Here is a 57,671-nt window from a genome sequence, read left to right as displayed (position 1 = left end):
TATGGCGCAATTAGCAGGGCTAAATACCCCCCATGAGTTCAAACAGGAAGAAGACCTAGTCATTAATGTCAGCCGTATGCGGTTTGACAGTGACTTAAATATACGCAAAAGACAACGCATACCACCACCAGAACCTCAACAAACTCAAACACAGAGTTCCAGTGCGCCTCAGCAAGAAATGCTCATGAGCGTTCCTGACATTACGCCAACATCAGCACCTCTCAACGTCGATATAAAGCTAGATATCGGCGCAACGCTGGGCACCATTAAAGGGTTAGATATACAAACCGATAGCGGCCTGGCACTCAATTTAACCCAACTTCCTATTACCCGCATAAACCCCATTTACCCCCGAAGAGCGTTGCAGCGAGGTATCGAAGGGGAAGTAACCGCAGAGTTTACTGTTAATCGAGAAGGCCGCGTTTTGCCTGACTCACTCGTTATTATTAAGGCTGACCCACCGGGAGTTTTTGATAAAACCGTTAAACGGGCCATTATGAGGTGGCGGTTTAACCCTTTTGTTAAAAATGATCAGGCGCAGCCCTTTAAAACCCGTCAAAAACTCGTATTTAAGATGTAATTATGACTCATTTTAGTGTTAACACCTGTCGGCTTATCATTATCGTATTAGCCATCGTGCTGCTCAGCACTCACGCCCACGCACGCAGCGCTAATAAACTATCGCCTTATGTACAAAAATTGCTATTGCAAGCACAGCAAGTCATAGCTGCTCCGAATGATAACGACAAACGTACCGTTTCGCTCTCAGCCGAACAGTTAGAAGAGCAGTCTACCGCTGCCATAAAAAAACTAACTAAAATCGAATTAAATGACTATGAAGAAACGCTCTTCCATAAATTACAAGCCAGCATTTATTTGCATAAATCGGACTATGATAGCGCTCTGCCTCATTTCGAAAAAGCTTGGAGCATGAAGGTATTAGAAGAGCCAGAACAGAGACAATTACAGCATATAATAGCTCAATTGGCATTTAGCCAAGAACAATGGAACAAAGCTATTATACAAATGGAAGAGTGGATCAGTTACACCACCACACAAGCCGAGAAACCTAATGCCGTCTCCGTATCAGCAAATGACTACCTTATCCTAGCTCAAAGTCATGCCAAACAAGAGCAGTGGACTGCAGTTATCTCTCCCATCAATATGGCCATCACCCTTAAAAGCCCGGCACCGGAAAGCTGGTATCAGCTGGCGTTGGCAAGTCATCAACAGTTAGGCCAAAACAACGAATCAATATCCGTCTTACAAACGATTCTGGCTATTTACCCCAACATGCGATATTGGGAGCAATTAGCGGCTACCTATCAGAAAACCGAACAATACAACCAAGCACTAACCGCCTTACGGGCAGCCTATATAGGCGGATTCATAAAAAAAGAAAAACACTATATTTGGCTGACTCAATTAGCGATGCAACAAAATGTCCCCTTACGAGGTGCCGAAGTATTAAGCACGGCCATCGAGAGCGGGCAGGTTAAAAATAGTACGGAGAATTTAAAGCTACTTGCCAATGCCTGGTTATTAGCCAAGCACTATAAAGAATCTGCTACAGTCATTGATCAACTGCTAGAGCAAGAGCCGAATAATAAGAAAATGCTGAAGCTAAGATCACAACTAGCTCAGCATATTAATCGTACCTAAACGCCACGAGTAACATACATCGTTATCATTGCAGATTAGATCTGTTCAAACAAAGCTTTAATAGTTCTAAAGTGTTTTCAATGGGGTGATGAGTTACTCGCTCGATAATCCATTCTTAGTAACACCAACGCCGTCCAGTCTTACGGTGCGACACGCGTTTCTTTGTTATTAGGCATTAGCGACCAGGACGATTGATGAAACTGACCGCTCCAATCCTCTATCGTTATCCATAACTCAGCAGAGTCTTTTAGATTTTTCGGGATTTTCAAAATGGCATGCTGCATTCCTAGTGGGCCATGAATAACATCGCCAGGCGCTCGTGTTGTTCTAGGCTTGCCAACCCGCGCATACATAAACTTAATGTTGGATGCATCTCCACCTTCAACAGTCGCATTTAAGGTCGTTCTACGACCCGCACGAATAGGGGGAAGATCTTTCTCGAGCAACCCTGCGACCGCATTAAATGATAGGGTCCAAGGCCCAATTGCCTGCTGCTGGTAGATATAGCCTGAACCTGATGTACCCTGCCCCCCTAAGGTATAAGCAATACCACATCCCGCTAGAATTCCGCCAACAAAAAGCACATTCACATACTTGAAGCCCGACATAGACCCACCCCATGGGCGTAGGATCAGCCAAAGTTTCTTAAATTTTCTGCTGTATTTAGTTTTAGGCAGATTTTTATTGCGCGCTTTAAACGTCCGTTTGTAGTAGATAACCATGCCTGAGACTGACATTCCCGTTAGTGCCAGACCAAATAGAAACCAAATCAATTTAACCAGTAAATCTGACACGCCACTATTCGCCCAACTGCCGTAGTGTAACGGCCGCATAGCAGCATCAAACCGTTGCATAGCATTCCAATCAGAAGCAGGCCTGTTCTCTACAATTTTTCCCGTATAAGGGTTAACATAAATCACGCTATTCGTGCGGCTCACCAGAAAATCACCGTAACTCCCTCTCACTTTATAGAGCAAGCCATTGTGATCTGGAGGCGTCAGCATATGAATTTCAAAGTCAGGGTGTTCTTTTTTTATTACCGTCACAATATTCTCAGCAGAAACACGCGTTGGCGTATTTGGCCCCAATCGACTTAAGTCTTCATGATCCACTACAGGCGCAGTTAGATAAGAGGGTGTTAATTTTGGCGCCCCCGCATACTTTTCAAGAGGGTTCTGATAAAACCACCATGAACCAGACACTCCAATAATAAGCACAAACCATAAACTCCAAAGACCAACCAACTTGTGTAAATCACCCAAATACACCCTAGGCCCTCGTTTCCAGCGAGGTAGTTGAAAGAACCCCCGCCAGAAATACCGATAGCTAATTAACCCTGTTATTAAACTAATAAGACAAAACACACCAAAAGCATTAACCAAGCTTCGCCCTATAACAGGCAAATAAAGTGAAGCATGTAAAAATGAAATAAAATTACCCACACTTAATAATGGTGTATCCCCTTTCACCTCCCCTGTATAAGGGTCAATCCACGCGCTACGAAACCCACCACTCGGCAGCGTCACCATGGCACTAGCGGCAGTATGCGTACGGTCATTAGCTGTATTAAAAGAAGACAAGCCCACATCTGAGTATGCCTCCTTTAGTTTGTCAAACAACAACCCCTCGTTCAGCCTCTCAGCAACGGGCGTTACCCGAATTTCATCATAAATAAGCCAATCGATTTCCTCAGCGATTACGGCGAGCGTTCCTGATAGGAGTACAACCGTTAATAAAAGCGTTAACTTAAGCCCAAAAAAACCATGAATGAGATGAACGATCCGACGAGTATTATACTTTTTTGAGAACATATTGATTTGGGTATCTTGTAAGTAATACGGAAAGGGTTCAATTTATGTGTAGGTGTTCGTATAAACGTAATACGCATTTAGTAGGTTATAACAATCGCTATAACCTACTAAACAACAGACTGCATTAAAGTGATGACATCAATACTCGCTTTAAACAGTCTGAGCTTTGATCAATTATTACAGTTTCCTAAAACTTCATTGCTAAACGCGTCGTAATCGTACGGCGCTGACCATAGAAACAATCCCCACGAGCAAGACACGTTGATACGTACTCTTTATCAGTGAAGTTATTGGCATTCAGGCTCACATCCCAGCGCCCTGTTTCGTATCCTAATAATAAATCACCCACCGTGTTTGAAGGGGTTTTAATCGTATCCATTCCATCCCAACTTTCACCGTTATACCTAACACCTAAGCCCAGTTTTAAGCCTTGCGCAAAATCCAGTGGACGGTAGCTCACCCAAGCTGATGCCTGCACCTCTGGTGTTGCAGCAATTCGATAGCCGTTAGGGTCTTCTGTATCTAGCTTGGTCAAATAGGTCTCTACAGTAAAATCACCCACCGGCACAATTGCTTCAAGCTCTACGCCCGTCACTGACGACTCTCCTTCTTGCTGAGAACCAGCACTCGGTAAGCTATTAGGATTATCAAGATTAGTAATTTCTATATCAAAGTAAGCGAGTGTCACCAAGGCCTGAGTACCTACAGGCTGGTACTTGATACCGACTTCATACTGCTCAGCTTCTCTAGGCTTTAGAGCGTTCCCTGTTATCAGGTCTGTGCCGATGACAGGCTCAAATGATTCTGCATAACTCGCATACGGTGACACACCCGCTTCAAACTGATACATCAAGCCTGCACTTGCACTCACCGCATCATCTTTCTGACTCCCCGTCTTAGTTTCGTCATAACGCACGCCGGCATTAACAATCCATTGGTTTATATCAATCTGATCGCTAATATAAATACCTGTGCTATCTGTTTCAGATTTCTGTGAATAAGCATAAGGCGCCAATTCAGCAGCGCTTGGATAAGCGCCATAAACTGGATCAAAAACATTAATCCAATAGCTTTCATCTGATGCATAGGGGTTTAAAGGGTTAAGGCCTAGTGTTCCAGCGTATGTATTATTACTGCTAGTCTTCACCTTTTGATACTGAGCACCTATCATGAATTTATGACCGACTATCCCGGTTATAAAATCTGCATGAGCACGTACGTCTGCTGCTGATTGCTCTGATTCTGAGTCTGAGGTATAAAATGTTCGGGGCACCGTGCCGTCTTTATACAATGAACCACCTGGCGATAGAATATAACGATTGTCGATCACTCCGGGGACGTCAGGTAAAAAAGAACTCCAAGCTTGTGCATAGTCTGCCTCGCCCTCGGCATACCTTCCTGTGGCCTCAATACTCCAGATGTCATTGAACTGATGATTGGCCAATAATGTAAAAGATGTACTTTCTGTATCATAGTGATTAAAGCCTGGCTCACCAGTGTAAGTTTCGCTCCCTATATCTTTTCCATTTCTTGCCGTATACAACGTCCCTTCAATAGGCAAAAACTGCGCAGCGGTATCTGACTCAGTATGGGTGTGATTCACAAGCGCGGTAATTTCAGTGTCTAAACTAGGACGCCAGCTAATAGAAGGTGCCAACACCAGCGTTTTTTCATCAACATAGTCAACTTGTGTTTCACCATCTTCAGCAACAGCAACAATACGGTACAGCCACTCCCCCTTATCATCCATTGCACCCGTTAAATCTGCTGCAATCTGCTTATGATTAAAACTCCCAGCCTCTACAACCACTTCTCGTTTAGTTTCAGTCTCTGGTCGCTTAGTAACAAGGTTTACCAAACCGCCAGGGGTTCCCTGTCCATACAGGACAGATGCAGGACCTTTTAATACCTCTAATTGTTCTAGCGTATAGATGTGTGGGCGAGCATTATTATAATGCCCAAACAATGACTGCAAACTGTCTTGGTACTGAGTCGCGTCCAACCCCCGAATGGTGTACGAATCAACACGAGTGGCAAAACCATACGTCTGCCCTGTCACACCTGCAGTGTACATAAGGGCATCACTTACACTCATCGCACCCTTATCTTTCATAGCCTGCTCGTCAATGACCGATACAGAGCGTGCAGTTTCCATAATCGGCGTGTCAGTTTTTGTTGCTGAATAATGACCCAACTTCCCAACAACCTCTACATCCTCTAAAGCAGCGGCTTCTGAAACCTCTTCTGCCAATGCTGAATATGGCATATAGGCAGCAATCAATACGCCGCTTGCCACTAGCCCACTACGCTTAAACATCTTATTTTCCCCAAATCATTTGGTACAACTAAAAAAGGGTGATAATACTAATGATAATGATTAGCATTTGCAACAGTGTTAGTATTTGCAATAATGTTAAGACGGAGCGACCAAAAACGACCGCTCACTCCAGTCTAAGCAGGTAGTCAATTTATGATAGAAACAAAACTTAGCGCCCGTATTCTCATCATCGAAGATGACAACACGCTAAACCGGCAGGTGGCAGAGTTGTTAATAGAGAAAGGCCATAGTATTGATCAATGCTATGACGGTAACAATGGTTTAATTGCAGCTGTTAGACAGCCATTTGACTTAATATTGCTAGATGTCTTACTGCCTGGGATAGATGGTTTTACGCTGCTCAATACCTTCAGAAAAACCCACCAAACTCCAGTCATGATGCTAACGGCTTGCGGGGCCGAAGAAGAGCGAATAACGGGTTATAGCAAAGGAGCTGATGATTATTTATCAAAACCATTCAACACGACTGAACTTCTACTGCGTATTGATGCTCTGCTGCGACGAACCCTGAAAAGTAAAGATTCCAGCACAACTCGCTGCGAACTCACAATTGACTCACTACACCTTAACCGCCAGCACCTAAGCGTCAGTGTAAAAGAACACCCCATCACCATGACCCCTATTCAATTTAAGCTATTGTGGATGCTAGCAACCCACCAGAATGAAGTATTAAGCAAACCATACCTCTACCAGCTAGTTCTCGAGCGTGAATTTAGTCCCTATGACCGAAGCCTTGATATGCACCTTAGTCGGGTAAGACGCAAGTTAACCCAAGCCGGTATAGCAGCCGACCGCCTACAAACTGTTCACGGAAAAGGATACAGCTTCGTATGAACAAACGTCTGTTATGGAAGCTTTGTGGCACCATTGCGGTAGGGTCTGTTGCGCTTTTCTGGGCCATCAATGTGCTATCACTACTCACTGAACATGAAATGAGTTTTATCGCGAAAGAACACCAGGAAACACTCATTAGTTACGGAAAACATGCCGAACAACTCTACCTAAGCAATGATATGGACGCCTTAGAGCGCTGGTTAACAACAATACAAGAACAAGAACAGACTTGGGCAGCGGTGGTTAGCTCTCATATTGAACCACTCGCGAATAGCATAATCCCCTCACAATATATAGAAAGGTTCAGCCTTGGACGCTCAGTGGAATGGAAGATACATTTATATTTCAAGGAAAACCCTGTTATGGATATCACCTTCGAAAGCGGCAACACCCACTTCCTTATCAGACTACCACAACGGATGCGCCCCGGTGCTTACTGGAAAGGTGCCGACATTATCCTTCAAGTCGCCCTGCCTCTCGGGCTCCTTATTATTCTAAGTATAATACTTTACCACCATGTCATGTCGCCCCTAAAACAACTAGAACGTGCGACCAGAAAGTTTAGCGAAGGCAACTTTGACGTACGTGTTCGCTCTTGTCTGGGTGCACGAAATGATGAGTTAACCGCCTTGGCAGACACCTTTGACCGTATGGCTGAACGGACCGGCAAACTAATCATTACACAACGCCAATTAATCGCTGACCTTTCACACGAATTGCGAACCCCTCTTGCACGTATAGAGCTCGTCATTGATAGTGCTGAGCGAAAAAACACGGCCAAAGAAGCGATTTCGCGCATACGAAAAGAATCCATAGGTATGCGCAAGTTAGTAGAAGATATGCTGACACTGGCTTGGCTAGAAAACGAAAACCCTCTACTCAACGAAGAAACTCTCGACTTAGTCGACCTGATCGATAGCATCACAGAAGATGCACACTTCGAATTCCCACATCACAATTTAACCTGCCAACTTCCCGAACATGCTGAAATCAGCCAAAGCAACCACCGCTCAATCGGTCAGGCTATTGAGAATATTGTACGAAATGCACTCCGCTTCACCCCCCAGGGCGGCCAAGTAAAAATTAGCCTCGAAGCCAAAGATAAGCACTTTTACCTAACGGTCCAAGATGAAGGGCCAGGGGTGCCCGAACAACACCTTTCTGACATTTTCACCCCCTTTTTCCGTGTTAATAAATCCAGAAACAAGACACCAGAAGGATTTGGCCTGGGGTTAGCACTCACTCTACGTCATATAAAGGCCGTTGGCGGGTCAGTCACAGCCAAAAATCTTGAAGGCAGTGGGTTAGAAATATCAATTCTTATCCCTAGAGGGCAAATGTAACAATTGTAAAAGCTCTGTATTTTACAGGCCAATCAAATGATAATGATTCCCATTAACATCAATTAAGTATCTACAGAGGTAGTAGTAATGCCCCAGTTATCACATTTCACTCATAAACACAGGCTTAGCCTTCTGGCGGTATCAATAGCCGGTGCAATAAGTACACAAGCCATGGCTCAGGAAGCTGATACCACACAAGCCATCGCTCATGAAACGACAGAAGACGTTCGCAACACCGACATGATCGTGATTAAGGGTCAGGCTACAGGCGGTATCGACAACCTGATAACTTCAGAAGACCTTGAAAAAACAACCGCATCTAGCTTAGGCGAAATATTTCAACTAGACCCTCAAGTGAATGCAGGCGGTGCAGTAGGCCTTGGTCAGAAGCTTTATCTTCGTAATATTGGCGAAAATGAATTAAATATCTCCGTTGACGGGGCTGAACAAGCCGGTGCGGCGTTCCACCACGCAGGTCGCATAGCTATAGACCCTGAGCTATTAAAACAAGTTGAAATTGAAGCAGGCGCAGGTAGCGCAGCAGCAGGCTTTGGTGCATTAGGTGGTTCGATTCGTTTTGTCACTAAAGACCCAGGTGACCTACTAAATGCCGGTGAGCAAGCAGGCGGGCTGGTCAAAGGTACTTACTACAGCAACGGTGAAGGCTATAGAGTATCAACAACCGTTTTTGCCCGCGATGAGTCTGATACCGTGAGTGTTTTGGCAAGCGTCATCGGTTCTGACTCAGACTATTTAGAAGATGGTAACGGTGATGACATTCTCGGTACCAATAGCGAAAATCTAAATGGCTATGTAAAACTGGTTGCTAACTTGACCGAAGAACAGAAGCTATCTGTAAGTTATGAAAGGCTTAAGGAAGAAGGCGACTTGCCTTTCCGCCCCGAATGGATCGTCACTCCAGGCACAAGTTATGAGACGCCTACGGAAGTAACCCGAGATACCGCCATTCTTAATTATGAATTTGATTCTGTCAGTAATGATTTTGTTGATGTCATGTTCAATGTTTATAACACGAATAATGAACAGCAACGCACCAGTACGGGTCGATTTTCCAACATAGATGTTGAGACTGTAGAAAGCTATGGTTTGACACTTCAAAATACAAGTTTGGTTGCCAGTCATGAGTTAATTTACGGTATCAACTACCGTGATGATGAAAGTAGTTATGCAGGCTTGCTTGATGGCACCTATAACGGCAAAGAAACCGGTGAAGTCAGAGGTATTTATCTTCAGGATGTTATTACTCTCACAAATGAACTGACGCTTTCAGCAGGTGCTCGTTATGATGAGTATGAAGTCGATGAAGAGGCCGCAGCCAAAAACCTTGAAGATAGCGCGGTAAGCCCGAATATTAGTGCAAACTACGATATCACATCAGACTTCAGTATTAGTGCAGGCTATGCTCAAGCCTTTCGTGGACCTACTGTAAGAGATGGCTCTTTAGTCTACGGAGCAAACGGTAACGTTAGAGACCCGGACTTGAAAGGGGAAACATCTAAAAACTATGAGTTAGGGTTTGATTATGGTTACCAAAACTTTGGCTTATCTGGAGGCGTTTATTCCTTAACCATAGAAGATGCGGTTCTCACCAAAGGCTATACAAATGCTGATGATGATATCGAGACCACGGGTTTCTACATTAAAGCGGACTATGCTTGGAATAACTTAACAGCTGCACTTAGCTTTATAAGCGCAGATACCGAAATTGATAGTCAGGATGCTTTCCGCTACATAACCGGTTCAACCGCTACATCAATGGGTAACAAGGTCGTAACTGATATCTCTTATGATATTAATAATGACTTGCTCGTTGGCTGGGTAGCTGAATTCGTTCAAGGTATTGATATTTCCGTTAATGACGCTTGGAATGACCCAAGCTACCCTATTTCTGACTTTAGTAAGGCAGGGTATGGTGTACATGATATCTATGCACGCTGGCTACCAACGTCAAGTGAAGATATTACATTAACACTCACGGTTAAGAATATCTTTGATAAACAGTATCTTGATCATGCAAGCTCTGAAGACCTTTCAGGGTCACCGGGTTATGAAAGCATTGCAGGTCAGCCCGAACCTGGGCGAGATATTCGTCTAACCGCTGCATGGCGCATTTAACACTTTAGTTTGGAGTTGCTTTTGGAGTGGTGCGTACTTCCTTTCGCTATCATTCCGAAAGCGCTCTTTTATTTATTCTGAAGTCTAATTTAAATAGGGCTGCACTCCGAGAGGAATGCGGCCTTCATAGAGTTGTAAATTAATGTATTCAGTATTTAGGTGCTTAACCAAGTCACTATGGTTAGTTATTACGCTCTCTGTTTTTAGTGGCATTAGTTTAGCAGAGACCTCAGCATCTCGTACCGTAGTCGATTTGGCCGGACGTGAAGTGACTATTCCAGTCAATGCAGAGCGAATTATTATAGGCGAAAGCCGCTACATACCTGCATTAGCTATTGTGGAAGAAGATCCGATTTCAAAAATCGTCGGCATGCTGGCAGACCTTAAATTAACGGCGCCCGGCACTTACCGACAGTTTCAAGATAGGTTTCCTGAAATTGAAAATATTCCCCTGATTGGTCATACCTCTGCAGACTCTTTCAGTGTCGAACAGGTATTAACCCTTAGAGCAGAGGTTGCTATTTTTGGCTTGGAAGGCCATGGACCCACCGCGAGGCATGCACACGTAGTAACACAATTGGAGCAAGCAGGCGTTGCAGTCGTTTTTCTTGATTTCCGCAAAAACCCGTTGGCAAACACCCCAAAAAGTATTGCACTGCTCGGTAAAATTTTTGGACAAGAGCAGCGAGCAGAAGCGTTTAATCAATTCTACCGTGAACAATTACAGCGTGTAACCGATGGCTTAGCGCAACGAAACAGCTCACTAGCACCTCCCAGCGTATTTATTCATAGCCGAGTAGGCATAATGGATATGTGCTGTGAAACAATGGTGCGAGGAATGATGGCGGATTTTTCTGATCACGTGAGCGCTAATAACATTGCTAAACCCATCGTTCCCGGCGCAGCAGGCGTTATGAATCTAGAGTACTTGCTGACATTTCAACCGCAGGTCTATATTGCTACGGCAGTCGGATCAAGTGATACATGGGCCGCAGGCCACACTTCACACGCCGACAATATCCCTCCTTATATTGTATTGGGGTCTGATGTGTCAGAAGACGTGGCAAGGGCATCTTTTAACAATGCGCTGTCGGCGTCCAATACTCGGGGAGTAAAACAATTAGAAGCCGTAAAACAAGGGCAAGCCTATGCCATCTGGCACCATTTTTATAACACGCCTCTCAATGTTGTAGCGGTTCAGGTATTTGCCAAATGGTTGTATCCAGACACGTTTCAGGCGCTGGACCCGAAAGCTACTTTAGATGAACTATACCGACGTTTTCAGCCGTTCCCGGTAAAGGGAACCTACTGGGTGAGTCTAAATAAGCACCCTCCTAAACCTATGGCTCTCGTCACAACTATGCCTGACAACACTGGAAACCAACAATGACCGCCTTGGCCAACCCGACGCCTAATACAAAAAATACACTTTCTGGTCAGTACAATGCGTTTATATGGAAACGAGTATTACTGTTAGGGGTACTCGTAATAGCGTTGGTGCTATCACTGATCACCGATATCGCCACAGGTCCGGCACAACTCGGTATCTTAGACGTGTTATCAGGCTTGGTCTATGGTATTGATAACCCAACCACTGAAGTCATTATCTGGGATGTACGCATGCCCTATGCCTTAATGGCATTGATAGTAGGGGCATGTTTGGGGTTGGCAGGTGCTGAGATGCAGACGGTACTCAATAACCCTCTCGCCAGTCCGTTTACCTTAGGTGTGGGGGCTGCGGCCACCTTGGGGGCATCTTTAGTTATTGTACTAGACCTATCCTGGACAGGGCTTAGCTTCAATGTACTACTACCGGCATCAGCCTTTGTGTTTGCATCAGCGGCGTCTATTCTGATTCTAATTTTATCCCGCACGCTAGGCGCTAGCATCCATACCGTCGTATTGTTTGGTATTGCTCTAATGTTTGGTCTAAACGCCGTAGTAGGGCTACTTCAATTTGTGGCAGATGCCAATTCACTGCAACAAATAGTCTTCTGGACGATGGGCAGCCTGGCACGGGCAAGTATGGATAAAGTGGCCATCGTCACAGTGGTATTTGTTATCTGCCTGATATGGAGTGTCGGCCATGTTTGGTCACTCACTGCATTACGAACAGGTGAAGATCAGGCGCGCAGTATCGGCATCAATGTCGAACGCATCCGCTTACTGGTGCTGCTACGCGTCAGTTTATTAACGGCTATAGCGTTAGCATTTGTAGGCGAAATTGGTTTTATCGGCTTAGTTGGCCCTCACATTGCCCGAATGATGCTAGGTGAAGACCACAGGTTCTTCTTGCCCGGCAGTGCCTTGGCAGGCGCGTTGCTATTGTCTTTATCCTCTATCGCATCGAAAGCATTAATACCCGGTGTTATTTTACCGGTGGGTATTGTGACAGCGCTGGTAGGCATCCCACTGTTCATTTCTTTGATTATGAGTCGTGGTCGAGGCGCAATGGTATGAGTTTTTCAATCTCTGAGTTAAACATTGGCTACGGCTCACGCACCGTTATCGCCGATATCACTATTCCTGAATTACCCAAGGGTGCAGTGGTGGCCGTTGTTGGCCCCAATGCCGTGGGGAAATCCACCTTACTGAAATCGATTGCTGGGCTGGTGAGCTATTCCGGGAGCATTCAATTTAACCAACAAGCATTGTCGTCTATGCCCAGAGCGGAGTTGATTAAAACGTTAGGGTATCTACCACAAGCGCTTCCTCAAGCGATTAGTTTAGTGGCTTATGAGGTCGTGTATAGCGCCTGTCGTGCCGTCAGAACCGACTTGACTGCGGAACAGGTTGAACATGCTATTGAGAACACCTTTGAGCGACTGGGTATTCGTAATCTCGCACTTAAACGGTTAAGTGAAATGTCTGGCGGCCAGCGCCAAATGGTTGGACTGGCACAGGTATTGGTTCGGCAACCCAAACTATTGCTACTTGATGAACCCACCAGTGCGCTAGACCTTCATTGGCAGTTAAATGTGCTAGAAGCCATTCGTAAAGAAACCACTCATGAGAACGCTATTGCGCTGGTAGCCAGTCATGATCTTAATTTGGCATTACGCTTTTGCGACTATGTATTAATTTTAGCGCCCCGTGGCGTATTGGCGCTGGTCACACCAGACCAACTTACGCCTGAACACCTGGCGCAGGCTTATGGCATTGAAGGCCGCGTAGAGGCATGCTCAAAAGGATTCCCCATTGTTTTGGCAGATAAAGCCCTCCCCCGCTAGTCTATTATTGAATTGGAGTTAGTTATGCACGTTTCAGGCACCGTTACGACACCATTAGGCAGCAAGTATATCCATAAACTCTGCAAACATTTCACCCACCGTGTTCCAGCAGAGTGGGATGAATTGACAGGGATAGTACGCTTTGACATGGGCACATGCACCATCACGGCCACCAATGAAACCCTGACCTTTGGTTGCGAAGCTCAAACAGAAGATGATTTGAACGCCATCTTGGAAACCGTAAAAAGCCACTTTGATCGCTTTGCATTAAAAGACCAGTTAGAGCTTAACTGGCAAGACAATAATACTAAATAACCTTTCCTTTCTTCAACCGCCCTCACCCCCTACCCAACAGAGGTTAGCGTTCAACCATTGAGTGATGAGCGCGTCCTTTGATGATGGTGATGCGTACTCAATAGACCTGTTAGGAGAAAGCACACATCACCACCATCGTTTCAGAACAAATCCTTTTGTTCCTACCACTTTGAAGATGACCAGTCCCCAAAGCATTTTGATCGTTTGCCCGATCATTAGCCGGCCGAACGACAAGCTTTGCTGCGAAGACTTGATAAAATAATCCCAGCAACAAATCTTAATGATAATTATTCTCATTTAATTGTCATCTTATGTCAATAGGTTTATTAATTAATACTTTAACTGTACTACTGGCAGTGCCTCCACTGAGCAAAGAAATACTGTACCACTCTCGTTTTGAAATCGATTTTGCCCTAATCTAACAAAATGGCCTGAAATAATAAAAGCGGGGCTGAGCAACCTGGTATCCATAGGCACCGTTTGATGTCCTACTGTCTCTATAGATATACCATTTTTTTGTTTTTCGGTTCAGGAAAGGCTCAATGAAAAAAAATGCTGTAGGAAGAAAGCAATACTCAAAACGCGGGATATCAACCAAACTAATAGAGCCAACAGTTCTCCCTGTCTGTGTACATGCTGGAACCAATATTATTTTTAGCTGCAGACAAAAGCCAGTGAGATCAGCCAGATAATAACAAAGAGCAACTAATCAGATTGTTTTTCAAGTTGTCGGTAATTAATCCCAATGCCTCCACTCACATTAATGTGATGGCAAATGAAATACTCTTGACTAAAATCAATTAAATGCAAACAATAATCATTATCATTTGAGTTGTCACATAATCAACTTATTAGCCGGAACCCAAAATGCATTCACTGAAGGTCACCAAGCAACACACCAGAATAAGCTATATTATGCTTTTCATGCTATCGGCTGGAAATTTATACGCGGCTGAAACAAGCACAGAAGAGCCCGTTAATTTATCTAACCTCATCATCGAAGGCGAAAAAGGGGCTGGGCAGTATGACAAAACATTACTTAACGACCAACTCCTTGATGTCCCTGGCGGCACTAACTTGGTAGATTTAAGTGAGGTTACAACCAGTCAATCGACACTCAGTGATGTTTTGGGTAATGAGCCCGGCATTATTATGCAAGAATTCTTTGGCGGGAACGATCAACCCAGACTTAATATAAGAGGGTCTGGCATACAAGATAACCCGGTAAACCGTGGTGTGCAGCTATTATCAAACGGTTTACCTCTTAACCAAGCCGACGGTTCATTTATTATCGGTCTATTGGCACCGCAACAAATGCGTTATGTTTCTGTATATCGAGGAGCCAATGCACTCCAGTATGGTGGCGCTACTTTAGGCGGGGCCATCAATATGATTCCTAGAACAGGTCTCAACAGCAACAACTTTGTTCAAGCAGAGGGTGGCTCTAACAGCCTTTTAAACGGGAATTTTGGCGTGGGTGGCGCAAATGAGTCATGGGATTATTACATCAGTGGCGGCCAAGCTCAGTCTGATGGTTTTCGTAACCATAGCGAAAGCGAACGCATTGATTTAGCATTTAATGTTGGTTACCAGATTAACGATAATATAGAAAACAGAACATATTTTAACTATACCGATAACTACTTCCAAATCCCATTCGTTGTGCAAAAAGGTATAGCACTTGATCACCCTGAAGCGGTTTTAGGTGACGGTTATGCTTCTGCTTATGCCCCACCCTCTGCCCTGCCAGCTCCGGCTGTTAATCATCCGTCTTTTGGCTGGAATGCACGAGGAGGCTGGGATGGTGTTTTTAATGCTTACAAGCGCAACCCTCGCAGAGAGTCAGAGCAGTTCAGGCTAGCAAACACCACTCGCATGAGTTTTGACCATACAGACCACGAATTGGGTGTTTTTGCAGAAACAGTAGATGACGTGTTTACCGACCCATTATCTCATGCCGTTGTCGAAGCTGATAATTTTGGTATCCAATACGCCTTCAACACAACGGGTGACTTGATTACGTCACAAGACGATCTGCTTATTTCGTTAACCGCCAATCAAGGAAGCATGCCCACCGAATACTGGGTTAACAACCCAGAAGATGGCACGCGTTTATTCCAGTTTGCAGATTTGGATATGGATGCCAACAATGTCGCATTAAATATGCAGTATACCGCCAAGGTTCACCAGCGAGTGCAGTTAGTCACAGGGCTTCAATGGCTGCATTACGAACGAGACATCAAAGGAACCGCCTCTACCCCTCCCTCCCAAGGTTTTGACAAAGTCGTTGCAGATGTTAACCAAGACCTGTCTTTTGATACGTTTAACCCTAAATTGGGTTTGATTTATGAAGCAGATGAATCTGTACGCTTCTTTACTAACCTGAGTCGAAGCATGGAAGCGCCAACATTCAACCATCTGGTTACCCGAACGGTTGGGGCTCTTATTGTGCCTGGTGAAACCAGCCCACCTTCGCCACCATTTACTGATGCCGAAATAGCGTCAGGCGCTGTTTTAAAAGACCTAAAAGCACAAACGGCCTGGACACTTGAGCTAGGTACTCAGGGCGAATGGCAAGACACATCATGGCAAATGACATACTACCACTCAAAAGTAGAAGACGAACTCATCACCTTGGTGACCGGGTTTGCTGTAAACGCAGAAACACTTAACTATACCGATGGCACAACCCATCAGGGGGTCGAGTTAGGTTTCAATACCAATCTGGGAAACAACTTGCTACTGGGCGGAGACAGCTTAAACACTAATATTGTCTACAACTACAGCCATTTTACCTTTGATGGCGGTATTTATAGCGGGAACCAAATAGCCGGTATCCCTGAGCATCTCGGTTATGTCGAATTAGCTTACCAGCCCAATGATAAGATTCTGATCGCGCCAAACATGCGCTGGCAGCCATCGGATACCTATGTCGATCATTCAAATACGCAAGTTCAAGATGCATTTATGCTGTTAGGGATAAAAGCATCTTATAAAGCCACAGATGCATTCCGTTTATACGCCGATTTAGATAATATTAACGATGAGACTTACCAGACATCTTATGTAATTCGTGGCATTTCAGATGTTAACCAGCCGACCTTCCTTCCTGGTCAGGGCTTCAGCTTTTCTGTAGGGGCAACCTATTCATGGTAAACCATCGTTTTATGTGGTTACAGGTCGCATGCATCACATGCCTGCTAGCCATTTTTTCTTCAGCCAATGCTGCAGAAAAGCGACCACAAATAACACTCGCTGGCCCTATGGCCAGCGTTTCCAACCCGCTAATGCGCATGGTGTCTTCAGGGGCACTTGCAGATATTACAGACAACCTCAAATTTGAACTATGGAGAACCCCAGACCAAATGCGTGCTATGTCTATTAACGGTGACGTTGATTTTATAGCAACCCCCACTAACGTGGCGGCTAACCTATACAATCGAGGAGCTGATATTCGTTTGTTAAACGTATCGGTCTGGGGAATACTCTGGATGGTCTCAAGGGATAACACCCTCAAAACCATCGCAGATTTTAAAGGCAAAGAAATTGCCATGCCATTAAGAGGAGATATGCCGGATATTATCTTTTCAACATTGGCTAAATCTTCAGGACTCAACCCCAAAACCGACTTTAATTTACGCTATGTTGCCAACCCACTAGACGCAATGCAGTTGTTAATCATGCGCCGGGTGGATCACGCTTTATTAGCCGAGCCTGCAATATCAATGGCCTTACGCAAAACTCAATCTTTCCCCGTGAGTGTGATTGCACCCGACCTTTACAGAAGTGTAGATTTGCAAGATGAGTGGGGGCGACTTTTAAAGCGGCAACATAGCATCCCACAAGCAGGCATGGCTGTTATCAATAGTTCTCTTTCAAACCATGAGATTAAACGGTTTAAAGACGAATATAAAAAAGCCACGCAATGGTGCATAGACAACCCTGATGAAGCTGGACAGTTAATTGGAAAAACGATCAAAATGCTAACACCAGAAGCTATTTCAGACTCTATTAAAGTCAGCCAAATACGCGTTGTTTCTGCTGCCGAAGCAAAACCAGAATTAGAGCATTTCTTTTCTATATTACATCAGGAAACCCCTGCTCTTATTGGCGGGACGCTACCTGACAACTCGTTTTACTATACAGAATGAACGCCTTCCTTAATATTCTAAAAGACTTCCCACGCTACCTTTGGAGTGGCTGGGGAGCCATTGCCAGTATCTGTTTATTTATTGCGCTTTGGGAATTCGGACACCAGGCCTATGGAAGTCTGGTTCTACCCTCTCCCCAAGTAGCTTTTTCTACGTTATGGCAGTTGTTACAAAATGGTGATTTGCAGGCAGATTTGTTGATCTCTTTAAAAAGAGCCATGTGGGGGTTTCTCATATCGGTTGTATTAGGGACTACATTAGGCTTATTAGCTGGTTTGTTTGTAACGGCATCAATGATGAGTCGACCACTCGTAACCATCTTAATGGGGATGCCACCTATAGCCTGGATTGTATTGGCGATGATGTGGTTCGGCATGAGTGACATGACAGTAGTATTCACCATTGTCATTGCCTCGTTCCCTATGGTTTTTGTAGGGGCTCTTCAAGGTACCAGAACACTTGAAAATGATCTGAACACCATGAGCAATATCTTCAAAGTGCCGCTACGGATGAAAATAGTCGATATTTATTTCCCCCATATTTTTTCCTATGTCTTCCCCGCATGGAGTGTCTCACTAGGCACCTGTTGGAAAGTCGTGGTTATGGCCGAACTGCTCGCCAGTAATAGTGGCATTGGTTCTGCGCTAGCGATCAGTCGCTCACAACTCGATACTGCAACCGCCTTAGCGTTGGTCACGATCATGGTTGCATCGCTGCTACTAATTGAATACCTATTAATGGAACCCATCAAACGGGAGGTTGAACAGTGGCGCAGTTAACCCAAACAAGCAGCTTAGAAGTCAGCCGCCTTAATCACCGGTTTGGTCCTGCTGAGATATTACGCGATATCAATTTTAGTGTACAAAAGGGGCAAGTCGTGTCTATTGTCGGCCCTAGCGGGGGTGGAAAAACAACACTGCTTCACTTATGCGCAGGATTATTAGATGTGTTAGATGGAGACATCAAAAACACGTTTGAAAGCTTCTCTTTTGCCTTTCAGGATGCCCGGCTACTCCCCTGGCAAACCACGCTAGATAACATTGCCTTTGGCCTTAAAGCAAAAGGCGTTAAAAAAGCCCTGCGACATACTCAAGCCAAAGAGATTGCTCTACGCTTTGGTTTAGATGAAGCGGATTTTAATAAATTCCCTAAAGACTTAAGCGGCGGTATGCGCCAAAGAGTTGCTTTTGCCCGCGCCTTAGTCGTTCAACCAGAATTACTCTATCTGGACGAACCATTTTCAGCGCTAGACATCGGCCTTAAACAAGAGCTACAAAGCATTTTAATAGAGCTCGTTAACCTTCAAAGTTTATCAATCCTATTTATTACCCACGACCTTATGGAAGCCGTCAAGTTAAGCCATCAGATTTTACTGCTTGATATTGACCCTGGACGAATTGTAGAACGCTTTACACTCAACAAGCCGCTACCAGAACGAGACGACCAGTTTGTTTATCAGGAAACAGCAAGGCTGCTAGCGCATCCTAAAATAAGGCAAACCTTTGAATTAAACCTGAGGGCTAAATAGTGGTGGCTAACCCAATAACATTAAACTCAAAGAACCCGCCCACGTTGCTCGCTTATGGATTTCGTCCATTTTTTTTATTGCTAACCAGTTACATAATTCTCACTACCCTGCTTTGGGGGATGCATTGGGCAGGTTTTATCTCTCTGATCTTTACCGATAACATCATAGAATGGCATATATACGAGATGCTATTTGGCTTGGCAGCAGCCGGAATTGCAGGGTTTCTACTGACCGCTCTACCAGAGTTTTTTGAACGAGTCACTCCGGTAACGGGCAAGCCCTTACTGTGGGCAATTATTCTGTGGGCTGCGGGACGGCTTAGCTTTTGGATGATCGACCTGCTTGGCCCCATCATCGTCAGCATTGTTAATTTATCTTTTTGGTTATGGTTATTATATCAAGTCATCAAACCGGTGCTTTCAGACCCGCAAAAAAGGCATTCTGCTCTGGCATTTTCAATCATGCTATTAACAACCATTCAGATCATCTTTTTTATATCCAAAATTGATTCATTACGCCTAATGACAGGGATAACAGCTGACTCTATTGCCATTCTTAAAATGGCCGTTGGGGCGTTTATGATACTAATACTCTCGGTCTTACAGCGAGTAAATACAGGCGTGATCAATGGCCAACTGGAGCAACTCGAGATTAATGAGCTATTTATCTCCCGTCCACCCAGATATTACTTAGCGATGTTTACTTTGTTACTCTTTACGATTGTTGAGTTTTTGTTGCCAGGAAACCATATTCTAGCGTGGCTGGCATTTGCTGTGTCGGCTGCGATTCTGAACACCCTCAACGACTTCTTTATCAAAGATGTCCGGTTGTTCACTATTCCACTGGTTTGGCCATTAGCCTCTATTCTTATGCTAATGGCCTTAGGCTATGGTTTTATGGCGGTTGATTATTTAGATGACAGTTTCTACAGCATCAACCATTTCAGGCACATCTTAACCACAGGCGCACTCGGGCTTGCTTATATAATGATAATGTCTATCGTCTCTACGGTGCATACGGGCAGAATATTACAGGCTAACAGGTGGTTGAATGTCACCGTTGCTCTGATCATTATTGCCAGCCTACTTAGAGCCTCTATAGCATTTTTTCCGCAATATGCACCCATGCTATTTTTTAGCTCGTCGCTCATATGGGTCGGCGCGTTTGTTGTTTATCTATTCAGGTTTTCTCTCTTCCTTATAAGCCCCAGAGCCGACGGGTTACCGGGGTAGCTATAGCTGTATTGGACAGACAACAAAAAAAGGGCAATTAAGCCCTTTTTTGTTATTTACCTGCGAACACTGTTAACTTACATCATCGACTGCAAATAATTCTGCAATCCAATCTTATCAATCAGCCCTAACTGTTTTTCAAGCCAGTAGGCGTGATCTTCTTCGGTATCTTCTAGCTGCTTAACCAGCATCGCACGCGTTTCATAATCTTGCTCGGTTTCACAAAGCGCTATTGCTGCTTTCAGGTTTTTTACGACAGAGTATTCTAAATCTAGGTCGCTTTGCAGCATTTCAGGAACGGTCGACCCGATATTTAGCGGCTCACGTTTAGTTAAGTTTGGTTTACCTTCTAAAAACAGGATGCGTTTTATCATCGCATCTGCATGACCCGTTTCATCTTCCATTTCATGGCCGATTCGTTCAAACAGCTTGCTCAAACCCCAGTCATCATACATTCTGGAGTGAACGAAGTACTGATCCATAGCCGTTAGCTCACCGGCCAACAAGTCGTTTAATACGTCGATTACCTTATTACTGCCTTTCATAAAATGCGCTCCTACAAGAATTAATCGCCGATCATGCTTTGTAAATAGTTTTCAATACTGATATTTTCGATTAGCCCAAGCTGAGCTTCAATCCAGTCCAGGTGCTCTTCTTCGGCTTCTAGAATTTCGCCTAACAGGTCTCGGCTTACATAGTCAGAAAGCGTTTCGCAGTGTGCCATTGCTTCTCGTATGTCTTGCAGCGTAACCACCTGAAGCTTTAAATCACACTCCAGTATCTCTTGAGTGTTCTCACCGATCAGCAACTTGCCCAGTTTTTGTAAATTAGGGATACCTTCTAAGAACAAAACACGTTCAATCAGCTTATCTGCTTGCTTCATGTCTTTAATTGATTTTTTGTACTCGCGCTTGTCAAGCTCACCCAATCCCCAGTGCTTGAACATACGGGCATGTAGAAAATACTGGTTAATGGCAATCAGCTCATTACCCAAACACTTATTGAGCAATTCGATGACTTTTTTATCACCTTTCATAATGAAGACCCTTTTAGAAATAGCATGAGAGCAACAATACCACACAAACTATAAATAGTGGTTTGCCTTTAAGCCTGTAGAGGGAGAGTATAGACGAAATAAACTCGATGCCAAGTGCCACCGAAGATTTGGGGGGGGGGGGTCAAACGAGTGAAAAATATATAGCTACAAGCTATTGATATTAAATAATATAATATTATCAATAGAGAGCACTTATATTAGCACGACACCTCTTGAGCGAGATGCAAGGCCTGAGACAACTGAAGCTGTGAAATAGTATCTTTAACCAGGTCTTTAGCATAAGAAGCACACTGCCCGCAGCACCCACCTACACCTAAAGAAGCACGAACATCACCAAAGCCAGTCGCACCTTCATGAACTGCACTTTCAATGTCTTTATCGCTAATACCCTTGCAGATACATACCAACATTACACATAGCCCCGCATTAAGTTTCAATAATCATTATTATATGCTAATGAGAATCTTTATCAATAAGAAATTTTAAATATATTTCTGTTTGATCGTTTATTTGATTCTTGCTTAATGCCTGATAGCATTCTTGCACAGCCAATTCTTATGAAAGAAAATAACCTTAAAGAACCTCTTACTTAGCTGGAATATCTTAAAATGCCGATATCACCGTCACTTAAACCTAAACGACTCAACGATAACGGCTTGAATGTACAATGCGTATTCAATATAAACGAGCTACCTATAGGTATTATTAAACCGCTCTCTGAGAAGATTGAAGAGTTCCATAAATATAGTCAGCTTATATTGGTCGGTCACAGAGGGAAGCTGCTTTGGGCGTCTTTACCTAATGCCGATTCGCTTACAGATGCTCCAGCAAATAGTAACCCTATTGATAGCTTTACAATTGAGACAGTCTCAATGTGGTTAACTACAACGCATCCCAACCTCTCATTCAGAGTGATTTACCCAGGCAACCCACCCGTTAACTTAATTGCCCTCGGTAAATTGGCTGGTTGGCATCACGAGTCACCCTTTAAAGTGGGTATTAACAACCACTGGGGGTCCTGGTTCGCCTATCGCTCTGTTATATTAGCTAACAGTGATTTCGCCATCACACAACCATTAGCCTCAACATCGCCCTGCTCTACCTGCAAGCATAAAATTTGTATTGATCATTGCCCTGCAGCCGCGTGTAATGAGGGCGAATTAGAACTAAATAAATGCATCAGCTATCGAAAGTCAGCTAACTCTCAATGCAGCCGTACCTGTCTCGCTAGGGTGAGCTGCCCTGTTAAGAGCGAGCACCGTTATACTGAACCGCAACTCAATTACCACTATACTGAATCCATGAAAATAATTAATCTCTACAATTTATAGGACCACTATGAGCGATTCTAAATCGGCAAAACATAAAGCCAGTATGGAAAAACAAAAAGAACAGATAGACAAGAGCATCGCTAAGGCAGATACCGAGCGAGGCGTTTCAATTCTGCTCACGGGTAATGGCAAGGGTAAATCTAGCTCTGCTTTTGGAATGGTTATGCGTAGCCTTGGGTACGGTTACAATGTGGGTGTTGTGCAGTTTATTAAAGGTGTTCAGCTATCTGGCGAAGAAATCTTCATTCGAGAAAAACACCCTGAAGTACAGTTTCATCAAATGGGTACAGGCTTTACCTGGGACACTCAAGATAGAGATTCCGATATCGCAGCCGCCGAAGCTTCATGGGTGCATGCAGAACGAATGCTCAAAGATGAAAGCTTACACCTAGTGGTATTAGATGAACTCACCTATATGCTGGCCTACTCTTACTTAGACGAAGAAACAATTCTTAGCGCCATTCGAAATCGTCCAGCCAATCAAAGCGTGGTGGTAACGGGTCGCGGCGGCGGTAAAGCCATTCGTGAGTTAATGGATACCGTATCAGAAATTAACGATATCAAGCATGCCTATACTGCTGGCGTCATGGCGCGTAAAGGTGTCGATTACTAAGACAGCCTTGAGCTAGTCGCAGGTTTTGATTAAGCTAAGTAATAAAGTACCCTTAAACGTTATCAGCACCTTTAACATTTTGATTTTAGAGCGAAAATAAGATGCCAAAAGCAAGTGAACTAAAGAAAAATACCGCCGTTGAATATAATGGCAATGTTTACGTTATTAAAACCATTGACCGTTCTGTGCCTCAAGGCCGAGCAGGCGGCAGCATCTACCGTATGCGTATGTACGATGTTGCGACAGGCAATAAAATTGACGAGACATTTAAAGATTCAGATATGTTGAACCTTGCGGACTTAACTCGACGTCCCGCTAAGTTTTCATACTCAGATGGCGATGAGTATGTCTTTATGGATAACGAAGACTATACATCTTATATCTTCAACAAAGAGCGCATCGAAGAAGAACTACAGTTTATTAATGAAGATACTAACGGCGTAATGGTCGTGATTGTAGGTGAAACACCCGTTGCCCTTGATTTACCTGCGAACGTTGACTTGGATATTATCGAAACGGACCCTGCTCTTAAAGGGGGTTCAGCCACCGCTAGAACTAAGCCGGCTATTTTATCGACTGGTGTCACCGTGCAAGTACCTGAGCATATTTCAACCGGCGAGCGCATCACCATCAGCGTAGAAGATCGTAAGTTTGTGAGCCGTGCTGATTCAAAATAAATAGATATAACATATAAAGGGCATTCTGGTTATTCATGAACTGCCCTTTATATGTTTTGTCGCGCTACTCGACTGTAGACTCAGCCTTAGGATAAGGCAGCACTAGGTTTAATATCACCGCGACAATAGCACACAGACTTACGCCTTTCAGCACCATCTCACCACTGCCTATTGCCATCCCACCAATACCAAAAACCAGTACCAAAGACACGATACAAAGATTACGCGATTCACTCAGATCGACGTCAGCCTTAATTAATGTGTTGAGACCAATAACGGCAATAGAGCCAAATAATAAGATTAGTATTCCGCCCATCACTGGCGTCGGCACCGTTTGTAAAAGTGCACCAAACTTACCCACAAAAGCCAGTAAAATGGCAAACACAGCCCCCCAGGTCATTACGATAGGATTAAAGTTTTTTGTCAGAATTACGGCACCCGTAACTTCAGAATAAGTCGTATTAGGTGGCCCTCCGATCATCGCTGCGGCACCTGTTGCGATACCATCACCTAGCAGCGTATTTTGCAAGCCAGGTTTCTTCAGGTAATCTTTCCCTGTGACCGTTCCAATCGCCATGATATCGCCTACATGCTCAATCGCAGGGGCAATCGCAACAGGGATCATAAATAGCACCGCTTGCCAGTTCCACTCAGGCATAACAAAGTTAGGCATGGCAAACCAAGCAGCACTCTCTAATGGCGCAAAACTAACAAGCCCCAGAAATAACGACAGTACGTACCCCGTCACAATGCCAGATAAAATAGGCAGTAACCTAAATATTCCATGCCCCTTTATAGCCACCAGTAACGTCACAAAAAGACTCGTTAGCGATACGATTAGGGCTGTGTTATAAGGCATCAACTCGGCAGAGCCATCACCTGTTTTACCCATCGCCATATTAACCGCAACGGGCGCAAGCCCAAGGCCGATCACCATAATAACCGGACCAATTACAACGGGCGGCAGCAGTCGATCAAGAAAATCAGTGCCATAAATTCGAACGGCAAAGCTCATTAAAATATAGAGCCCACCGGCAGCCACCAATCCGCCCATTGTGGCAGGTAAACCCCACGTTTGAGTGCCATAGATGATAGGCGCAATAAAGGCAAATGATGAAGCAAGGAAAATAGGCACCGTTCTTTTAGTCACCAATTGAAATAACAGTGTCCCCATACCTGCAGTGAACAGTGCCACGCTAGGGTCAAGACCTGTAATCAGGGGTACCAACACCAAGGCGCCAAAGGCCACTAATAGAATTTGTGAGCCTGCGAGTGCATTGTGCCAAGCAGGCGTTCTGCTTACATCTGAAGATGTTGAGTTCATTTGTTCGCCCTTATTTGGTACCAAATATTTTATCACCGGCATCCCCTAAGCCCGGTAAGATATATCCGTTTTCATCGAGGCAGCGGTCGACTGATGCTACATAGATGTCAATTTCGGGGTACGCATCCGTCACACGCTTGATACCTTCAGGGGCTGCCACTAACACCAACACTTTGATCTCTTCGCAACCGGCTTTTTTCAACATTTCAATTGTCGCAACCATCGACCCTCCTGTTGCCAGCATAGGGTCAATCACCAACGAAATTCGGTCTTCTATTTTACCCACTAGCTTTTCAAAATAAGGCACTGGTTCTAACGTTTCTTCATCACGGTACAGGCCAACCACGCTCACTTTTGCACTAGGCACTAACTGTAAGACGCCGTCCATCATGCCCAATCCCGCTCTCAATATCGGCACAACTGTGACTTTTTTGCCTTGGATTTGCTCAACTTCGATAGGGCCTGCCCAGCTTTCAATGGCGGTTGTTTCTAGTGGTAAATCTTTAGTGGCTTCATACGTTAATAGGCAACCCACTTCTGTCGCTAGCTCCCTAAAACGCTTGGTGCTAATCTCCGCTTCCCGCATTAACCCTAGTTTGTGCTGCACTAGCGGGTGCTTTATTTCATAAACAGCCATCTACTATCACCTCTATTCTGTTGCGAAGAATTAAATATTTTGCTGAGACTCGTTTTTGATATTTACCCAAAAATGTAACATACGAACGGTCTCAAATTGCAGAAAAGTATAACGGTTGCGATCTAGCTTATAAACAAAATTGAACGTGCTCGTCAGTTTTTCATAAAATGTAAGCCTAAAAAAAGCCCCTGGGTTTAATCCAAGGGCTTTATCAATGAAACAAAGTAGAAAATGGGTGCTTAATGCTAATTATGCGGCATGAGCCAAACTGAGGTCTGCCGTTTCTTTTTTCTCTCGTAGCATAAAAGTCAACAAAGCGCTGAACACTAACAAGCCACCCGCAACAGCGAAAGAGCTAGTAAATGAACCGCTAGACGCTTTTAGCACTTCTGCAACCCTAACCAACACAAATGCACCCACCCCCCACGCGGTGAACAGCATACCGTAGTTAGTTCCAAAGTTTTTGGCTCCCCAAAGCCCCTTAGCAAATGCAGGGAACAATGAAAGATTGGTACCATAGTTAAAGCCAATAAAGGTAGCGAGTACAATCAGCGCAACGGCACTGGCATCATTTCCGCCCAAAAGTGGTATGGCCGAAAACATCAGTACCGCTTGGAAAATCAACATCGCAAACAATGTATTAATGCGCCCTATACGGTCAGACAATACACCCGCGACAACACGGCCACCCGCATTACCTACGGCCATAATAACCACTGCCATAAATGCCATCGCCCCCATGCTTTGCTTGGCCATACCCGCAACACTGCCGATAACCATCAATCCGGCACCTGCACCAATGAAGTAAATAGTCCACAAGATATAGAACTTTGATTCTTTAAGTAATTCCGATGGAAGCAACTCACGAGCAGCCGTCGCTTGTGAGGCAGCAGGTTCATTTACACTATAGTGTTCAGGCGGATTACTTAAAAGCATGGCTAATGAACACACAACAACAGTAAAGCCTACGCCTAATATCATCATCGTCGTTTGAAGTCCCAATTCGCCCGTAAGATAGCTTGCAAGCGGTGCAATATAAACCGGTGCCAAGCCAAAGCCTGATACGACAATACCGGCAATCAGGCCTGTTTTAGCTGAAGGAAACCACCGCAACGCAGGCGGTGTCGCAGAAGAATAACCAAAGCCAATACCGGCCCCCGCAAGCACGCCAAAACCAATAATCCAACCCCAGTAATCAGCGGTCTGGGAGATAATTAAAAAACCTGCTCCTACTAATAAACCGCCTAAAATTGCCGTTACTCGCGGACCAAACCGATCCTGGCATTTTCCAGCGACCACCATCGTCAATGCAAATGTAAGACAAGCAACCGCATAAGGATCGTTAATCGATGATAAATCCCAGCTAAACACACCGCCCTGTTGAATCGACTCTGATATCTCTTTCTTAAAAATACTCCAAGTATAAAGTACCCCTAAAGCTAAATTGATACCTGTACCCGCCAACGTGACGCGCCACCCTTTGTTCTTCATCTATTATCCCTCTTGCAATCTTAGTAGTGCTGTTCGTATGTGAGCTTGAATATCTATAATTGCGGCATTAAAGCGGATATAGGGAGAGTTGTACTTGTATAAGATCAAGCGCTAAATTAAGAGCCAAGCGCTATTGATTAAAAGAGGCTTGTGATCATCTATTAGTCTGGTACACAATAACTTAACAACATGATCTAGCACGACTTAAAAATACAATAATAAATCTAAGGTGTAAGCATGAACCAACCCCAAAATCACCATTTTGATTACGACTACATTGTTATTGGCAGCGGATTTGGCGGCTCAGTCTCTGCGTTACGCTTATCAGAAAAAGGCTATAAAGTATTAGTCATTGAAAAAGGGAAATGGCTTAAAGCTAAAGACTTCCCTACCACTAATTGGAAGCTAAAAAAGTGGTTATGGCTACCTTTACTCAAATGTTTCGGCCTATTCAAAATGACCTTTTTTCGCCATGTCACCGTATTGTCAGGTGTTGGTGTAGGCGGTGGTTCTTTAGTCTATGCCAACACGTTACCCGTCCCTAAAAAGTCTTTTTTCGAATCGGATAGCTGGAAACACTTAGGGAACTGGGAAGAGGAACTTACGCCTCATTACAAAACAGCACTTACCATGCTGGGTGCAACGCCGTCTCCCAGAAAAGAGCATGGCGATAAAGCCCTACAACAACTGGCAAACAATATTGGTAAAGAGGACGCCTTTGAAGCGCCGAACGTGGCGGTATTTTTTGGTGAACCCGGTAAAAAAGTACCTGACCCTTATTTTGAAGGCAAAGGGCCTGACCGCGTAGGCTGCACTTTTTGCGGCGGTTGCATGCTAGGCTGCCGATTTAATGCAAAGAACACCCTAGACAAAAACTATCTCTATTTTGCACAGCAAAATGGGGCAGAAATTAAAGCAGAGTCAGAAGTGATTGATGTTAGAGAGTATCTTGCGGGGGGTATTCATGGCTATAGTGTCGACTGGAAAAACTCAACACGCTATTTTGGCGAGTCAGGAACGCTTCATACTAAAGGTGTTATCTTTGCTGGCGGCGTTATGGGCACTATAAAGTTGTTGCTCAAGCTCAAAGAAACCTCTCTTCCTAGAATTTCAGATCGCTTGGGTTACGGTATTCGCACTAACTCTGAAGCTGTTATTGCCGTTACTACCGCCAGTCAAAAGAAAGACTATTCTGAAGGCATCGCCATCGGCGCACTGCTTCACACCGACGAACATAGCCATTTAGAAACAGTGCGTTATTCAGCAGGAGCAGGTTTCTGGCGACTCGCTATGGTACCGATGGTTCGAGGGGGTAATGTTATCTCTCGCGTGTCTAAAATGGTCTGGCAGTGGATACGCCACCCAGTGACGAGTTTTAAAATCGCTACGGTTGATGACTGGGCTAAGAGAACGCAAATTTTACTCTTTATGCAAACATTAGACAGCACGTTGAAATTCACCCGAGGCCTATTTGGTATGAAGTCGCGAATGGATACCGGCGAAGCCCCTACGGCCTTTATTCCCGAAGCCCAAGACCTAGGGGACAAATACGCTAATATTATTGACGGAAAGCCCACTGTTCTGCTTTCAGAAACGTTACTAGGCATTCCCACCACCGCTCACATATTAGGCGGGGCATGCATGGGTAAAGATGCCTCAGAAGGGGTAATAGATGCAAAGCACAATGTCTTTGGCTATCAGAACCTGTATGTGTGCGATGGTTCGTCCATATCGGCCAATATTGGCGTTAACCCTTCACTCACTATAACCGCGCTCACAGAGCGAGCAATGAGCCATATTCCTGCTAAAGAGAGCGCTGAATGACCGATTGGTTTGCAGACCTATCTAACATCAGTGTTGCGGTGTTACTGATATCGAGCTTTTTAGGGTCGTTTATCACTGCCTCACTAGGCGTGGGTGGCGGCGCGTTTTTGATCGCGGTAATGGCTGGTATCGTGCCACCTCTTGCATTAATTCCTCTTCACGGAATAGTACAATTGGGCTCTAATGGCTCACGTGCCGTACTCACAAGAAAGCACATAGATAAGCGTGTCATTCTGTTTTTTGCTTTAGGGGCTTTGCTCGCATCAGGCAGTGCTATATTGCTTCTTGACGCGGTAGGAACCGACTTTATACCACCACTCATCGCTGTTTTTATTCTCTGGCTATGTTGGGGCCCCATGCCAGAATTAGGTCTAGGAAAGAAACCTATCCCCCTGTTTATCGGTGGATGGTTAACCACTATGGCAACGATGGTTGTGGGTGCAACAGGGCCTCTCGTCTCGGCTTGGTTAGGACGAACAGGAGTTGATCGATGGGTTTATACGGCTAATTTTTCCAGCTGTATGACGCTTCAGCATCTACTAAAAATAGCGGTTTTTGGCTTGGCAGGGTTTGCCTTTACTCAATGGATACCGCTATTGATCTTAATGATCATCATGGGGTTCATCGGTACAAAAGTGGGGTTAAAAGTACTGGGTAAGTTGCCGGAGAAGCACTTTAAATTCCTTTTTAAAGTGCTGTTATCTATTTTGGCAATTAAGATTCTCTTCGTTTGGTTTTACTAAGACTTAAAACTATAGCGAACGTGCCACAATTTCTTTCATTATCTCATTGGTACCTGCGTATATGCGCTGAACCCGTGCGTCTGCCCATGCTCTTGCTATCGGGTATTCCCACATATATCCATACCCACCATGAAGCTGAACACACTCATCCATTACTTTGCACTGCAGGTCAGTGGTCCACTGCTTCAACATCGCGGCAGTCGGTACATCCAACTTTTTCTCTAAGTGCAACTCTAAACAACGATCGGTAAAGCAGCGACCTGCAAAAATATCTGCTTTCATTTCTGCCAGTTTAAAGCGGGTATTCTGAAACGCCATAATCGGTTTACCAAAGGCTTTACGCTCTTTGGTGTAATCGATTGTCCATTGAAGTGCGGCTTCGCAAGCGGCCATAGCGGTTAGCCCAACCAACAATCGCTCTTGAGGCAGTTCTTGCATCAACTGCACAAAACCTCGGCCTTCTGAATCACCTAGCAGGTTTTCTGCAGGGATTTCTACGTCTTGAAAAAACATCTCTGAGGTGTCTTGCGCCTTCATACCGACTTTTTCAAGGTTTTGACCTTTTTCAAACCCTTTTGTACCGGCTTCAACAATAAACAAGCTGGTACCTTTGGCACCTTCTTTCGGGTCTGTTTTAGCCACTACAATAACCAGATCGCACAACTGACCATTGGTGATAAACGTTTTTGAGCCATTAAGGATGTACTTATCCCCTTTTTTGATGGCTGTGGTTTTCACCCCTTGCAAATCAGAGCCTGCGCCCGGCTCCGTCATCGCAATGGCACCAATCATTTCGCCACTGATTAGCTTTGGAATGTAGTGTTTTTTCTGCGCTTCTGTGCCATGACGCAAAATGTAAGGCATCACGATATCTGAGTGTAATGAAAACCCAACCCCAGAAAGGCCCAATGCACCGGCTTCTTCCATAACCACTGTACTGTATCTAAAATCTGCGCCTACACCGCCATACTCTTCGGGTGCGGTTGGACATAAAAAACCCATCTCACCGGCTTTGCGCCATAGCTCTTTCGACACCTGCCCATCTTTCTCCCACTGCGCATGAAAAGGCACGGCTTCTTTTACGAAAAACTTATGCACTGAGTCGCGAAAGCCATCTAAATCTGAATCAAACAAAGGTCGATTTTTCACGGGTTATCTCCTGAATGTTGTATTTATTTTAGTTCGAATAACACCAGTCTCTCAAGGGAAGGCAGTCTTGCTCAATGCCCTAAACGGCCAATTTAAATAACCAAAAAAATCATTATTTAAAATCGGTCGCTACCCCACTTCGAAATCAACGTCTGCTCAACGCCCAGATGATCAAGCATTCTGGCGACCATAAAATCAACGATGTCATCGACTGACTGTGGGTTGTGATAAAAACCCGGACTGGCCGGCATGATGGTCGCGCCCATTTGCGTGAGCTTAAGCATGTGCTCAAGATGAATGGCGGAGTACGGGCTTTCTCGCGGTACCAAAATCAACTGCCTACGTTCTTTTAGTACCACGTCTGCGGCACGCTCAATCAAGTTATTACTCGCACCCGTTGCGATGGCAGACAACGCTCCGGTACTGCAAGGGCAAACCACCATTGACGTTGGAGCCCCCGAACCCGATGCGACAGGCGACATCCAATCTTCTTTACCTAATACGGTTATCTGCCCTTTTTTTGCTTGAAAGCGATCGGTCAAAAACGCCGTCAACGCTGCGGCTTGAGCGGGTATCTTAAGCGCTGTTTCAGTCGCAATCACCACATGTGCCGCTTTTGAAACCAGTACAAACACCTTAACGTCTGCTTTAACGAGACACTCGACTAATCGAAGACCGTACTGAGCACCTGATGCGCCGGTAATCGCCACTGTGACCCGTTTCTGATCAGCCTTCATTTATAAACCCTCTTGCAAAGCGGATATCAACGCTTGATGAATACCCGAAAAGCCACCATTGCTCATCATCACAATGTGTTTTTTACCTGTTGGGTTGTTTTTCAATTGCTGTTTTACGGTGTTGATAATTCCGTCAACCGAAGTGCCTAATTGATGCTTACCACCCGCAGCGAAAACCATATCACCTAACCAATTCATTGAACCATCAGAGGCGAGGTTTGCCCATATAACTTGGTCTGATTTTTCAGCCGATGCTAACAATGTGTTTTGATGGACACCCATTTTCATAGTGTTGGACCTAGGCTCTACCAGTATAATAATTTCATCGTCACCCACTTGCTTTCTTAACCCATCGAGTGTCGTTTCGATGGCGGTAGGATGATGTGCAAAATCATCATATACCTTAATACTGTCTATACCGCTTATTACGTCTATATCCGCCAGCAACTCTAACCGGCGCTTAACACCACCGAATTGGCTTAACGCTTCAGCCGCGACTTTCGCGGTCACACCGACATGTCGAGCCGCCGCCATAGCCGCCACGCCATTCAATACATTATGCAGCCCTGTCATCGTCCAATTGACGGTCGCGCTTTCATTGTCTATTTCAACCGAAAAAATTGAACCATCGGCAGATGTTAGCTGATAGGTCCAGTCGCCCTGCTCTGTCGAAATTGTTTGAACATCACTCCAGCAGCCTTTATCTAAGACCTGATTAATACTTTCAACGCTTTTAGGCGCAATGACCAGCCCCGTAGAAGGTACGGTTCGTATTAAGTGATGAAACTGAGTTTGAATAGCGGCCAAATCTGAAAAAATATCAGCATGATCAAACTCTAGATTATTCATAATTAGTGTCCGTGGGCGGTAGTGAACAAACTTTGAACGTTTATCAAAAAAAGCGCTGTCATATTCATCTGCCTCTACCACGAAAAACGGGGTATCACCTAACCGAGCAGAGGCTTCAAAGTTTTGTGGCACGCCACCAATCAAGAAACCTGGCGACATGCCGGCATATTCTAAGATCCAAGCTAACATCGTACTAGTGGTGGTTTTGCCATGAGTGCCCGAAACAGCCAACGTCCAACGGCCCTGTAACACATAGCGAGCCAACCACTCAGGCCCTGATGTATAAGGTAGCCCTCGATCAAGCACCGCTTCTACTTCTGCATTGCCGCGACTCATTGCATTGCCAATGACTACCAAGTCTGGTGCAGGGTCAAGGTTATCCGGCGAGTATCCATTCATTAGCTCAATTCCCTGAGCTTCTAATTGTGTACTCATGGGAGGATAAACAGCCTGATCAGAGCCTGTTACATGATGCCCAAGTTGCTTAGCCAATACCGCTAAACTGCCCATGAACGTACCACAGATACCTAAAATATGAATATGCATTTAAATTTATCGTGTCTTCTATTATTGAATTTTATAAGCAAACAGATTTTTCTGTTTTTGCGTCTTAGCGTACATCAGGTGTTCGTCGTTTCTCTACTTCAATCAAAACTAGCGTTCTCTGCTCTAGTGTTAATGATCGCCACGCTAAGATTTCTTCTAGCGTTCGAAAACAACCTAAACAGATATCACCATCGTCAAGACAACAATTTCTGATGCAAGGATTTATCAGTTGCTGCTCTTTAGAATGGGGCTGCATTTGCATCGAATTAATTAACCTAGACATATCCCCTTCCTACCGCTCTTCACTCTTAACCTTAGTTTAATAGCTAACAGCAAGGGGGGGAAGGGATTATCCAAGTAACTCAACTATTTCTAAATTCACCAACACAGATACACTTTTACTCTATACTAAAACAATACTTGTAGCCTAGACTCAACGCGACCGATATAACATCAGGAACCGCAATGCGCCAAACCTCCATTAGACAAACGATACCTCGAACAGCGTTTATCCTTGCTATTGCTATATTGCTTACATGTTTCGCTTCACTTTCATCAGCAGAAGACAAAACATTCTCAGTAGCTTATAACGAAAACTGGCCACCATTTAGCTACCGTGATGAAAATAACAAAATGACAGGGATACTGGTTGATATCATTAATGAGGTATTTGAAACTAAGCTTAACATGCCTATTGCGGTGTATGGATACCCTTGGAAACGCGTGCAGCACAACGTCGAAATAGGTGTCAATGATGCACTGGTGACAGCAGCCACGAAAAAGCGACTTCTGTATAGCGTAAGAAGTAGCGAGATCGTTTATACCTTGGAAGAAAAAGCATTTATAAGCAAAACATCAAAGCATCGAGATAGCTTATCTACTCTTTCACTAGATAATATTTCAAGACTTAAAAACTATAAAGTGTGCGATATGATTGGTAACGGCTGGGCAGACACGTTTTATGCACGCCATGGAATTGAGATAAAACGTTTTAAAGACATCAACATCTGCTTTCGAAACATCGCTTATGAACGCTTTGACATTGCCATACATGTCAGTGCGGCGGGTCTATCTCAGTTAAGATCAGAGTTTCTGACGGACGAAGTAGAAATGTTACCCGTTATTTTTGATGAAGTGCCGTTTCCTCTATTAGTTAGCAAAAAATCTCCTCATCTCGATATATTGCCAAAATTTGATGAAGCAATTAGAGCCTTTAAAGCAGAAGGACGGGTTCAACAAATTGTTGACCGCTATACAAAATAACAACACCGTCAGCGATCAAATGACCATTCTCTTTCTTCAAATAGGCTGAGCCAACAGGCTTTAGAATAAAAGTGGGTGTTATCGCCTATTGCTCCCTGCCCCTGCGCCGCTATAATCATTACTCTTTTTTCAGATTCCGGAAGTACGTCGAACAAATGAAAATTTATCTTGTAGGTGGTGCGGTACGAGACCGGCTTTTAGGGCTGCCAATTAAAGATCGTGATTGGGTTGTTGTGGGGGCGACACCAGAACAGATGATCAATGACGGCTATCAACAAGTCGGCGCTGACTTTCCTGTTTTTCTGCACCCCAAAACGAAAGAAGAATATGCACTCGCACGTACTGAGCGAAAGAAAGGCAATGGTTATTTAGGCTTTGAGTGTCATGCATCTCCTGACGTCACGCTAGAAGAAGACCTTAAACGCAGAGATCTCACGATCAACGCTATGGCCTCTTTCGAAAACACCCTTGTCGACCCTTATAGTGGACAGGACGATTTAAACAAAAGGATACTCCGCCACGTATCTGGCGCTTTCGCTGAAGATCCCTTGCGTATTCTCAGGGTCGCTCGATTTGCTGCACGATTTCATCATCTAGGTTTTTCTATTGCAGATGAAACCATCAAGTTAATGTCTGAGATCGTTCGATCAGGCGAAGCCTCACACCTTGTAGCAGAACGAATTTGGCAAGAAACCGCTCGTGCTCTAGGCGAACAGTCGCCTTGGGTATACTTCGAAGTCTTACGTGAATGTGGTGCGCTTAAGGTACTCTTTCCTGAACTAGATACATTATTTGGGGTGCCCCAACCTGAACTCCACCACCCTGAAATAGATACGGGTATACACAGTTTAATGTCATTAAAGGCCGCGTCTCTACTCAGCAGTGATATTGAAGTTCGGTTTGCTGCCTTGACTCATGATTTAGGCAAAGGTCTAACACCCATGTCCGAGTGGCCCAGACATCATGGTCATGAAAAAAAGGGGCTCACCCCCATAAAAGCGCTTTGCGCCCGATTAAAAGCCCCTAACGATGTCCGTACCCTTTCTTTATTAGCGGGTGAATTTCATACTCATGTGCATAGAGCGTTTGATCTCAAGCCGGCCACGCTATTAAAAGTTATTAAATCTTCAGATGCCTTTCGCAATCACAGTCGACTGAAACAATTATTACTGGTCTGTGAAGCTGATGCCAAAGGCCGTACGGGTTACGAAGATACAGAATATCCTCAACGGCAATATTTCTTAGACGCGTTTGACGCAGCTAACACCGTAGAGGTATCTGAACTCATCAAACAAGGGTTTAACGGCAAAGAGTTGGGCCAAGCCATCATGCGCAGCCAACAAGATAAAATTCAACAAATAAAAGAAGCCCACACGCACTAATGCAGGCTTTGGCAAAGGAACAGAACCATCAAATGAGTGACTCAGATCGAAAGCACAAAGTAGCACTTATTACCGGTAGCGCACGCCGTATTGGGGCGAGTATTGCACTAGCCCTTCACCAACAAGGCTATAATATTGTCATTCACTATAACCAGAGCAAGCGTGAAGCTGAAAAGGTTGTGGATGAGCTACTCAAAAGCCGAGCTCATTCAGCCATTGCGGTGCACGGCAACCTACAAGCCCTCAATGATTTAACCACATTAGCTGATTCAACCGTTGCGCAATGGGGACAAATTGACCTATTGGTTAACAATGCGTCTTGTTTCTACCCCACGCCTATTTCATCCGCCTCGGACATTGAAAAAACAGAGCCCAAATTCAAAGTTGATGACTGGAATGGGATACTTGATACAAATCTACGCGCTCCGTACGTCTTATCGTTATTATTAGCGAACGCGTTGCGTGAAACCAATGGCTCAATTATTAACTTAGTAGATATTTATGCAGACAGGCCATTAAAAAACCATTCTATTTATAATATCAGTAAGGCCGGTATTGCCATGATGACACAAACACTTGCTAAAGAGCTTGCTCCAGACATAAGGGTGAATGGCGTTTCACCAGGCGCTATTTTGTGGCCTGAGAGTGAAGCCGAAACAACCGAACAAAACACAACTCGAGAGCGCATTATCTCACAAACACCGTTGGCACGCTGCGGTTCACCGCATGATATCTGTGAGGCCGTTAGCTACCTCGCGAACAGCCAGTTTGTAACCGGACAAATAATCAAAGTGGATGGCGGAAGAAGCCTCCACTTATAAATATTTTTTTAAACTGAGGATACTCCATGAAGAATGTTGTAATTGTTGCCGCAGGCCGCACCGCGATAGGTGCATTCAGCGGCGGACTGGCATCAATGACCGCCGCTCAACTAGGTGCGACCACTATAAAGGCGCTACTTGAGAAATACGCTATTTCAGCTGATCAGATTGACGAGGTCATACTTGGCCAAGTGCTCACCGCCGGCTGTGGTCAAAATCCTGCTAGGCAATCAGCTGTTAATGCGGGCATTCCAAATACCGTTCCTGCAATGACCATCAACAAAGTCTGTGGCTCAGGGCTTAAAGCCGTTCACATGGCAGCCCAGGCAATTGCTTGTGGCGATGCAGATATGATTATTGCGGGCGGACAAGAAAGCATGAGCCAATCGCCTCACGTACTTCCAAAATCAAGAAGCGGTCAGAAGATGGGAAACTGGAATCTTGTAGACACCATGGTTAATGACGGTTTATGGGATGCGTTTAATGACTATCATATGGGGATCACAGCTGAAAACATTGCTGATAAGTTTGAGATTTCGCGAGAAGAACAAGACGCGTTTGCAGTAGCCTCGCAGCAGAAGGCGGAAACCGCTCAAAAAGCAAACCGTTTTGCAGATGAAATTATTCCTGTCACCATCCCTCAGCGTAAAGGTGACCCGATTGTCGTCGATACCGATGAAAACCCTCGTCATGGCGCAAACATTGAGTCGATGAGCAAAATGCGACCAGCCTTTAAAAAAGAGGGTTCCATTACCGCCGCCAACGCATCATCACTGAATGATGGCGCAGCAATGGTTGTGGTTTGTAGCGAAGAAAAGGCCAAAGCACTAGGGTTAACGCCTTTAGCGACCATTAAAGCCTATGCAAACGCGGGCGTTGACCCTAGCATTATGGGCACTGGGCCTGTACCCGCAACACAAAAATGTTTGAGCAATGCAGGCTGGACTATTGATGACCTAGACCTAATCGAAGCAAACGAAGCCTTTGCGGCACAAGCTATATCAGTTAACCGCGGACTAGGCTGGGACACGGATAAAGTCAACGTCAATGGCGGTGCTATTGCCCTTGGCCATCCTATTGGTGCTTCTGGCTGTCGAATTCTAGTCTCGTTAATACACGAAATGATTAAACAAGATGCTAAGAAAGGCCTCGCAACACTCTGCATAGGTGGAGGCATGGGCGTATCACTCGCTATTGAGCGATAACACTGGCTAATCCTCTTAACTTATCAACAAAGCTAGCATTAACGCTAGCTTTGTTAGATTTTCATGTATGAATTGAATTTGTCGTTAGTTTCAGTCAATAGCACGCTATAATAATCCCCACTATCAACCCTCCATAATGAAAACCTCTATCGTCTATGATAAATATCGTACTGTTCGAACCCGAAATCCCACCCAATACGGGTAACTTAATTAGACTCTGCGCCAACACAGGCTTTCAGCTTCACCTTATTGAGCCGATGGGGTTTGTTCTAGATGACAAAAGACTTCGTCGAGCAGGTCTGGATTATCACGAATGGGCCGCTGCAAAAATCCATAAAAACTATGACGATTTTTTAGCAGCAGAACAACCTGAACGTATTTTTGCTTTAACAACAAAAGGCAGTAAGTATTACCATCATGTTGAATTTGAGAAGAATGATTATTTAATCTTTGGACCAGAGTCTAGAGGTCTACCAGAAGAGATTCGGATGCAGATTCCAAATGAACGCTGGATACGCGTCCCGATGAAAGAAAGCAGCAGAAGCTTAAACCTTTCGAATACCGTCGCCCTAGTGGTATATGAAGCCTGGCGTCAACTTGACTTTGAAGGGGGGATTTAGCAAGGTAAGTGGCAAGAAGTGTGCACCTTTTAGATAGTATGCAAACAACCTTCTTGCGACTGTTAAGCTTGGTCGTTTCTACTCAATTAATGAGTAGCTGCGCCTTCTTCCTGTGCTGCTTCTTCTTGCTTACGCTGCATCGCTTCTGCAAAAATTGCATCAAAGTTAACCGGTGCCAACATCAACGATGGGAAGCTTCCTTTGTTAACTAAGCTATCAACAGCTTCGCGAGCATACGGGAAAAGCACATTTGGGCAAAAAGCACCTAATGTTTGAGCAAGTTGAGGCCCTTCAATCCCTGTAATGTGGAATATACCCGCTTGTTGAATTTCAACAATAAAGGCCACTTTCTCTTCAACTTTAGCTGTGATTGATAATGATAAAACGACCTCAAACTGAGAATCACTCACTTTGTTGCTTGCCGTATTCAAATCCATATTGATTTGAGGCTTCCACTGCTGCTGGAAAACTTCAGGCGCATTAGGAGATTCAAACGAGATGTCTTTTACATAAATACGCTGTAGAGCAAATTGAGGCTGAACAGGCGCTTGTTGTTCATTTTCCGGCATAACAATTCCTTAGTCTTAATATTTTTATTTATTGGGGTAATCGGAGCTCAAATAGCCGATACCTTCTGTCATCATAAAAGTTTAACTGCCATGATTCGAGTGCAGGTGTCACTTTTACTTAACTCAATTCGTATATTGACGTAATTGACTCGAGCTTAGATATTAGGAGATGGGGTCAAGGGGACTCAAGTTCAAGTGCTTGATCCAGTTTTCCTTTTCGTTCTAGCGCATACAGCTCATCACAACCACCGACATGCTCATCACCAATCCAAATTTGAGGCACCGTATGAGCACCGCTTTTAGCCATCATTTCACGCCGAAGAGAAGGGTCGTTATCGACCGCTATCTCTTCATATTCAACCCCTTTTCTATTCAGGAGGGCTTTTGCACGGACGCAGTAAGGGCAAAATCGGGTGGTATACAACACTACATTTTTCATCAACTACTACTCGTCTAATGAATGACTATTTCTTAACTAAAGGCAAGCTACTATTTTTCCACTCACTAATACCACCTGACATACGGCATACATTCTCAAACCCTGCCGCCTTAAGAGTTTTCCCCGCTATACCTGAGTGCTGACCTGCTTTATCTACAATAACTAACTGCTTATCCTTATACTTTTCAAGGTCAGCAGTACGATCTTTTAAACTAGCCAGAGGAATATGCACAGAACCTTTTATGCGCCCTTCACTAAAATCTTTTTTATCCCTAACGTCAAGAATAACCCCTTCATCCTTATTCAACAGCAAGGTCGCTTGCTGAGGAGAGATGGTACGCCCAGAGCGATGTTTCTCTAACAAAAATAGTGCAATCAGCAACCCTACAAAGCTTGAAGCTAGAATCCAGTGAGTCGTAGCAAATTCAAAAAGTCTTTCCATTATTACATCCAGCCGTCGATAAAATTAAGAATGGCGGCATTATACACAGCTACAGCAACTATCTAAACAACGTTTCAATTAGCTAAATATCATCGTTCGCGTTAAAATCACATCATGCTCATTTACATCAGTATTTATATGACTTTGAAACCCAAACAATGCGGGACAATTGATAAACCATGACAGACATACGCACACCTACTGCTCTGATTATCCTTGACGGTTGGGGCCATCGCGATGAAAGCGACTCAAATGCAATTAGTAATGCCAACACCCCGTTCTGGGATCAGATCTGGAACCAAAACCCACGCACACTCATAAACACATCGGGTATGGCTGTCGGTCTCCCTGAAGGACAAATGGGTAATTCTGAAGTCGGTCATATGAACTTGGGTGCAGGCCGTATTGTTTATCAAAACTTCACCCGGATCACTAAAGACATTGCTGATGGCGATTTTTTTAACAACCCAGCTTTAACAACCGCTGTAGATAAGGCGGTTTCAGCCAATAAAGCCGTTCATATATTAGGCCTATTATCGCCTGGTGGCGTCCACAGCCATGAAGACCACATTATTGCAGCCTGTGAGCTCGCGGCAAAACGCGGCGCAACCACGATATATGTTCATGGTTTTCTTGATGGTCGTGATATGCCACCACGAAGCGCCGAACCCTCTATTAACGCGATAGAAAAGAAACTTAAAGAATTAGGCGTGGGCAGATTGGCTTCTATTATTGGTCGCTACTATGCAATGGATCGCGACAACCGCTGGGATAGAGTTGAAGCCGCATACAACCTGCTTACACTTGCTGATGCAAAATTCACTTACCCTGATGGCGTCACTGCCTTACAAGCGGCCTACGCTCGCGAAGAAAATGACGAATTTGTGCAAGCATCCGTCATTCAGGCAAGCGGTGACCAGCCCGCTACGATCAACGATGGAGATACCGTTCTGTTTATGAATTTCAGAGCCGACAGGGCTCGTGAAATTACTCGTGCATTTGTCGATACTGAAGCGTTTACAGGTTTCAAACGCACTAAGGTTGCTCAACTTGCTGACTTTGTCATGCTGACCGAGTACTCGGCTGATATCAAAGCCTCATGCGCTTATCCACCTTCAGACCTTCCCAATACCCTTGGTGAATACATGGAGAAACTGGAGTTGAATCAGCTACGCATTGCAGAAACAGAGAAGTACGCTCACGTGACGTTTTTCTTTAGTGGCGGTCGTGAAGCACTGTTTAAAGGTGAAAGTCGAGAGTTGATCCCATCACCTGATGTAGCAACCTACGATTTGCAGCCTGAAATGAGCGCACCAGAGCTTACAGACAAGTTAGTCTCAGCCATCAAAGGCTGTAAATTTGACTTAATTATCTGTAACTATGCAAACGGCGATATGGTTGGGCATACTGGTAATTATGATGCGGCGGTTAAAGCAGCAGAGTGTTTAGATGAGTGCTTGAGAAAAGTTGAAGCGGCCATTAAAGAAGTCGGCGGTCAATGCTTGGTAACGGCAGATCACGGCAACGCTGAGCAAATGGTAGACCCTATTAGCGGCCAAGCACATACAGCACACACTACACAACCAGTGCCATTAGTGTATATGGGCGATAAAAAAATCACATTAAATGAAGGAGGAAAGCTAAGTGACGTAGCCCCCTCTCTGCTGGCTTTAATGGGGTTAGCTCAACCTGAAGAAATGACAGGAACCTCTCTTATTGTTGCTGAATAAGCAATTTTAAAGCGCTAACGGGGTGAGTTAAACTCACCCCAAATTATGCAAACATACGGAATAATCAGCCAATAATAATGACAATAACGGCCTGCCATCTACGTTCTAATAATCGTTTAGTAATACGCGCGCTGCCCTTTATTGTCTTACTTTTATTACTTTTCCCTATTTCACCCTCTCATTTATCCGCAGCGAATAGCGAACCTGAAGTTTCTCCTAAGCAATTAAAAGAGCTCAAGAAAACGATTGGCAAGCTCAATAATGAACTAGATAAGGCAGAAGGGAGGAAAAATGAACTTCAGAAACGGCTAAAACAAAGTGAGTTAGAAATAAGCCGTATTGGTAAAGATATACATAAAGTGCAGCAACAACTCAATGATGCACAAAAACGCCTTAAAGCGCTTCAAGTTAAAAAGAAGGCTCTAGAACTACAACTTAAAAATCAGCAATCTTACTTAAAAAAACAAATTGTTACAGCTTACTCCTTAGGGAGACAACCAGCCGTTAAAGTTTTATTAAACTTAGAAGACCCACAAAAAATTGACCGGACTCTCGCATATTACGATTATTTCAACAAAGCACGCGCAAAAGAGATTGAGTCCTACCGCTCGACGATTAACCAGTTGAGCAGCACGCGAACCGAAATAGATCAAGAAAATGAAAAACTGATTAACGCACGTAGCCAACTTGTTACCAGCAAATCGGAACTCAACGAGAGCCAGCGAGCTAGAAAGCGGGCGCTAGCAAAACTAAACAGTTCAATTAAAGGTAAGAGCCGTGAGATTGAAAAGCTTACGAACGACCAAAAGCGCTTAGAGAAACTTCTTCAAGAAGTCGAGAAAGCAATTGCTGAGCTAAAGTTACCTGAAGACTCTAGACCCTTTTCACAACTGAAGTCTAAACTTCCCTGGCCAACTCATGGTAAAGTGACAAAATATTATGGTTCTCGCTTAGCAGGTGGAAAGCTACGTCTAAATGGCGTCATAATAGAAACTAATTCAGAAGTGAAAGTAAATGCCGTTCATTACGGAAGAATTGTATTCTCAGACTGGATTCGTGGGTTTGGTCTAATGAGCATAATCGATCATGGTGGCGGTTATATGAGTCTATACGGCCATAATAAAAGCCTATTAAAAGATATTGGGGATTGGGTTCGCACAGGGGAAACCATTGCCTACTCCGGCAAAAGTGGAGGCCAAAAAGAAACAGGCTTGTACTTTGAAATAAGAAAAAATGGCAGACCACAAAACCCATTAAAATGGCTACAACGCAAATAATAACACCTGACCTAACGGGACTTTATTAATGATAGATATTCAAAACCATCTACGCCAGTTAAAATCGACCGGCGCTGGATTTATCACCTTACCATTACTGCTTTCACTCGCACTTCATTCAAATGTAGCGCTATCAGAAGATACGGCTCCACAGATCAATAATAGCCCATCAAATCAGCTAACATCCGACAATGAAGCAACATCAGAAAATAGTGAGACAGATCAGCGAACAATTATTGCCCTGCCTGACCCAGAAAAACAGCTGCCGTTAGATGATTTGAGAAAGTTCACCGAAGTGTTTGATCGCATCAAGAAAACCTATGTAGAAGATGTCGATGACAGCACCCTTTTGAATAATGCCATTAAAGGTATGTTGTCTGGGCTTGACCCTCACTCAGCTTACTTGGAACCCTCTGCATTTGAAGACTTGCAAGAAAGTACCTCAGGCCAATTCGGAGGTTTAGGCATTGAAGTAGGGCAAGAGAATGGGTATGTAAAAGTTATTGCGCCAATCGATGATACCCCCGCCCAAAAAGCAGGCGTTGAAGCGGGTGACCTCATTATCAAGCTAGATGACACACCAGTAAAAGACATGTCACTCGATGAAGCTGTTAAATTAATGCGTGGCGAACCTGGCGAGCCGATTGTATTAACCATTGCTAGAGAAAGTGAAAACGGCCCTATCGAAATCACCATCATCAGAGACATCATTAAAGTAACCAGCGTTAAGACACGTCTGCTAGAGCCAGGGTATGGCTACTTAAGAATCACACAATTCCAAGCACAAACCGGTGAAGACTTTAGCAAAGGGCTAGCAACCTTAAAGAGCGAGAATGAAGGTGAACTACACGGCCTGATACTTGATCTAAGAAACAACCCTGGCGGTGTTCTTCAAGCGGCTGTTGCTGTTTCGGACAGTTTGCTAGACGACGGATTAATTGTTTACACCGAAGGCCGAATCAAAAGCTCTCAACTGCGGTTTAGCGCAACTCCTGGCGATGAGCTTAACGGAAAACCTGTCATAGTACTCATCAATGGCGGTTCAGCCTCAGCATCTGAGATCGTATCTGGTGCGCTGCAAGACCAAGGTAGAGCAATCATTATGGGCACAGAAAGCTTTGGTAAAGGTTCAGTACAAACCGTTATGCAACTCAATGAAGAGTATGGATTGAAGCTCACGACTGCTCGCTACTACACACCAAACGGACGTTCAATTCAAGCGTTAGGCATCGTACCTGATATAGAAGTAAGGCGTGCCAAGCTGACCGAGCTTCAATCACAAGATTTCTTCAAAGAAGCAGACTTAGCAGGTCACTTAAGTAACGGCAAAGAAGAGAAAGCAGGTAAGGATAAAAAAGTAGGAAGTACTGATCAAGACGACGCAGATGACCCTACTGCTATTCTGCAAAGAGACTTTCAACTACGTGAAGCTATAAACCTTCTTAAAGGCCTCACAATTCTTGGCAATCGAGCAATCAAGATGAGCCAGAACGCGTCTGAAACTAGCGCTACCCCCACTGAAAAATAACGCTAAGATGATGTCCATAAGTCTAAAAAGCACCATTCGCCAAATGGTGGTTAAACCTATTCAGATTCTATCATTTGGCTTGCTTTTGATCCCGAATCACTCATGGGCAGAATCCGTTAGCCAACCGACGATCGCGATTATTATTGACGATATGGGCAACCACCTGAAAACAGGTCGCCAACTAATTGATCTCCCCTACCCTCTAACACTTGCGTTCTTGCCACACCGAAAACATACCCCAGATTTAGCCCGAAGCGCTCATCGGCTCCATAAAGAAATAATGCTTCATATGCCAATGGCTAACACACTAGGACTAGAGCTCGGAGCAGGCGGTTTAACCGTGGATATGACCAAGCCCGATCTCACTAACACCTTACGCAAAGCGATTCAAGCAATACCTTACGTACAAGGCATTAATAATCATATGGGAAGTGCACTCACTCAGCGAAAAACTGAAATGGGTTGGGTTATGGAAGAGCTATATAACTACCCTCTTTATTTTGTTGATAGCCGAACAATCGCAAGTTCTATTGCAGGAACTACAGCTCAACAACACCGTATTCCAAGCTTAAGTAGAGATGTTTTTCTCGACCACTGGCAAACTCGCGAATCTATTCACAACCAATTTAACCGACTCATTCAAGTAGCTAAAGAAAAAGGCACAGCCATTGCCATTGGACACCCGCACCAAGTCACCGCCGACTATTTAGAGTGGGCACTACCGAAACTTGATCAACAAGGAATAAGAATTGCCACTATTAGCGGGCTTTGGGCCATTAGAAACAATGGCCAAGGTATGTTTAGCAACCGCAAGCAACACGCCTCTCATTCATTTGCAACTACAACAAATGAAGCCAACAACAAAAAACTTAAATCCGCTAACAAACTATAAGACTTAAAGCCTAAAAATTAACACCAACTCATTGGTTAGATTAAGGTTTCACTTCTATACTTATTAGTATTCAGCAAGCCAAAGTCGCCAATTATTAAGGGTTCAATAAGTTAACAGCATGAGCGGACAAAGTATCGAATCACTATTTAAGGGTGACCAAATTTCCGTCATTACCTTTTCTACCCGAGAGGCTTCCTTCGCGATTCCTCTCGAACAAGTCAAATATATTGAAAAGGATGTTAAACGCAATATTAATGTCGGTAAACTTGACCGCTTTAACCACGAAGTTATAACCTTCCAAAATAATGCTGTTCCTTTATTTGATTTCAGCTTGCTAACGGGTAGTCGGTCGCAGCTTGAAGAAAATAAAGAACTGATAGCCTTGCTTAATGAGCGAGAAAAAGACCATCGAGACTGGGTGGATGCACTCGACAGCGCGATCAAAACAAGCACCCCTTTTACTAAAACAACAGACCATGACAAGTGTGCTTTTGGTGTTTGGTATAACCAATTCGAAACTAACGATAGTGATTTAAAAGAAGTATTAGAGAGGTTTGATGAGCCACATAAACGAATACATTCACTTGCAGAGTCACTTTTAAACCTCGCAAAAAAAGACAAATCACGAGCGCTTATTAAGTTAGAAAAAGAACGCAACACAACACTAACTGAATTAATAAGATTGTTTGAAACCGCACGAGAAAGAATTCGAAATAGCGATCGCCCAATTATTGTTTTTGTTGAACAAAACAACAATAAAATTGGCGCACTGAGACTGGATAATATACAAGATATTGAGACCTTCACCCTCGAAAATTTTTCGAGAGACACATCTACTGAAGGGATTATGAAAAAGAATGAAACAGATTTTTCGGTCGAGGGATTTCTTAGACGCGGTGACTTACCACCTTTTATGCTAATTAACTGCCAGCCCGTTAATTAAAACGGAGCCTCTATCGCTTAAAGCCTGCCCCTGCTCACTCAGAGGCAAGTTTCTCTTTTTAAATAGCCTAGACTAGTCTCTCACCTCAACACCTTGTGCAGCCATAAACTGCTTGGCCTCAGGAATTGTATGCTGCCCGAAGTGAAATATACTGGCAGCTAATACTGCATCAGCACCGCCCACCTTAACGCCGTCAACAAGATGCTGTAAATTTCCTACACCACCCGACGCAATCACCGGTATAGAAACAGCATCACTAATGGCACGAGTCACACCTAGATCAAAGCCATTTTTCATGCCATCTTGATCCATACTTGTGAGCAAAATCTCACCCGCGCCATATTCAGCCATTTTCTTCGCCCACACTACAGCATCAAGCCCCGTTGGCTTTCGTCCACCATGGGTAAAGATTTCCCAACGATCTTCTTCATCAGGCCCACTGACTTTTTTCGCATCAATGGCTACCACGATACATTGACTACCAAAACGATCTGCAGCTTCCCTTACAAACTCTGGGTTAAATACCGCTGCAGTGTTAATGCTAACCTTATCGGCTCCCGCATTTAACATTTTTCTGATATCGTCAACGGTTCTAATACCCCCCCCCACTGTGAGCGGTATAAATACTTGGCTAGCCATTTTTTCAACAGTATGCACCATTGTTTCACGGTCTTCATGACTAGCGGTAATATCTAAAAACGTAATTTCATCAGCACCTTGCTCGTCATACTTACGCGCAACCTCTACAGGGTCACCGGCATCACGGATATCAACAAACTGCACGCCTTTAACTACGCGACCATTATCAACATCTAGACAAGGAATAATTCGTTTTGCAAGACCCATATTAACTCAACCTCAAAATACGCACGACTTAGACGCTAGCCAGTGATGCCAAACTTAAACGTTAATACCATCGCAATAGCGCTGCGCTTCCGATACATCTAAAGTACCTTCGTAAATAGCTCGCCCGGTAATAGCACCTAAAATGCCTTTATCAGCTACCGCTGCCAGCCCTGTAATGTCATCCATATTAGTCACACCACCTGACGCAATAACAGGTATGGATGAGGCCTGAGCTAAGCGCACAGTCGCATCAATATTCACGCCCTGCATCATGCCATCTCTAGCTATATCGGTGTAGACAATAGAAGAAACACCATCATTTTCGAACTGTTTTGCCAAATCAGTCGCTTCGATTGAAGATACTTCAGCCCAACCATCCGTCGCCACTTTGCCGTCTTTAGCGTCTAAACCAACGATAATATGCCCAGGGAACTGCTTACACATTTCTGTCACAAATGCAGGCTCTTTAACTGCTTTTGTACCAATAATCACATACTGAACGCCCGCTTTTAAATAGGCTTCGATTGTTTCTGCGGTACGAATACCACCACCAATCTGAATAGGTAAATCAGGGTATCTGGCAGCAATGGCTTGAACAATTTCACCATTGATTGGCTCGCCTGCAAAGGCACCGTTTAAATCAACCAAGTGCAATCTACGTGCACCTGCATCAACCCAGCGACCCGCCAAGTCAACAGGGTCGCCTTCAAATACGGTTGAGTCTTCCATTCGCCCTTGTCTCAGCCGAACACATTTACCATCTTTCAGATCAATAGCAGGAATAATTAACATAATTAAGTCTAACGTTCTCGATTAGTAGTATTTGGTGATTTTGTTTACTTAGATACGGCCGTTCCACTGAACAAAATTTTTCAACAAAGCCAAACCTGAGTGCTGGCTCTTTTCAGGGTGAAACTGAACTGCAAATATATTCTCATGACCTACAGCTGCATCAATAGACTTACCGTAATGAGAGCGGCCCATCACATAGCTTGCCTGCTCCATTGCCACGTAGAAGCTATGAACAAAGTAAAAGCGCTCATCATCATTAATTCCTTGCCAGAGTGGGTGCGACTGAACTTGTCGAACCTTATTCCACCCCATATGAGGTACTTTAAGCTTTGTACCCTCTTCCATCAACGGGTCACCAAAGTACTTGACCCGCCCAGGCAAAAGACCAATGCAGTCAACGCCGTTATTTTCTTCGCTGTGCTGCATTAGCGCTTGCATACCCACACATATTCCAAGGAAAGGACGATCTTGAGATACTTCACGAACTAACTTATCAACTCCTAAGCGTTGAATCTCAGCCATACAATCTCGTATCGCACCAACGCCAGGCAGTACCACTCTATCAGCCTCACGAATCAACGAAGCATCAGATGTCACAATGACCTTTGCCTCGGGTGCTACGTGTTCTATCGCTTTTGATACGGAATGAAGATTCCCCATGCCGTAATCGATTACTGCAACCGTATTCATTTAAATCACTCTTGCTTAAAGGCAGCCTTTAGTTGAAGGCATAATGCCTGCCATTCGCACATCAGGCTCAATCGCCATTCTAAGCGCACGACCAAATGCTTTAAATACTGTTTCAATTTGGTGGTGAGTGTTGGTGCCACGTAAATTATCAATATGTAGAGTAACCTGTGCGTGGTTTACGAACCCCTGGAAAAATTCCTGAAAAAGATCCACATCAAACCCGCCCACGGTAGCGCGAGTATAAGGTATGTTTAACTCTAGACCTGGTCTGCCTGAGAAATCTAGCACAACACGTGATAGCGCCTCATCTAAAGGTACGTAAGCATGACCATAACGACGGATTCCTTTTTTATCACCGATAGCCTTATTAACAGCTTGTCCTAGCGTAATACCTAGATCTTCAGCTGTATGGTGGTCATCGATTTGTAAGTCACCAACGGCCTTAAGATCCATATCAATCAACCCATGACGAGCAATCTGATCAATCATATGCTCAAGAAACGGTAAGCCGGTATCCATTTTTATCTGGCCGGTACCATCTAAATTCACTTCAACAGCAATCTGGGTTTCGAGTGTATTTCGTTCTACTCGAGCCTTACGCTCAGCCATTAGGTGCTCCACATAAACTTACGTCTTATCAATTTAACTTGTAGAGAAGCTCTCGCTTATACAAGCAAAGTAGGTATTCCAAAAAGAAGCATTATAGCGTTTTTATCGCGCTATATCCTAGTCAAATTTATTTGCCAGATTAGAAGTAAATATATCGAAAATAAATGGGGTGTGTATTGAGGCGCCAGACTTAGGCCACCTCAATATTTTATCAGGGATTAGCTAGAAAGCTTAGTTTTTAATCTATCAGTATACGTATCAATTAAAGCATTAAACTCATGTTTAACTACAGGACTTATAGCCAGCTTCAATAAGCTTGGTAACGGCAATGTCATTTTCGCTTCCGTCGTAAAGGTAAGGTGAGTACCCTCGTCTACAGATTTTATTTTCCAGCTTCCAGATACAACCCCGTTACCTTCACCTTTAATAGGCTTCCAAATAATCGTCCCTGCATCTCGATCGCTTTCATAGCGGCAAGCATAGATAGACTGAATTGCATGTTTATCTACCCCAATCTTTTCCATCTCCCATCGGTAAGCGTTATCACCCAAGTTGATTAACTGATCAACTTTCGGAAAGTGGCTACCTGAAACAGGCACATCTGACAATAAATCAAAAACGTTATCAAAGCTTGCTGCTACGGTGAAATCGCGATGAACTTCTATTGTTACACTGATCGCCACTGGAGACTCCTTAGTTATTATTTGTTGTAAATCTTACCTACTACCTTCATATATTATCCAGTTAACTTAATAAATACCATTCACTTTTATAGCACTACTGAATTTAGGATCTATATATTTTTGCACAAGTAATAAAAAACTCATGTGCTAAAATGAGAGGGGCTTACATGAATCATCATAAAAAGGACTCACAAACGTGCGTATATTAAAAACAACTATTTTTGCCTTACTTGGGCTTATTGCGTTACTAGTGCTGGCAGTCATTGTCATAACCGCAACAATAGACCCCAATGACTACAAAACCGATATTGAATCAGTCGTTGCCAAAAACACGACATTAACACTAACCATCGACGGCGACCTAGGGTGGTCATTTATTCCCCTAGGCATAGATGTCAATAACGTTACACTCGAGCATGCAGACGGATCCCCGTTCTCTAAACTTAACCAATTAACAGCGCAAGTTGGCTTTTTATCCCTATTAAAATTCAACCCTCAAGTTCATAAAATTATTTTGGATGGGCTAGAAGTAACACTTGTAAAGAACGAGCAAGGTGAAGCGAGCTGGGAAAACATCACTGCCAAAAAGGATGTATCAACGCAAAGTGCCTCTACTGAGCAACAGACAAATACTAAAGAGACAGAAAAGAGTCTCCCCCTAGACTCAAACGAAGATCAAGCCAGCAAGAAGGCCCTGAATCTTGAGATAGAAGAGATTGCCATCACCAATACCACTATTCACTACACTGACAAGCAATCCAACCAATCCGCATCATTAAAAGACTTTAACTTGCTGGCAAACAGCATTTCCTTCGGCAATGAGTTCCCTCTTAACATTCAATTTAAAGTATCCAACAGCAACCCTCAGCTTGATGTAGCTGCAAAAATAAATGCCGCACTCACAATAGATAGCAGTATGAAGCTCGTAGAAGTCAAAGACTTGAAGAGCGACTACACTTTGGCTGGTACACCCTTTAATGGAAAAGCTGTATCCGCCTCACTTAATGCCAACGGTATTATGGCAGACCTAACCAAAGATACTGTTAGCCTAAATAAAATAGCGTTAGCATTTGCAAACCTTTCGCTCAACTCAGACTTGGATATCAGCAACTTAAGTGGCCAGCCTCAGTTAAATGGCACACTCAATATTCAAGATTTTTCACTTCAAGCCCTGCTTGCTTCAGTAGGCCAACCGAAAATTGAAACAGCTGATCCTGAAGTGTTAAAGAAGTTAGGGTTTAGCACTGAAATAAAAGGTAGTGCAGAAGATTTGAAGCTAAACAAAGTGCTGATAAAGCTTGATGATACCAATTACACAGGCATAGTAAACTATCGTTCAGCAGGACAGTTTGTAGCAGCAAACATCAAAGGGTCAGAATTAAATGTTGATCGCTACCTGCCTCCAGTTGAAGACCCCGTTACTCAAGCAGCTGGCACTATCGCTAGCAGCGCAAGCAATGACAGAGCTGCCAGCAAGGGTAACAAGCCAGCTAAAAATAATGACCCAGAACCACAACTCCTTCCTTTAGAAGCTATTCGATCGTTAAACCTAGATATTTCCTTTATTCAGCAAACACTCATTGCAAAAAACCTAAAGCTCAATGATTTAACCTTTTTTATGAAGGCAAATAATGGCGTGATCAACGTATCTAAAGTGAGCGGTAATCTTTATGAAGGCAATTTTGACGTTAACGCGAAAATTGATGCATCATCAGATAATCCAGCATGGTCAATAAATAAGACCGTTAATAACATTCAAATAATGCCTCTTCTAAAAGACTTTCAAGATATAGAAATCATTTCAGGCGGCATAAATTTAAAAGCTAACGTCAAAACAGCAGGAAACACTATATCTGCACTTAGAGGTGCCGCTAAAGGCAGTGCAAACTTTGACTTTGATAAAGGTGCGCTTCATGGGTTCAATCTAAATAAGCTAGCCTGTGAGGGTTTCGCATTAATTAACCGAGATAAGGTAACCAAGTCAGATTGGGAGAAAAAGTCAGATTTTCAAGCAATGAAAGGCAATATTACTATTGATGGTAATACGTTCACCAATAATAACTTAACGGCTGCAATGGGAGGGTTAGCGTTAATCGGCAAAGGAGTTATAGATGCTGAGATGCTAAGTGTTAACTATGGTGTGGACCTAAAAGCTGTTGGAGACCTTGGGGATAACGCATGCCGCGTTAATGAAAAGGTTAAAGATCTAGCCATCCCGGTCATCTGTAAGGGCTCGTTAAGTGAAGATCCTGCAAAGCTCTGCAAGCTCGATAGCAGTAGAGTTCAAGAACTCGTAACTGCGGCGGGCAAAAAAGAGCTTAAAAGAAAAGCAAACAAAGAAGTAGACAAACAACTAGACAAATATCTAGGTGATGACAAATCGGAAACCAAAAAAGGCGTTAAAAACCTCATTAAAGGTTTATTCTAACCTTTATTTTTTATAACCTTTTCTCAAGGCGAGCAGCCAAATGCTCGCCTTGCCCGCCACAAAAAAGAGAACAACCTAACTTGAACGAAAAACACTTCAGTCAATCTATTCTTGAATGGTTTGATGTACACGGTAGAAAAAACTTACCTTGGCAAATCAATAAAACCCCATACAGAGTCTGGGTATCAGAGATCATGCTTCAACAGACCCAAGTGACAACTGTTATAGGTTACTACAATCGCTTCATGGACCAGTTTAAATCGCTCGAAGAGCTCGCTAAAGCAGATGAAGATGACGTATTAGGCTATTGGGCAGGTTTAGGCTATTACGCTCGCGCACGCAACCTTCATAAAACAGCAAAACTTATCGTCTCGGAGTATGACGGAGAATTCCCAAGCACGCTAGATGAGATCGAGTCTCTACCCGGTATTGGACGTTCAACAGCAGGCGCTATTCTCTCGTTATCACTAAACCAGCGCGCCCCCATTTTAGATGGCAACGTAAAACGTGTTCTCGCACGTTTTCATGCCATTGAGGGCTGGACAGGGCATCCATCTATCGCGAAAGAATTGTGGTATTGGGCGGAGCGCTACACCCCAAAAACGCGCTTTAGTGACTACACTCAAGCTATGATGGATTTAGGCGCGACACTCTGCACCAGAAGTAAACCTAATTGCCCTCAATGTCCTATTAATAGCACATGTCGTGCGTATAACGAAGACCGCACCAACACCATCCCTACCCCAAAACCAAAAAAAGCACTACCTGTTAAGCATCGATGGCTACTCCATATAGAAAACCAGAAAGGTGAGATCTATATTGAAAAAAGACCCCCGAGCGGAATATGGGGTAGCTTATGGAGTCTACCTGATGCGCCATATACATTAGATGGAAACGATATAACGCATTACTGCCGAGAACAACTAGCCGTAGAATGCACAGTGCTATCATATAAAGAGAGTTTTAAACATACATTCAGCCATTACCACCTAATATTACACCCAATAAAACTAAGTTATGTTTCAAGCATACCCAGTATTAGCGGGTGTTCTGACTCCCGCTGGCTTAAGGGTAAGCACCAACTTGGTTTACCTGCGCCTATTAAAATTTATATAGACTCCATGGAAGAAGAGTATTAAGCACAAGTTCAGTTACTGTGTTTATGAGCGATAGGGGTTTAAGAATCATTTAATATCTCTGTAGCTAACAGCTTTATTTCGCCCTGTTTGCTTTGCGTGATAAAGCGCTTTATCTGCTAAGTTAAGGTAGTCATCCCCCCTCAACATACTTGTAGGCACTTCATTATATACCCCCATACTCAAGGTTACATGACTTACAACTGAGGATTTCTCATGCATGATATTTTGAGACTTCACCTTCGCTCGAATCTTCTCAGCTAAGACTTTTGCATCTTTTTCTGTTGTGTTTGGTAAAATAAGGGCGAATTCTTCCCCTCCAAAACGGGCAGCTAAATCAGTTGCTCTTTTTAAGCTAGAAATTAAAACGTTTGCGATTACTCTTATGCAATCATCACCCTTTAGGTGACCGTAAAAATCATTGTATGATTTAAACTCATCAATATCACACATAACAACCGACAGGGGCTCATTATTACGAGAGCACCGCGCCACCTCATGTTTTAAAAACCGATCCATATAACGTCGATTAGCCAAACCAGTAAGGCCATCTACATCAGCCAGCCTTTTTAATTCTACATTAGCCGCTTCAAGCTCATCAGAGACCTCAATAAGACGCTGACGCATATTTGATATCCGCTCCATTGCTTTCATTTTAGCGGCCAGTACCTGCTGGTCTAGAGGTTTAGCTAGGTAGTCATCCCCTCCTGCATCAATTCCCGCAGAAATATCCTCAGCAGTAAACCTAGCACTTAAGAAAATAATGGGTACCCAGTTATCCTCATGCTCTCTAATAGCCTTAGCTGCCTCATGACCTCGCATAACAGGCATAACTTCATCCATCAAAATAATATCAGGGTTATGCTCACGATATAACTCAAGAGCCTGCTGGCCATTTTCGCCAAGGATAACTTCATGACCTAGTTCAAGCAGAAAGGCTTCTGATATCACTCTATCCACTGGGGAGTCATCAACTAACAAGACTTTCATTTATAAACCTATAATTACACACACTTAAAATAATGCTTTAAACCTATAAAGAAGGGTTAACGGCCATTTATACAAGTACAGCCACTTTTTTGTTTTTTTCAAGTTCTAAACCCAACCTAAGGATAGTGACAGCGACTGATTACAACTTATTGCCACTATAGCCTACATGGTAAAAGCACTGTAATATATTTTAGTATAGACAGCTGAGCTGATACTGCTTGTTCATTATTAAATAAGCGTATCCCTCAACCCTTACATAGTTTAAGAAATAGAGGTACTTTTTAATGAGTCGAATGGTTTTCTGCGTTAAGTATCAAGAAGAGCTTGAGGGAGTTGATATCCCACCTATGCCTGGCAAGAAGGGTGAATATATATTCAACAATATATCTAAAAAAGCCTGGAGCGAATGGCAGACTAAACAAACCATGCTAATAAATGAAAAACACTTAAATATGATAGACCCGAATTCTAGAAGCTATCTAGCAGAGCAGATGGATAACTTCCTAAGCAATAAAGACACCGACATTGTTGAAGGATATACCCCACCAAAAACGTAATAATGACAAGAACAAGCTTTAAAGCAGTGAATACATTAAGAATATCTTTAATTTATCACTTAATGCTTGACTCATTGTCATGAAACAGGTCTAATACGCCCCGTTGCCCGGATAGCTCAGTCGGTAGAGCAGAGGATTGAAAATCCTCGTGTCCGTGGTTCGATTCCGCGTCCGGGCACCATTATTCTAAAAGCCTCGCACTTTGTGCGAGGATTTTTTAGTTTTAACATACCGAAAATATCCAGTAGAGACTCAAATGGAATACCTCTAAATAGAAGCCAACTTAATCGTCACGCCCTAAATAATATTAACCCCCTTCACCCCCCCTCGATAGAAAGTCATTTCTTGTAAAAAAACCTCCGAACACTAAACCAAGATCCTAAAAGTCATAACCATAACCTTATTTGTATAGACCACAAAGAAACCTCCCTACACCCCTCTCATAAGCACTTAATGTATCATTAGTATTATCTCTACAAGGATATAGAAAACGACGCCCCCTACAGCAAACAATAGCGCTTACTCTGTAATAGGTCTTTAAAAGGGCATTCAAGCATTGACAATACAGCCAGTAATACAAACTTAACCCCTTTTTGGTTCATCTGGATCGCAGAGTCACGAACCGCCTGATAAGATTGTCATGACAGCTCAGCCTGCTTGGATGTTTTTCCGCCAAAGCATTCCCCTTATTCCGCTCATAGCATCAAGGCCCTAGCGTATCGCAGCCCCACTAGTTTGAGCCTACATCTCACGCCACTTTCTTCCAGACAATAAAAAACCCCGGTAGGATACCCTACCGGGGTTTCGTATTTAGATGCCTGACGATGACCTACTCTCACATGGGGAGACCCCACACTACCATCGGCGCAGAACCGTTTCACGACTGAGTTCGGGATGGGATCAGGTGGTTCCAGTTCGCTATTGTCATCAGGCAAAACCTTGGCTAGCTGATCGAAGATGATTTATCTTTTTGATCAGTTAACAACAATTTCGCAATGTCTTTAACATTTAGCAAGTAAATTAAGTTTTATAACATATCGGATCATAATCACATTATCCGGTAAATATTTTCGTTTTGATCGTTTCAGACTCAAAACTATTTGGGCGTTATATAGTCAAGCCTCACGGGCAATTAGTACTGGTTAGCTCAACGCCTCACAACGCTTACACACCCAGCCTATCAACCTCATAGTCTTTAAGGGCCCTTTAGGGAGCTCGAAGCTCCAGGGAAATCTTATCTTGAAGGGGGCTTCCCGCTTAGATGCTTTCAGCGGTTATCCTGTCCGAACATAGCTACCGGGCAATGCTACTGGCGTAACAACCCGAACACCAGAGGTTCGTTCACTCCGGTCCTCTCGTACTAGGAGCAACTCTTCTCAAATTTCCAACGTCCACGGCAGATAGGGACCGAACTGTCTCACGACGTTCTAAACCCAGCTCGCGTACCACTTTAAATGGCGAACAGCCATACCCTTGGGACCGGCTTCAGCCCCAGGATGTGATGAGCCGACATCGAGGTGCCAAACACCGCCGTCGATGTGAACTCTTGGGCGGTATCAGCCTGTTATCCCCGGAGTACCTTTTATCCGTTGAGCGATGGCCCTTCCATACAGAACCACCGGATCACTATGACCTACTTTCGTACCTGCTCGACGTGTCTGTCTCGCAGTTAAGCGCGCTTATGCCATTACACTAACCGCATGATGTCCGACCATGCTTAGCACACCTTCGTGCTCCTCCGTTACTCTTTGGGAGGAGACCGCCCCAGTCAAACTACCCACCACACAGTGTCCTCGATCCGGATTACGGACCTGAGTTAGAACCTCAAACATACCAGGGTGGTATTTCAAGGGTGGCTCCGCCCGAACTAGCGTCCGGGTTTCAAAGCCTCCCACCTATCCTACACAAGTAGGCTCAAAGTTCACTGTGAAGCTATAGTAAAGGTTCACGGGGTCTTTCCGTCTAGCCGCGGATACACTGCATCTTAACAGCGATTTCAATTTCACTGAGTCTCGGGTGGAGACAGCATGGCCATCGTTACACCATTCGTGCAGGTCGGAACTTACCCGACAAGGAATTTCGCTACCTTAGGACCGTTATAGTTACGGCCGCCGTTTACCGGGGCTTCGATCAAGAGCTTCGCCGAAGCTAACCCCATCAATTAACCTTCCGGCACCGGGCAGGTGTCACACCCTATACGTCCTCTTACGAGTTTGCAGAGTGCTGTGTTTTTAATAAACAGTCGCAGCCATCTGGTATCTTCGACTGTCA

The 57,671-nt window shown here is 44.0% G+C and carries 53 protein-coding genes, 1 tRNA gene and 2 rRNA genes (2 of these 56 running past the window's edge); 33 read left to right on the top strand and 23 right to left on the bottom strand.

The genetic code is table 11. From position 1 onward, the window contains the following. Both NKI27_RS04800 and NKI27_RS04795 read left to right on the top strand, forming a co-directional pair. Positions 1–580: the 3' portion of an energy transducer TonB gene (locus NKI27_RS04800; protein ID WP_265048552.1), read on the top strand. It extends 59 nt beyond the left edge of the window; 580 of the gene's 639 nt are visible here — the last part of the coding sequence; the start codon falls outside the window, past its left edge; it ends in the stop codon at positions 578–580. A 2-nt stretch (positions 581–582) separates the two neighbouring features. Next, positions 583–1,662 (top strand): tetratricopeptide repeat protein, encoded by a 1,080-nt coding sequence (locus NKI27_RS04795; protein WP_265048551.1) that lies wholly within the window; start codon positions 583–585, stop codon positions 1,660–1,662. 140 nt (positions 1,663–1,802) lie between these two features. Here the strand turns inward: NKI27_RS04795 and NKI27_RS04790 are convergent, their stop codons facing one another. Both NKI27_RS04790 and NKI27_RS04785 read right to left on the bottom strand, forming a co-directional pair. Then, positions 1,803–3,473, bottom strand: coding sequence for a PepSY-associated TM helix domain-containing protein (locus NKI27_RS04790; RefSeq protein ID WP_265048550.1), 1,671 nt, complete (start codon positions 3,471–3,473; stop codon positions 1,803–1,805). Positions 3,474–3,660: 187 nt separating this feature from the next. Then, complete coding sequence (locus NKI27_RS04785) at positions 3,661–5,790, bottom strand: TonB-dependent siderophore receptor (RefSeq protein WP_265048549.1); 2,130 nt, start codon at positions 5,788–5,790, stop codon at positions 3,661–3,663. Positions 5,791–5,943: 153 nt separating this feature from the next. On the opposite strand from NKI27_RS04785, the gene NKI27_RS04780 reads away from it, so the two are divergent. From NKI27_RS04780 to NKI27_RS04725, 12 genes are all read left to right on the top strand, one after another. After that, on the top strand, positions 5,944–6,645 hold the full coding sequence (locus NKI27_RS04780) for a response regulator transcription factor (RefSeq protein ID WP_265048548.1): 702 nt from the start codon (positions 5,944–5,946) through the stop codon (positions 6,643–6,645). Next, the gene (locus NKI27_RS04775; RefSeq protein WP_265048547.1) at positions 6,642–7,988 is read left to right on the top strand and encodes a sensor histidine kinase; all 1,347 of its coding nucleotides are present in this window, start codon (positions 6,642–6,644) and stop codon (positions 7,986–7,988) included. Before NKI27_RS04780 ends, NKI27_RS04775 begins: the two co-directional genes overlap by 4 nt. A gap of 87 nt (positions 7,989–8,075) precedes the next feature. Further along, the gene (locus NKI27_RS04770) at positions 8,076–10,124 is read left to right on the top strand and encodes a TonB-dependent receptor domain-containing protein (protein WP_265048546.1); all 2,049 of its coding nucleotides are present in this window, start codon (positions 8,076–8,078) and stop codon (positions 10,122–10,124) included. A gap of 142 nt (positions 10,125–10,266) precedes the next feature. Continuing rightward, entirely contained in the window at positions 10,267–11,514 is a 1,248-nt protein-coding gene (locus NKI27_RS04765) for a TroA family protein (RefSeq protein ID WP_265048545.1), read from the top strand. Next, complete coding sequence (locus tag NKI27_RS04760) at positions 11,511–12,584, top strand: FecCD family ABC transporter permease (protein WP_265048544.1); 1,074 nt, start codon at positions 11,511–11,513, stop codon at positions 12,582–12,584. Before NKI27_RS04765 ends, NKI27_RS04760 begins: the two co-directional genes overlap by 4 nt. Then, positions 12,581–13,354, top strand: coding sequence for an ABC transporter ATP-binding protein (locus NKI27_RS04755; RefSeq protein ID WP_265048543.1), 774 nt, complete (start codon positions 12,581–12,583; stop codon positions 13,352–13,354). Before NKI27_RS04760 ends, NKI27_RS04755 begins: the two co-directional genes overlap by 4 nt. A 24-nt stretch (positions 13,355–13,378) precedes the next feature. Continuing rightward, on the top strand, positions 13,379–13,669 hold the full coding sequence (locus tag NKI27_RS04750; protein WP_265048542.1) for a DUF2218 domain-containing protein: 291 nt from the start codon (positions 13,379–13,381) through the stop codon (positions 13,667–13,669). An 867-nt stretch (positions 13,670–14,536) separates the two neighbouring features. Continuing rightward, positions 14,537–16,825 (top strand): TonB-dependent receptor family protein, encoded by a 2,289-nt coding sequence (locus NKI27_RS04745; protein WP_265048541.1) that lies wholly within the window; start codon positions 14,537–14,539, stop codon positions 16,823–16,825. After that, positions 16,819–17,820 carry an ABC transporter substrate-binding protein gene (locus NKI27_RS04740; protein WP_265048540.1) on the top strand — a complete coding sequence of 334 codons (1,002 nt, stop codon included), beginning with the start codon at positions 16,819–16,821 and terminating at the stop codon, positions 17,818–17,820. The genes NKI27_RS04745 and NKI27_RS04740 overlap by 7 nt, the downstream gene beginning before the upstream one ends. Then, positions 17,817–18,599, top strand: coding sequence for an ABC transporter permease (locus NKI27_RS04735; protein ID WP_265048539.1), 783 nt, complete (start codon positions 17,817–17,819; stop codon positions 18,597–18,599). The genes NKI27_RS04740 and NKI27_RS04735 overlap by 4 nt, the downstream gene beginning before the upstream one ends. Beyond that, on the top strand, positions 18,587–19,348 hold the full coding sequence (locus NKI27_RS04730; RefSeq protein ID WP_265048538.1) for an ABC transporter ATP-binding protein: 762 nt from the start codon (positions 18,587–18,589) through the stop codon (positions 19,346–19,348). Before NKI27_RS04735 ends, NKI27_RS04730 begins: the two co-directional genes overlap by 13 nt. 2 nt (positions 19,349–19,350) lie before the next feature. Further along, positions 19,351–20,580: an NnrS family protein gene (locus NKI27_RS04725; RefSeq protein ID WP_265048537.1), complete on the top strand. Its 1,230-nt coding sequence runs from the start codon at positions 19,351–19,353 to the stop codon at positions 20,578–20,580. 77 nt (positions 20,581–20,657) lie between these two features. Here the strand turns inward: NKI27_RS04725 and bfr (NKI27_RS04720) are convergent, their stop codons facing one another. The 3 genes from bfr (NKI27_RS04720) to NKI27_RS04710 all read right to left on the bottom strand — a co-directional run bounded on the left by bfr (NKI27_RS04720) (position 20,658) and on the right by NKI27_RS04710 (position 22,047). After that, positions 20,658–21,125: a bacterioferritin gene (gene bfr / locus NKI27_RS04720; protein WP_265048536.1), complete on the bottom strand. Its 468-nt coding sequence runs from the start codon at positions 21,123–21,125 to the stop codon at positions 20,658–20,660. A 20-nt stretch (positions 21,126–21,145) separates the two neighbouring features. Then, positions 21,146–21,616: a bacterioferritin gene (bfr, locus tag NKI27_RS04715; protein ID WP_265048535.1), complete on the bottom strand. Its 471-nt coding sequence runs from the start codon at positions 21,614–21,616 to the stop codon at positions 21,146–21,148. Between the two features lie 218 nt (positions 21,617–21,834). Continuing rightward, positions 21,835–22,047 carry a (2Fe-2S)-binding protein gene (locus NKI27_RS04710; protein WP_265048534.1) on the bottom strand — a complete coding sequence of 71 codons (213 nt, stop codon included), beginning with the start codon at positions 22,045–22,047 and terminating at the stop codon, positions 21,835–21,837. Positions 22,048–22,245: 198 nt separating this feature from the next. Between NKI27_RS04710 and NKI27_RS04705 the strand changes: the two genes are divergently transcribed. The 3 genes from NKI27_RS04705 (at position 22,246) to efpL (ending at position 24,258) form a co-directional block, all read left to right on the top strand. Continuing rightward, a complete protein-coding gene (locus NKI27_RS04705) occupies positions 22,246–22,968 on the top strand; it encodes a hypothetical protein (RefSeq protein WP_265048533.1) in 723 nt (240 codons plus the stop codon). A 7-nt stretch (positions 22,969–22,975) separates the two neighbouring features. Then, positions 22,976–23,581, top strand: coding sequence for a cob(I)yrinic acid a,c-diamide adenosyltransferase (gene cobO, locus NKI27_RS04700; protein WP_265048532.1), 606 nt, complete (start codon positions 22,976–22,978; stop codon positions 23,579–23,581). A gap of 101 nt (positions 23,582–23,682) precedes the next feature. After that, the gene (gene efpL, locus NKI27_RS04695; RefSeq protein WP_265048531.1) at positions 23,683–24,258 is read left to right on the top strand and encodes an elongation factor P-like protein EfpL; all 576 of its coding nucleotides are present in this window, start codon (positions 23,683–23,685) and stop codon (positions 24,256–24,258) included. Between the two features lie 64 nt (positions 24,259–24,322). Here the strand turns inward: efpL and NKI27_RS04690 are convergent, their stop codons facing one another. The 3 genes from NKI27_RS04690 to NKI27_RS04680 all read right to left on the bottom strand — a co-directional run bounded on the left by NKI27_RS04690 (position 24,323) and on the right by NKI27_RS04680 (position 27,710). After that, positions 24,323–25,582 (bottom strand): uracil-xanthine permease family protein, encoded by a 1,260-nt coding sequence (locus NKI27_RS04690; RefSeq protein WP_265048530.1) that lies wholly within the window; start codon positions 25,580–25,582, stop codon positions 24,323–24,325. Positions 25,583–25,592: 10 nt separating this feature from the next. Continuing rightward, positions 25,593–26,219 carry a uracil phosphoribosyltransferase gene (upp, locus tag NKI27_RS04685; RefSeq protein ID WP_265048529.1) on the bottom strand — a complete coding sequence of 209 codons (627 nt, stop codon included), beginning with the start codon at positions 26,217–26,219 and terminating at the stop codon, positions 25,593–25,595. Positions 26,220–26,468: 249 nt separating this feature from the next. Continuing rightward, positions 26,469–27,710: an L-lactate MFS transporter gene (locus NKI27_RS04680; RefSeq protein WP_265048528.1), complete on the bottom strand. Its 1,242-nt coding sequence runs from the start codon at positions 27,708–27,710 to the stop codon at positions 26,469–26,471. 237 nt (positions 27,711–27,947) lie between these two features. On the opposite strand from NKI27_RS04680, the gene NKI27_RS04675 reads away from it, so the two are divergent. Together NKI27_RS04675 and NKI27_RS04670 are read left to right on the top strand one after the other, a co-directional pair. Then, positions 27,948–29,534 carry a GMC oxidoreductase gene (locus tag NKI27_RS04675; RefSeq protein ID WP_265048527.1) on the top strand — a complete coding sequence of 529 codons (1,587 nt, stop codon included), beginning with the start codon at positions 27,948–27,950 and terminating at the stop codon, positions 29,532–29,534. Continuing rightward, complete coding sequence (locus NKI27_RS04670) at positions 29,531–30,277, top strand: sulfite exporter TauE/SafE family protein (protein WP_265048526.1); 747 nt, start codon at positions 29,531–29,533, stop codon at positions 30,275–30,277. Before NKI27_RS04675 ends, NKI27_RS04670 begins: the two co-directional genes overlap by 4 nt. Before the next feature lie 9 nt (positions 30,278–30,286). On the opposite strand, the gene NKI27_RS04665 is transcribed toward NKI27_RS04670, so the two are convergent. From NKI27_RS04665 to NKI27_RS04650, 4 genes are all read right to left on the bottom strand, one after another. Beyond that, positions 30,287–31,426 carry an acyl-CoA dehydrogenase family protein gene (locus tag NKI27_RS04665; RefSeq protein WP_265048525.1) on the bottom strand — a complete coding sequence of 380 codons (1,140 nt, stop codon included), beginning with the start codon at positions 31,424–31,426 and terminating at the stop codon, positions 30,287–30,289. Between the two features lie 116 nt (positions 31,427–31,542). Further along, positions 31,543–32,163 carry a flavin prenyltransferase UbiX gene (locus NKI27_RS04660; protein ID WP_265048524.1) on the bottom strand — a complete coding sequence of 207 codons (621 nt, stop codon included), beginning with the start codon at positions 32,161–32,163 and terminating at the stop codon, positions 31,543–31,545. Next, positions 32,164–33,558, bottom strand: a complete 1,395-nt coding sequence (gene mpl, locus NKI27_RS04655) for a UDP-N-acetylmuramate:L-alanyl-gamma-D-glutamyl-meso-diaminopimelate ligase (protein WP_265048523.1) — start codon at positions 33,556–33,558, stop codon at positions 32,164–32,166. Between the two features lie 64 nt (positions 33,559–33,622). Then, on the bottom strand, positions 33,623–33,841 hold the full coding sequence (locus NKI27_RS04650) for a DUF1289 domain-containing protein (RefSeq protein ID WP_265048522.1): 219 nt from the start codon (positions 33,839–33,841) through the stop codon (positions 33,623–33,625). Positions 33,842–34,023: 182 nt separating this feature from the next. On the opposite strand from NKI27_RS04650, the gene NKI27_RS04645 reads away from it, so the two are divergent. The 5 genes from NKI27_RS04645 (at position 34,024) to trmL (ending at position 38,849) form a co-directional block, all read left to right on the top strand. Beyond that, positions 34,024–34,821, top strand: coding sequence for a substrate-binding periplasmic protein (locus tag NKI27_RS04645; protein WP_265048521.1), 798 nt, complete (start codon positions 34,024–34,026; stop codon positions 34,819–34,821). 155 nt (positions 34,822–34,976) lie between these two features. Beyond that, a complete protein-coding gene (locus NKI27_RS04640; protein ID WP_265048520.1) occupies positions 34,977–36,203 on the top strand; it encodes a multifunctional CCA addition/repair protein in 1,227 nt (408 codons plus the stop codon). 32 nt (positions 36,204–36,235) lie between these two features. After that, entirely contained in the window at positions 36,236–37,024 is a 789-nt protein-coding gene (locus NKI27_RS04635) for a pteridine reductase (protein WP_265048519.1), read from the top strand. Between the two features lie 26 nt (positions 37,025–37,050). Beyond that, positions 37,051–38,229, top strand: a complete 1,179-nt coding sequence (locus tag NKI27_RS04630) for an acetyl-CoA C-acetyltransferase (protein ID WP_265048518.1) — start codon at positions 37,051–37,053, stop codon at positions 38,227–38,229. A 155-nt stretch (positions 38,230–38,384) separates the two neighbouring features. Continuing rightward, the gene (trmL, locus tag NKI27_RS04625; RefSeq protein WP_265048517.1) at positions 38,385–38,849 is read left to right on the top strand and encodes a tRNA (uridine(34)/cytosine(34)/5-carboxymethylaminomethyluridine(34)-2'-O)-methyltransferase TrmL; all 465 of its coding nucleotides are present in this window, start codon (positions 38,385–38,387) and stop codon (positions 38,847–38,849) included. An 86-nt stretch (positions 38,850–38,935) separates the two neighbouring features. Here trmL and secB read toward each other — a convergent pair whose 3' ends face one another. The 3 genes from secB to NKI27_RS04610 all read right to left on the bottom strand — a co-directional run bounded on the left by secB (position 38,936) and on the right by NKI27_RS04610 (position 40,299). Continuing rightward, positions 38,936–39,418 (bottom strand): protein-export chaperone SecB, encoded by a 483-nt coding sequence (gene secB / locus NKI27_RS04620; RefSeq protein ID WP_265048516.1) that lies wholly within the window; start codon positions 39,416–39,418, stop codon positions 38,936–38,938. 175 nt (positions 39,419–39,593) lie between these two features. After that, positions 39,594–39,857: a glutaredoxin 3 gene (gene grxC / locus NKI27_RS04615; RefSeq protein ID WP_265048515.1), complete on the bottom strand. Its 264-nt coding sequence runs from the start codon at positions 39,855–39,857 to the stop codon at positions 39,594–39,596. 25 nt (positions 39,858–39,882) lie between these two features. Next, the gene (locus tag NKI27_RS04610) at positions 39,883–40,299 is read right to left on the bottom strand and encodes a rhodanese-like domain-containing protein (RefSeq protein WP_265048514.1); all 417 of its coding nucleotides are present in this window, start codon (positions 40,297–40,299) and stop codon (positions 39,883–39,885) included. 179 nt (positions 40,300–40,478) lie between these two features. Here NKI27_RS04610 and gpmM point away from each other — a divergent pair, with 179 nt between their 5' ends. The 5 genes from gpmM to NKI27_RS04585 all read left to right on the top strand — a co-directional run bounded on the left by gpmM (position 40,479) and on the right by NKI27_RS04585 (position 46,669). After that, positions 40,479–42,029, top strand: coding sequence for a 2,3-bisphosphoglycerate-independent phosphoglycerate mutase (gene gpmM, locus NKI27_RS04605; protein WP_265048513.1), 1,551 nt, complete (start codon positions 40,479–40,481; stop codon positions 42,027–42,029). 77 nt (positions 42,030–42,106) lie between these two features. Continuing rightward, on the top strand, positions 42,107–43,306 hold the full coding sequence (locus NKI27_RS04600; protein ID WP_265048512.1) for a murein hydrolase activator EnvC family protein: 1,200 nt from the start codon (positions 42,107–42,109) through the stop codon (positions 43,304–43,306). 28 nt (positions 43,307–43,334) lie between these two features. After that, positions 43,335–44,834 carry a S41 family peptidase gene (locus NKI27_RS04595; RefSeq protein WP_320109445.1) on the top strand — a complete coding sequence of 500 codons (1,500 nt, stop codon included), beginning with the start codon at positions 43,335–43,337 and terminating at the stop codon, positions 44,832–44,834. A 7-nt stretch (positions 44,835–44,841) separates the two neighbouring features. After that, positions 44,842–45,726 carry a divergent polysaccharide deacetylase family protein gene (locus NKI27_RS04590; RefSeq protein ID WP_265048511.1) on the top strand — a complete coding sequence of 295 codons (885 nt, stop codon included), beginning with the start codon at positions 44,842–44,844 and terminating at the stop codon, positions 45,724–45,726. A gap of 118 nt (positions 45,727–45,844) precedes the next feature. Next, positions 45,845–46,669 carry a CZB domain-containing protein gene (locus tag NKI27_RS04585; protein WP_265048510.1) on the top strand — a complete coding sequence of 275 codons (825 nt, stop codon included), beginning with the start codon at positions 45,845–45,847 and terminating at the stop codon, positions 46,667–46,669. A gap of 72 nt (positions 46,670–46,741) precedes the next feature. Here NKI27_RS04585 and hisF read toward each other — a convergent pair whose 3' ends face one another. The 5 genes from hisF to NKI27_RS04560 all read right to left on the bottom strand — a co-directional run bounded on the left by hisF (position 46,742) and on the right by NKI27_RS04560 (position 50,289). After that, the gene (gene hisF, locus NKI27_RS04580) at positions 46,742–47,515 is read right to left on the bottom strand and encodes an imidazole glycerol phosphate synthase subunit HisF (protein WP_265048509.1); all 774 of its coding nucleotides are present in this window, start codon (positions 47,513–47,515) and stop codon (positions 46,742–46,744) included. Positions 47,516–47,569: 54 nt separating this feature from the next. After that, positions 47,570–48,307, bottom strand: coding sequence for a 1-(5-phosphoribosyl)-5-[(5-phosphoribosylamino)methylideneamino]imidazole-4-carboxamide isomerase (hisA, locus tag NKI27_RS04575; protein WP_265048508.1), 738 nt, complete (start codon positions 48,305–48,307; stop codon positions 47,570–47,572). A 48-nt stretch (positions 48,308–48,355) separates the two neighbouring features. Next, positions 48,356–48,997: an imidazole glycerol phosphate synthase subunit HisH gene (hisH, locus tag NKI27_RS04570; RefSeq protein WP_265048507.1), complete on the bottom strand. Its 642-nt coding sequence runs from the start codon at positions 48,995–48,997 to the stop codon at positions 48,356–48,358. Positions 48,998–49,012: 15 nt separating this feature from the next. Further along, positions 49,013–49,606 (bottom strand): imidazoleglycerol-phosphate dehydratase HisB, encoded by a 594-nt coding sequence (gene hisB / locus NKI27_RS04565; protein ID WP_265048506.1) that lies wholly within the window; start codon positions 49,604–49,606, stop codon positions 49,013–49,015. A 218-nt stretch (positions 49,607–49,824) separates the two neighbouring features. Beyond that, positions 49,825–50,289 (bottom strand): SRPBCC family protein, encoded by a 465-nt coding sequence (locus NKI27_RS04560; RefSeq protein WP_265048505.1) that lies wholly within the window; start codon positions 50,287–50,289, stop codon positions 49,825–49,827. Positions 50,290–50,485: 196 nt separating this feature from the next. Between NKI27_RS04560 and NKI27_RS04555 the strand changes: the two genes are divergently transcribed. After that, positions 50,486–52,717, top strand: a complete 2,232-nt coding sequence (locus NKI27_RS04555; protein ID WP_265048504.1) for an AsmA family protein — start codon at positions 50,486–50,488, stop codon at positions 52,715–52,717. 80 nt (positions 52,718–52,797) lie between these two features. Further along, a complete protein-coding gene (mutY, locus tag NKI27_RS04550; RefSeq protein ID WP_265048503.1) occupies positions 52,798–53,856 on the top strand; it encodes an A/G-specific adenine glycosylase in 1,059 nt (352 codons plus the stop codon). Positions 53,857–53,901: 45 nt separating this feature from the next. On the opposite strand, the gene NKI27_RS04545 is transcribed toward mutY, so the two are convergent. After that, positions 53,902–54,843, bottom strand: coding sequence for a diguanylate cyclase domain-containing protein (locus tag NKI27_RS04545; protein ID WP_265048502.1), 942 nt, complete (start codon positions 54,841–54,843; stop codon positions 53,902–53,904). A 284-nt stretch (positions 54,844–55,127) separates the two neighbouring features. Here NKI27_RS04545 and NKI27_RS04540 point away from each other — a divergent pair, with 284 nt between their 5' ends. Together NKI27_RS04540 and NKI27_RS04535 are read left to right on the top strand one after the other, a co-directional pair. Beyond that, positions 55,128–55,400: an oxidative damage protection protein gene (locus tag NKI27_RS04540; protein ID WP_265048501.1), complete on the top strand. Its 273-nt coding sequence runs from the start codon at positions 55,128–55,130 to the stop codon at positions 55,398–55,400. Between the two features lie 105 nt (positions 55,401–55,505). After that, positions 55,506–55,581: transfer RNA gene (locus NKI27_RS04535), tRNA-Phe, on the top strand. A 635-nt stretch (positions 55,582–56,216) separates the two neighbouring features. Here the strand turns inward: NKI27_RS04535 and rrf are convergent. After that, positions 56,217–56,332 (bottom strand): 5S ribosomal RNA (gene rrf / locus NKI27_RS04530). 179 nt (positions 56,333–56,511) lie between these two features. Next, positions 56,512–57,671: ribosomal RNA gene (locus tag NKI27_RS04525) — 23S ribosomal RNA — on the bottom strand (it continues 1,733 nt past the right edge of the window).

The sequence above is a fragment of the Alkalimarinus alittae genome, assembly GCF_026016465.1.
Taxonomy (GTDB): domain Bacteria; phylum Pseudomonadota; class Gammaproteobacteria; order Pseudomonadales; family Oleiphilaceae; genus Alkalimarinus; species Alkalimarinus alittae.
Note: the sequence above shows the minus strand (reverse complement) of the source record. Positions and strands in the feature narration are given on the sequence as shown.

Bases quoted from the DNA above. Each gene is read 5' to 3' on its own strand.
- NKI27_RS04590 (WP_265048511.1), top strand. From the start codon at position 44,842: ATGATGTCCATAAGTCTAAAAAGCACCATTCGCCAAATGGTGGTTAAA.
- NKI27_RS04600 (WP_265048512.1), top strand. From the start codon at position 42,107: ATGACAATAACGGCCTGCCATCTACGTTCTAATAATCGTTTAGTAATA.
- bfr (WP_265048535.1), bottom strand. From the start codon at position 21,616: ATGAAAGGTGATAAAAAAGTCATCGAATTGCTCAATAAGTGTTTGGGT.
- NKI27_RS04750 (WP_265048542.1), top strand. From the start codon at position 13,379: ATGCACGTTTCAGGCACCGTTACGACACCATTAGGCAGCAAGTATATC.
- NKI27_RS04765 (WP_265048545.1), top strand. From the start codon at position 10,267: ATGTATTCAGTATTTAGGTGCTTAACCAAGTCACTATGGTTAGTTATT.
- mpl (WP_265048523.1), bottom strand. From the start codon at position 33,558: ATGCATATTCATATTTTAGGTATCTGTGGTACGTTCATGGGCAGTTTA.
- NKI27_RS04645 (WP_265048521.1), top strand. From the start codon at position 34,024: ATGCGCCAAACCTCCATTAGACAAACGATACCTCGAACAGCGTTTATC.
- NKI27_RS04635 (WP_265048519.1), top strand. From the start codon at position 36,236: ATGAGTGACTCAGATCGAAAGCACAAAGTAGCACTTATTACCGGTAGC.
- NKI27_RS04540 (WP_265048501.1), top strand. From the start codon at position 55,128: ATGAGTCGAATGGTTTTCTGCGTTAAGTATCAAGAAGAGCTTGAGGGA.
- efpL (WP_265048531.1), top strand. From the start codon at position 23,683: ATGCCAAAAGCAAGTGAACTAAAGAAAAATACCGCCGTTGAATATAAT.
- bfr (WP_265048536.1), bottom strand. From the start codon at position 21,125: ATGAAAGGCAGTAATAAGGTAATCGACGTATTAAACGACTTGTTGGCC.
- hisH (WP_265048507.1), bottom strand. From the start codon at position 48,997: ATGAATACGGTTGCAGTAATCGATTACGGCATGGGGAATCTTCATTCC.
- NKI27_RS04680 (WP_265048528.1), bottom strand. From the start codon at position 27,710: ATGAAGAACAAAGGGTGGCGCGTCACGTTGGCGGGTACAGGTATCAAT.
- hisF (WP_265048509.1), bottom strand. From the start codon at position 47,515: ATGGGTCTTGCAAAACGAATTATTCCTTGTCTAGATGTTGATAATGGT.
- NKI27_RS04660 (WP_265048524.1), bottom strand. From the start codon at position 32,163: ATGAAGGCTGATCAGAAACGGGTCACAGTGGCGATTACCGGCGCATCA.
- NKI27_RS04670 (WP_265048526.1), top strand. From the start codon at position 29,531: ATGACCGATTGGTTTGCAGACCTATCTAACATCAGTGTTGCGGTGTTA.
- NKI27_RS04640 (WP_265048520.1), top strand. From the start codon at position 34,977: ATGAAAATTTATCTTGTAGGTGGTGCGGTACGAGACCGGCTTTTAGGG.
- NKI27_RS04790 (WP_265048550.1), bottom strand. From the start codon at position 3,473: ATGTTCTCAAAAAAGTATAATACTCGTCGGATCGTTCATCTCATTCAT.
- trmL (WP_265048517.1), top strand. From the start codon at position 38,385: ATGATAAATATCGTACTGTTCGAACCCGAAATCCCACCCAATACGGGT.
- NKI27_RS04690 (WP_265048530.1), bottom strand. From the start codon at position 25,582: ATGAACTCAACATCTTCAGATGTAAGCAGAACGCCTGCTTGGCACAAT.
- NKI27_RS04595 (WP_320109445.1), top strand. From the start codon at position 43,335: ATGATAGATATTCAAAACCATCTACGCCAGTTAAAATCGACCGGCGCT.
- NKI27_RS04740 (WP_265048540.1), top strand. From the start codon at position 16,819: ATGGTAAACCATCGTTTTATGTGGTTACAGGTCGCATGCATCACATGC.
- NKI27_RS04745 (WP_265048541.1), top strand. From the start codon at position 14,537: ATGCATTCACTGAAGGTCACCAAGCAACACACCAGAATAAGCTATATT.
- upp (WP_265048529.1), bottom strand. From the start codon at position 26,219: ATGGCTGTTTATGAAATAAAGCACCCGCTAGTGCAGCACAAACTAGGG.
- NKI27_RS04610 (WP_265048514.1), bottom strand. From the start codon at position 40,299: ATGGAAAGACTTTTTGAATTTGCTACGACTCACTGGATTCTAGCTTCA.
- NKI27_RS04785 (WP_265048549.1), bottom strand. From the start codon at position 5,790: ATGTTTAAGCGTAGTGGGCTAGTGGCAAGCGGCGTATTGATTGCTGCC.
- NKI27_RS04675 (WP_265048527.1), top strand. From the start codon at position 27,948: ATGAACCAACCCCAAAATCACCATTTTGATTACGACTACATTGTTATT.
- NKI27_RS04760 (WP_265048544.1), top strand. From the start codon at position 11,511: ATGACCGCCTTGGCCAACCCGACGCCTAATACAAAAAATACACTTTCT.
- NKI27_RS04545 (WP_265048502.1), bottom strand. From the start codon at position 54,843: ATGAAAGTCTTGTTAGTTGATGACTCCCCAGTGGATAGAGTGATATCA.
- NKI27_RS04710 (WP_265048534.1), bottom strand. From the start codon at position 22,047: ATGTTGGTATGTATCTGCAAGGGTATTAGCGATAAAGACATTGAAAGT.
- cobO (WP_265048532.1), top strand. From the start codon at position 22,976: ATGAGCGATTCTAAATCGGCAAAACATAAAGCCAGTATGGAAAAACAA.
- hisB (WP_265048506.1), bottom strand. From the start codon at position 49,606: ATGGCTGAGCGTAAGGCTCGAGTAGAACGAAATACACTCGAAACCCAG.
- NKI27_RS04795 (WP_265048551.1), top strand. From the start codon at position 583: ATGACTCATTTTAGTGTTAACACCTGTCGGCTTATCATTATCGTATTA.
- NKI27_RS04770 (WP_265048546.1), top strand. From the start codon at position 8,076: ATGCCCCAGTTATCACATTTCACTCATAAACACAGGCTTAGCCTTCTG.
- NKI27_RS04775 (WP_265048547.1), top strand. From the start codon at position 6,642: ATGAACAAACGTCTGTTATGGAAGCTTTGTGGCACCATTGCGGTAGGG.
- NKI27_RS04585 (WP_265048510.1), top strand. From the start codon at position 45,845: ATGAGCGGACAAAGTATCGAATCACTATTTAAGGGTGACCAAATTTCC.
- NKI27_RS04735 (WP_265048539.1), top strand. From the start codon at position 17,817: ATGAACGCCTTCCTTAATATTCTAAAAGACTTCCCACGCTACCTTTGG.
- NKI27_RS04630 (WP_265048518.1), top strand. From the start codon at position 37,051: ATGAAGAATGTTGTAATTGTTGCCGCAGGCCGCACCGCGATAGGTGCA.
- NKI27_RS04705 (WP_265048533.1), top strand. From the start codon at position 22,246: ATGCCGATATCACCGTCACTTAAACCTAAACGACTCAACGATAACGGC.
- NKI27_RS04755 (WP_265048543.1), top strand. From the start codon at position 12,581: ATGAGTTTTTCAATCTCTGAGTTAAACATTGGCTACGGCTCACGCACC.
- NKI27_RS04650 (WP_265048522.1), bottom strand. From the start codon at position 33,841: ATGTCTAGGTTAATTAATTCGATGCAAATGCAGCCCCATTCTAAAGAG.
- gpmM (WP_265048513.1), top strand. From the start codon at position 40,479: ATGACAGACATACGCACACCTACTGCTCTGATTATCCTTGACGGTTGG.
- secB (WP_265048516.1), bottom strand. From the start codon at position 39,418: ATGCCGGAAAATGAACAACAAGCGCCTGTTCAGCCTCAATTTGCTCTA.
- grxC (WP_265048515.1), bottom strand. From the start codon at position 39,857: ATGAAAAATGTAGTGTTGTATACCACCCGATTTTGCCCTTACTGCGTC.
- hisA (WP_265048508.1), bottom strand. From the start codon at position 48,307: ATGTTAATTATTCCTGCTATTGATCTGAAAGATGGTAAATGTGTTCGG.
- NKI27_RS04780 (WP_265048548.1), top strand. From the start codon at position 5,944: ATGATAGAAACAAAACTTAGCGCCCGTATTCTCATCATCGAAGATGAC.